50 protein-coding genes, 1 tRNA gene and 1 pseudogene (1 of these 52 running past the window's edge) are annotated in these 57,671 nt (G+C 61.7%); 37 read left to right on the top strand and 15 right to left on the bottom strand.

Going from position 1 to position 57,671, the window contains the following annotated elements; all coding sequences use genetic code 11:
• The 3 genes from dnaG to EV686_RS17340 all read left to right on the top strand — a co-directional run.
• On the top strand, window positions 1-944 hold the 3' portion of the coding sequence (gene dnaG / locus EV686_RS17350) for a DNA primase (protein WP_132478222.1). The gene continues 1,108 nt to the left of window position 1, outside the view; the window shows 944 of its 2,052 coding nt (coding positions 1,109-2,052); its start codon lies off the left edge, out of view; it ends in the stop codon at window positions 942-944.
• A gap of 112 nt (window positions 945-1,056) precedes the next feature.
• Complete coding sequence (rpoD, locus tag EV686_RS17345) at window positions 1,057-3,312, top strand: RNA polymerase sigma factor RpoD (RefSeq protein ID WP_132478221.1); 2,256 nt, start codon at window positions 1,057-1,059, stop codon at window positions 3,310-3,312.
• Between the two features lie 216 nt (window positions 3,313-3,528).
• On the top strand, window positions 3,529-4,395 hold the full coding sequence (locus EV686_RS17340; protein WP_132478220.1) for a LysR family transcriptional regulator: 867 nt from the start codon (window positions 3,529-3,531) through the stop codon (window positions 4,393-4,395).
• A gap of 69 nt (window positions 4,396-4,464) precedes the next feature.
• Here the strand turns inward: EV686_RS17340 and EV686_RS17335 are convergent, their stop codons facing one another.
• Window positions 4,465-5,628 (bottom strand): alpha-hydroxy acid oxidase, encoded by a 1,164-nt coding sequence (locus tag EV686_RS17335; protein WP_132478219.1) that lies wholly within the window; start codon window positions 5,626-5,628, stop codon window positions 4,465-4,467.
• 202 nt (window positions 5,629-5,830) lie between these two features.
• Here EV686_RS17335 and cysM point away from each other — a divergent pair, with 202 nt between their 5' ends.
• Window positions 5,831-6,739 carry a cysteine synthase CysM gene (cysM, locus tag EV686_RS17330; RefSeq protein WP_132478218.1) on the top strand — a complete coding sequence of 303 codons (909 nt, stop codon included), beginning with the start codon at window positions 5,831-5,833 and terminating at the stop codon, window positions 6,737-6,739.
• Here the strand turns inward: cysM and mltB are convergent.
• The gene (mltB, locus tag EV686_RS17325; RefSeq protein WP_132478217.1) at window positions 6,729-7,886 is read right to left on the bottom strand and encodes a lytic murein transglycosylase B; all 1,158 of its coding nucleotides are present in this window, start codon (window positions 7,884-7,886) and stop codon (window positions 6,729-6,731) included. The two genes, cysM and mltB, sit on opposite strands and share 11 nt — an antisense overlap.
• Before the next feature lie 10 nt (window positions 7,887-7,896).
• Between mltB and EV686_RS17320 the strand changes: the two genes are divergently transcribed.
• From EV686_RS17320 to EV686_RS17300, 5 genes are all read left to right on the top strand, one after another.
• Complete coding sequence (locus tag EV686_RS17320; protein WP_132478216.1) at window positions 7,897-8,820, top strand: histone deacetylase family protein; 924 nt, start codon at window positions 7,897-7,899, stop codon at window positions 8,818-8,820.
• Between the two features lie 102 nt (window positions 8,821-8,922).
• Complete coding sequence (locus tag EV686_RS17315; protein ID WP_132478215.1) at window positions 8,923-9,672, top strand: electron transfer flavoprotein subunit beta/FixA family protein; 750 nt, start codon at window positions 8,923-8,925, stop codon at window positions 9,670-9,672.
• Entirely contained in the window at window positions 9,673-10,602 is a 930-nt protein-coding gene (locus tag EV686_RS17310; RefSeq protein ID WP_132478214.1) for an electron transfer flavoprotein subunit alpha/FixB family protein, read from the top strand.
• Window positions 10,603-10,746: 144 nt separating this feature from the next.
• Window positions 10,747-12,570, top strand: a complete 1,824-nt coding sequence (locus EV686_RS17305; RefSeq protein WP_132478213.1) for an acyl-CoA dehydrogenase — start codon at window positions 10,747-10,749, stop codon at window positions 12,568-12,570.
• A 265-nt stretch (window positions 12,571-12,835) separates the two neighbouring features.
• Entirely contained in the window at window positions 12,836-13,483 is a 648-nt protein-coding gene (locus EV686_RS17300) for a peroxiredoxin (protein ID WP_132478212.1), read from the top strand.
• A gap of 1 nt (window position 13,484) precedes the next feature.
• Here the strand turns inward: EV686_RS17300 and EV686_RS17295 are convergent, their stop codons facing one another.
• Window positions 13,485-14,768, bottom strand: a complete 1,284-nt coding sequence (locus EV686_RS17295) for a cyclic di-GMP phosphodiesterase (protein ID WP_132478211.1) — start codon at window positions 14,766-14,768, stop codon at window positions 13,485-13,487.
• 298 nt (window positions 14,769-15,066) lie between these two features.
• Here EV686_RS17295 and EV686_RS17290 point away from each other — a divergent pair, with 298 nt between their 5' ends.
• Both EV686_RS17290 and rplS read left to right on the top strand, forming a co-directional pair.
• Window positions 15,067-15,336 (top strand): hypothetical protein, encoded by a 270-nt coding sequence (locus tag EV686_RS17290; RefSeq protein WP_132478210.1) that lies wholly within the window; start codon window positions 15,067-15,069, stop codon window positions 15,334-15,336.
• 271 nt (window positions 15,337-15,607) lie between these two features.
• Window positions 15,608-16,003, top strand: coding sequence for a 50S ribosomal protein L19 (rplS, locus tag EV686_RS17285; protein ID WP_132478209.1), 396 nt, complete (start codon window positions 15,608-15,610; stop codon window positions 16,001-16,003).
• Between the two features lie 92 nt (window positions 16,004-16,095).
• On the opposite strand, the gene EV686_RS17280 is transcribed toward rplS, so the two are convergent.
• Window positions 16,096-16,977: a prohibitin family protein gene (locus tag EV686_RS17280; RefSeq protein ID WP_132478208.1), complete on the bottom strand. Its 882-nt coding sequence runs from the start codon at window positions 16,975-16,977 to the stop codon at window positions 16,096-16,098.
• Window positions 16,978-17,857: 880 nt separating this feature from the next.
• On the opposite strand from EV686_RS17280, the gene tssA reads away from it, so the two are divergent.
• The 16 genes from tssA (at window position 17,858) to EV686_RS17195 (ending at window position 37,296) form a co-directional block, all read left to right on the top strand.
• Window positions 17,858-18,916, top strand: a complete 1,059-nt coding sequence (tssA, locus tag EV686_RS17270; RefSeq protein ID WP_132478206.1) for a type VI secretion system protein TssA — start codon at window positions 17,858-17,860, stop codon at window positions 18,914-18,916.
• A 61-nt stretch (window positions 18,917-18,977) separates the two neighbouring features.
• Window positions 18,978-19,547, top strand: coding sequence for a type VI secretion system contractile sheath small subunit (gene tssB, locus EV686_RS17265; RefSeq protein WP_132478205.1), 570 nt, complete (start codon window positions 18,978-18,980; stop codon window positions 19,545-19,547).
• Window positions 19,548-19,558: 11 nt separating this feature from the next.
• Window positions 19,559-21,064: a type VI secretion system contractile sheath large subunit gene (tssC, locus tag EV686_RS17260; protein ID WP_132478204.1), complete on the top strand. Its 1,506-nt coding sequence runs from the start codon at window positions 19,559-19,561 to the stop codon at window positions 21,062-21,064.
• 127 nt (window positions 21,065-21,191) lie between these two features.
• Window positions 21,192-21,674 carry an Hcp family type VI secretion system effector gene (locus tag EV686_RS17255; protein ID WP_165972672.1) on the top strand — a complete coding sequence of 161 codons (483 nt, stop codon included), beginning with the start codon at window positions 21,192-21,194 and terminating at the stop codon, window positions 21,672-21,674.
• Window positions 21,675-21,769: 95 nt separating this feature from the next.
• Window positions 21,770-22,336: a type VI secretion system baseplate subunit TssE gene (tssE, locus tag EV686_RS17250; RefSeq protein ID WP_132478203.1), complete on the top strand. Its 567-nt coding sequence runs from the start codon at window positions 21,770-21,772 to the stop codon at window positions 22,334-22,336.
• Entirely contained in the window at window positions 22,336-24,234 is a 1,899-nt protein-coding gene (tssF, locus tag EV686_RS17245; protein ID WP_132478202.1) for a type VI secretion system baseplate subunit TssF, read from the top strand. The genes tssE and tssF overlap by 1 nt, the downstream gene beginning before the upstream one ends.
• Before the next feature lie 12 nt (window positions 24,235-24,246).
• A complete protein-coding gene (gene tssG, locus EV686_RS17240) occupies window positions 24,247-25,260 on the top strand; it encodes a type VI secretion system baseplate subunit TssG (protein ID WP_165972671.1) in 1,014 nt (337 codons plus the stop codon).
• The gene (tssH, locus tag EV686_RS17235; RefSeq protein WP_132478200.1) at window positions 25,253-27,922 is read left to right on the top strand and encodes a type VI secretion system ATPase TssH; all 2,670 of its coding nucleotides are present in this window, start codon (window positions 25,253-25,255) and stop codon (window positions 27,920-27,922) included. The genes tssG and tssH overlap by 8 nt, the downstream gene beginning before the upstream one ends.
• 207 nt (window positions 27,923-28,129) lie before the next feature.
• Window positions 28,130-30,472 carry a type VI secretion system Vgr family protein gene (locus EV686_RS17230; protein ID WP_132478199.1) on the top strand — a complete coding sequence of 781 codons (2,343 nt, stop codon included), beginning with the start codon at window positions 28,130-28,132 and terminating at the stop codon, window positions 30,470-30,472.
• Between the two features lie 5 nt (window positions 30,473-30,477).
• Window positions 30,478-30,933, top strand: coding sequence for a hypothetical protein (locus EV686_RS17225; RefSeq protein WP_132478198.1), 456 nt, complete (start codon window positions 30,478-30,480; stop codon window positions 30,931-30,933).
• A 7-nt stretch (window positions 30,934-30,940) separates the two neighbouring features.
• Window positions 30,941-33,583, top strand: a complete 2,643-nt coding sequence (locus EV686_RS17220; protein ID WP_132478197.1) for a DUF2169 family type VI secretion system accessory protein — start codon at window positions 30,941-30,943, stop codon at window positions 33,581-33,583.
• A complete protein-coding gene (locus EV686_RS17215) occupies window positions 33,583-34,662 on the top strand; it encodes a pentapeptide repeat-containing protein (protein ID WP_243650942.1) in 1,080 nt (359 codons plus the stop codon). The genes EV686_RS17220 and EV686_RS17215 overlap by 1 nt, the downstream gene beginning before the upstream one ends.
• 17 nt (window positions 34,663-34,679) lie before the next feature.
• Window positions 34,680-35,570 (top strand): PAAR-like domain-containing protein, encoded by an 891-nt coding sequence (locus EV686_RS17210; protein WP_132478195.1) that lies wholly within the window; start codon window positions 34,680-34,682, stop codon window positions 35,568-35,570.
• 20 nt (window positions 35,571-35,590) lie between these two features.
• Window positions 35,591-36,046 carry a hypothetical protein gene (locus EV686_RS17205; RefSeq protein ID WP_132478194.1) on the top strand — a complete coding sequence of 152 codons (456 nt, stop codon included), beginning with the start codon at window positions 35,591-35,593 and terminating at the stop codon, window positions 36,044-36,046.
• Window positions 36,047-36,094: 48 nt separating this feature from the next.
• Entirely contained in the window at window positions 36,095-36,535 is a 441-nt protein-coding gene (locus EV686_RS17200) for a tetratricopeptide repeat protein (protein WP_132478193.1), read from the top strand.
• Between the two features lie 101 nt (window positions 36,536-36,636).
• Window positions 36,637-37,296, top strand: coding sequence for a DUF3540 domain-containing protein (locus EV686_RS17195; RefSeq protein WP_132478192.1), 660 nt, complete (start codon window positions 36,637-36,639; stop codon window positions 37,294-37,296).
• 130 nt (window positions 37,297-37,426) lie between these two features.
• Here EV686_RS17195 and EV686_RS17190 read toward each other — a convergent pair whose 3' ends face one another.
• Window positions 37,427-38,368, bottom strand: a complete 942-nt coding sequence (locus EV686_RS17190; RefSeq protein WP_132478191.1) for an FHA domain-containing protein — start codon at window positions 38,366-38,368, stop codon at window positions 37,427-37,429.
• Window positions 38,365-38,715, bottom strand: a complete 351-nt coding sequence (locus EV686_RS18750; protein WP_279389503.1) for a TssQ family T6SS-associated lipoprotein — start codon at window positions 38,713-38,715, stop codon at window positions 38,365-38,367. The genes EV686_RS17190 and EV686_RS18750 overlap by 4 nt, the downstream gene beginning before the upstream one ends.
• Before the next feature lie 298 nt (window positions 38,716-39,013).
• Here EV686_RS18750 and tssJ point away from each other — a divergent pair, with 298 nt between their 5' ends.
• The 7 genes from tssJ (at window position 39,014) to EV686_RS17150 (ending at window position 49,071) form a co-directional block, all read left to right on the top strand.
• Window positions 39,014-39,553, top strand: coding sequence for a type VI secretion system lipoprotein TssJ (tssJ, locus tag EV686_RS17180; protein WP_132478190.1), 540 nt, complete (start codon window positions 39,014-39,016; stop codon window positions 39,551-39,553).
• A 21-nt stretch (window positions 39,554-39,574) separates the two neighbouring features.
• Complete coding sequence (tssK, locus tag EV686_RS17175; RefSeq protein ID WP_132478189.1) at window positions 39,575-40,909, top strand: type VI secretion system baseplate subunit TssK; 1,335 nt, start codon at window positions 39,575-39,577, stop codon at window positions 40,907-40,909.
• Between the two features lie 189 nt (window positions 40,910-41,098).
• The gene (locus EV686_RS17170) at window positions 41,099-42,319 is read left to right on the top strand and encodes a DotU family type VI secretion system protein (protein ID WP_243650941.1); all 1,221 of its coding nucleotides are present in this window, start codon (window positions 41,099-41,101) and stop codon (window positions 42,317-42,319) included.
• Window positions 42,316-45,924, top strand: a complete 3,609-nt coding sequence (tssM, locus tag EV686_RS17165) for a type VI secretion system membrane subunit TssM (RefSeq protein WP_132478187.1) — start codon at window positions 42,316-42,318, stop codon at window positions 45,922-45,924. The genes EV686_RS17170 and tssM overlap by 4 nt, the downstream gene beginning before the upstream one ends.
• Window positions 45,906-46,661, top strand: a complete 756-nt coding sequence (gene tagF / locus EV686_RS17160; protein ID WP_132478186.1) for a type VI secretion system-associated protein TagF — start codon at window positions 45,906-45,908, stop codon at window positions 46,659-46,661. Before tssM ends, tagF begins: the two co-directional genes overlap by 19 nt.
• Window positions 46,658-48,178 (top strand): serine/threonine-protein kinase, encoded by a 1,521-nt coding sequence (locus EV686_RS17155; protein WP_132478185.1) that lies wholly within the window; start codon window positions 46,658-46,660, stop codon window positions 48,176-48,178. Before tagF ends, EV686_RS17155 begins: the two co-directional genes overlap by 4 nt.
• A 296-nt stretch (window positions 48,179-48,474) precedes the next feature.
• Complete coding sequence (locus tag EV686_RS17150) at window positions 48,475-49,071, top strand: BPSL1445 family SYLF domain-containing lipoprotein (protein WP_132478184.1); 597 nt, start codon at window positions 48,475-48,477, stop codon at window positions 49,069-49,071.
• A 126-nt stretch (window positions 49,072-49,197) separates the two neighbouring features.
• Here EV686_RS17150 and EV686_RS17145 read toward each other — a convergent pair whose 3' ends face one another.
• From EV686_RS17145 to EV686_RS17130, 4 genes are all read right to left on the bottom strand, one after another.
• Complete coding sequence (locus tag EV686_RS17145; RefSeq protein WP_132478183.1) at window positions 49,198-50,139, bottom strand: M14 family metallopeptidase; 942 nt, start codon at window positions 50,137-50,139, stop codon at window positions 49,198-49,200.
• A gap of 32 nt (window positions 50,140-50,171) precedes the next feature.
• The gene (locus tag EV686_RS17140; RefSeq protein ID WP_132478182.1) at window positions 50,172-51,161 is read right to left on the bottom strand and encodes a Bug family tripartite tricarboxylate transporter substrate binding protein; all 990 of its coding nucleotides are present in this window, start codon (window positions 51,159-51,161) and stop codon (window positions 50,172-50,174) included.
• A gap of 253 nt (window positions 51,162-51,414) precedes the next feature.
• The gene (locus EV686_RS17135) at window positions 51,415-52,329 is read right to left on the bottom strand and encodes a LysR family transcriptional regulator (RefSeq protein WP_132478181.1); all 915 of its coding nucleotides are present in this window, start codon (window positions 52,327-52,329) and stop codon (window positions 51,415-51,417) included.
• A 162-nt stretch (window positions 52,330-52,491) separates the two neighbouring features.
• Window positions 52,492-53,367 carry a DMT family transporter gene (locus tag EV686_RS17130; RefSeq protein ID WP_132478180.1) on the bottom strand — a complete coding sequence of 292 codons (876 nt, stop codon included), beginning with the start codon at window positions 53,365-53,367 and terminating at the stop codon, window positions 52,492-52,494.
• A 230-nt stretch (window positions 53,368-53,597) separates the two neighbouring features.
• Here EV686_RS17130 and EV686_RS17125 point away from each other — a divergent pair.
• A tRNA-Met gene (locus tag EV686_RS17125) sits at window positions 53,598-53,674 on the top strand.
• 226 nt (window positions 53,675-53,900) lie between these two features.
• On the opposite strand, the gene EV686_RS17120 is transcribed toward EV686_RS17125, so the two are convergent.
• Entirely contained in the window at window positions 53,901-54,794 is an 894-nt protein-coding gene (locus EV686_RS17120) for an MBL fold metallo-hydrolase (protein WP_132478179.1), read from the bottom strand.
• Between the two features lie 133 nt (window positions 54,795-54,927).
• Here EV686_RS17120 and EV686_RS17115 point away from each other — a divergent pair, with 133 nt between their 5' ends.
• A complete protein-coding gene (locus EV686_RS17115; RefSeq protein WP_132478178.1) occupies window positions 54,928-55,923 on the top strand; it encodes a GlxA family transcriptional regulator in 996 nt (331 codons plus the stop codon).
• A 135-nt stretch (window positions 55,924-56,058) separates the two neighbouring features.
• Here EV686_RS17115 and EV686_RS17110 read toward each other — a convergent pair whose 3' ends face one another.
• Window positions 56,059-56,358 (bottom strand): CcdB family protein, encoded by a 300-nt coding sequence (locus EV686_RS17110; protein WP_132478177.1) that lies wholly within the window; start codon window positions 56,356-56,358, stop codon window positions 56,059-56,061.
• A complete protein-coding gene (locus EV686_RS17105) occupies window positions 56,358-56,606 on the bottom strand; it encodes a type II toxin-antitoxin system CcdA family antitoxin (RefSeq protein ID WP_132478176.1) in 249 nt (82 codons plus the stop codon). Before EV686_RS17105 ends, EV686_RS17110 begins: the two co-directional genes overlap by 1 nt.
• 146 nt (window positions 56,607-56,752) lie before the next feature.
• Here EV686_RS17105 and EV686_RS18925 point away from each other — a divergent pair.
• Window positions 56,753-56,845 (top strand): annotated as a pseudogene (locus EV686_RS18925) (RNA-guided endonuclease InsQ/TnpB family protein); the annotation flags it as partial.
• Between the two features lie 44 nt (window positions 56,846-56,889).
• Here the strand turns inward: EV686_RS18925 and EV686_RS17095 are convergent.
• Both EV686_RS17095 and EV686_RS19090 read right to left on the bottom strand, forming a co-directional pair.
• The gene (locus EV686_RS17095; protein ID WP_132478175.1) at window positions 56,890-57,309 is read right to left on the bottom strand and encodes a Fur family transcriptional regulator; all 420 of its coding nucleotides are present in this window, start codon (window positions 57,307-57,309) and stop codon (window positions 56,890-56,892) included.
• 62 nt (window positions 57,310-57,371) lie between these two features.
• On the bottom strand, window positions 57,372-57,671 hold a 300-nt coding region (locus tag EV686_RS19090), incomplete at its 5' end, for a TonB-dependent receptor (RefSeq protein WP_207901864.1).

The following is a 57,671-nucleotide window of genomic DNA, read 5'->3' as shown; positions in this document are numbered from 1 at the left end:
TGGAGGAACTGGCTTCGCGCCATCCCATGGGAGAGGCCGAAGGGCGGGCCGCATGCGTACACGAGGCTCGCCCGCTGCTGGCGCAACTGCCCGAGGGCGCGTTGCGGCTGCAGATCGAGCATGAATTCGCAAAGCTGGTGCAGTTGACGCCGGAGGAACTGGCGCAGATGATGCAGGCGATGGCGGCCATGGCGCCGTCGACCCCGGCTGCCGCTCCCGCGCAGGGCTCCGCCGGTCCTCAGCCGGGCCCGGGCAGGCAGAATGCGCGGAGGAGCGGATCCTATGGCGCCGCTTCCGACGAGCCGCCAGGCTTTGCCGGCGGAAGCTATCATGACGACGTGCCTGTCTATGGCGATGATGGCATGGTGCCGGACTATGGCGTCCCCGACCACGATCTTCCAGTCTGGGAGGGCGGCGGGCCGGCGAGGGCGCAGGATGCATCGCAGCGGGGCTGGCGCAAGCCGGGCGGAGGCAAGGAAAAACCGCGGCAGGCGAGGCCCTCGAGCAGGGCGGTCACGCCTATGGCGAAGCGCCTGCTGCGTTTGCTGCTGACGCACCCCGAACTGGCGGCGGGCTTGGGGGACCAGCAGCTTGAAATACTGGACCATGGCCCCCATCTGGTAATGGTGCGCGAACTGATCGCCTTGATCAATGCGTCCGGGGCACGGCATGCCGGCCCCCTGTTACAGGCCCTGGAGGCCCAGGATCCGGATGCCGATCTGGTGCAAGTGCTCCGATCTCTCAGTGCCGAGCTGCTCAGTGAAGACGAATTGCCTGATCCGCAGGCAGAATGGAATGATGCGCTGAGGCGCATTGAGCTGGAAGCGGCAAAGGCCGAGCAGTCAACCCTGGTGGCTGCCGGTCTGAAGACGGAGGATGAGCGTACGCGATACCAGGAGTTGACCCGGCGGATAACTCTGCTGGGTCGTGCATCTTCGCACTAACTATTTATTGTAAAATGGGAAGTTTACGCGAAGTCTATTATTTTTGGCCCGAAAACTGGACGCCCTGGAGGGTTTCCGGGAGTTCGGGCATTGGCGCCCACGGAAGTGATTTATGACCCAAGTGACAGGTAAACCCTCCCCGGCAGAAAAGACTGCTGCAAAAACCAAAAAATCGGTTGCAGCGACGGCCAAGGGTGCCGACAACGCGACTGTTTCTGTGCGTGCGGCCAGCGCCAAGAAGACGGCCGCCAAGACTGCAAAGGCAGCGGCTGCGAAGACGCCGGCCAAGAAGGCTGCGGCCAAGGCAGCCGCGCCCAAGGCCGAAGCGCCCGCCAAGAAGGCGGCCGCGCCTCGCAAGGCCGCGGCGCCTTCGGGCCGCCGTCCCGGCCGTCCCGCCAAAAACGCCAACAACGATGCCGCCAACTTCCACGATGACGACCTCATCGAGACGGAAGTCATCCCCGATCTCAAGCCGCTGCCCAAGCGTGGCGGCAAGCGAGGCAAGGGCGAAAAAGACGCTCCCGTGCGCAACCAGATGACGCCCGAAGAGCAGGAGGCCCGCCGCAATCGCCTGAAGATCCTGATCAAGCTGGGCAAGGAACGCGGCTACCTCACGTACGGCGAGATCAACGACCACCTGCCCGACGACCTGGTCGATGCGGAAGCCATCGACGGCATCATCAGCACGTTCAGCGACATGGGCATCTCGGTCTACGACCAGGCGCCCGATGCGGAAACGCTGCTGATGAGCGACAACGCGCCCGTGGCGTCCAGCGACGACGACGTCGAGGACGAAGCCGAGGCGGCGCTGACCACCGTGGATTCCGATTTCGGCCGCACGACCGATCCGGTGCGTATGTACATGCGCGAAATGGGCTCCGTCGAGCTGCTGACACGCGAAGGCGAAATCGAAATTGCCAAGCGTATCGAAGACGGCCTGAAGCACATGGTCATGGCAATTGCCGCATGCCCGACCACGGTCAATGAAATTCTCGAGCATGTGCGCCGCGTGCGTGAAGGCACGGCGCAGATCGACGAGGTCGTCGACGGCCTCATCGATGAAGAAGGCGAAGACTACGCCGGCGCCGGCGTATCCGTCGACGACGACGAGAGCGACGACGGCCCCGCGGGCGGCATGAGCAGCAAGCAGCTCGAGCACCTGCGCGCCAAGGCCATGAAGAAGTTCGACCAGATCGAAAGCGCGTTCAACAGTATGCGCAAGGCTTTCGAGAAGGAGGGCTACCAGTCCGAGGTCTATACCCAGGCGCAGGAAGTCATCCTGTCTGAGCTCATGGGCATCCGCTTCACGGCCAAGATGGTCGAAAAGCTTGCCGATACGCTGCGCGCGCAGGTCGCCGAGGTGCGACAGCACGAACGCGCCATCATGCAGGCATGCGTCGATCGCGCCGACATGCCGCGTTCGCACTTCATCAAAGTGTTCCCGGGCAACGAAACCAACCTGGAATGGGTGCTGCAGGAAGTCGCCGCGGGCCATCCGTACTCGGAAACGCTCGAACGCTTCGTGCCCGACGTCCAGGAAATCCAGCAGAAGCTCATCGACCTGCAGAACCGGGTGGTGCTGCCGCTGAAAGACCTCAAGGACGTCAACAAGCGCATGGCGACCGGCGAGGCCAAGGCGCGCAAGGCCAAGCGCGAAATGACCGAGGCCAACCTGCGCCTGGTGATCTCCATCGCCAAGAAGTACACCAACCGCGGCCTGCAGTTCCTGGACCTGATCCAGGAGGGCAATATTGGTCTGATGAAGGCGGTGGACAAGTTCGAATACCGCCGCGGCTACAAGTTCTCCACGTACGCCACGTGGTGGATCCGCCAGGCCATCACGCGTTCCATCGCCGACCAGGCGCGCACCATCCGCATCCCGGTTCACATGATCGAAACGATCAACAAGATGAACCGCATCAATCGCCAGATCCTGCAGGAAACCGGCGCCGAGCCCGATCCCGCGACCCTGGCGCAGAAGATGGACATGCCGGAAGACAAGGTGCGCAAGATCCTCAAGATCGCCAAGGAGCCGATCTCCATGGAAACGCCCATCGGCGACGATGACGATTCCCACCTGGGCGACTTCATCGAGGACGGCGCCACGCTGTCGCCCTCGGAGTCGGCGCTGCATGGCTCCATGCGCGATGTGGTCAAGGAAGTCCTGGACTCCCTCACGCCGCGCGAGGCCAAGGTTCTGCGCATGCGCTTCGGTATCGAAATGAGCACCGACCAGACCCTGGAAGAGGTCGGCAAGCAGTTCGACGTCACGCGCGAGCGCATCCGCCAGATCGAGGCCAAGGCGCTGCGCAAGCTGCGCCACCCCAGCCGCGCGGACAAGCTCAAGAGCTTCCTGGAAGGGCAGTAGTCAGCGGCGAAAGCGCCGACGCCGACGTGGCCCTGGAGGCCGCGCGATGCCTCGCCGACACCCCGATAGCCTTGCTGTCGGGGTGTTTTCGTATGCGGTCCGTATTCGGGCGCTCCGGGAAACCGCGAAGCGTTGTTCCCTGGAGCCACTGGGGCGGACATGCTATCTTTGGCGGGGTTCTTGCCCCGGATCAGGAGAGCGCTTGCCGTATCAGCCATGGATACCAAATATCTTCACAGCTTCATTTCGGTTGTCGATTGCGGTTCGTTCGCAGAGGCCGCCCGCCGTCTCAACCTGACGTCCGCGGCGCTGGCCGCGCGCATCAAGGCACTTGAAGAGGATATTGGCACGACATTGATCATGCGCGCGGGCAGGAACGTCAAGCCTACCGATGCGGGAATGAAAATCGTTGATCGGGCACGCTCCATACTGCGCGATACGCGTGACATACGCGCCATTGCCAACAACGACGAGCCATTGGGCGAACTGCGGCTTGGCGTGGCGACCTCCACGCTCGCGGCGTTGACTCCCATGCTGCTCCGAAAAATCTATGCGCGCTATCCCAGGATGTCGGTCTTCATCGAATCCGGCGCCTCCAGTTCCCTGGAGGAGCGCACGGTATCGCGGCATCTGGATGCGGCGATCATGGTCGAGCCTGTCTATGCGACGGCCAAGGGATTCGAGTGGCAACTGATCAAGAAGGAAACCCTGGTCGTGCTGGCCCCTGGCCGGCTCGGCAATGAGGATCCTTTCAAGCTCCTGGCTGAGCAGCCGTTTCTGAGGTTCGACCGGTCTCTGCGCGGCGGCCAGATCGCTGAGCAGTATTTGCGCAAGCACCGCATTGTCCCCAATGAGCGGCTGGAGATCGATACGTTGATTACCATTGCCCATCTGGTGAGCGATGGCATCGGCGTCGCCCTGGTACCCGATTGGGCTCCGGAATGGGTCGAGAGCCTGGGGATCAGCCGCCTGGCCCTGCCCAATGACGCGCCGGCGCGCAATATGGGCATTTTCTGGGATACGCGCGGCACGCATGCGGGCATCATATCCATGATCCTGGAGGAGGCCGGAAGTATCTTCTAGGCCCTCCTGCAGTCCGGCAGGATGCCCTGGCGTGGCGCCGCCAAGGCCCGCGCGTGCGCCCGGACAGCTTCAATGCGAGGCGATGGTTGTGAGGCAATCCGGACCCAGGTCGGCGATTTGCGGTATGCCCAGCATCGCCAGGTTCCGGTCGACCTCCGCCGCGAGCAGGCTGACGGCTCGTTCCACTCCCTGCCGGCCGCCAGCCGCCGCGGCATAGGCGAATGGCCGTCCAACGAAGACGAAGCTGGCGCCGAGCGCCAGGCATTTGAGGACATCGGAGCCGCGCCGTATGCCGCCATCCATCATGATCGGGATGGACGGGCACCGCCGCGCGACTTCCGGCAGCATCTGCAGGGGGGAGACGGCGCTGTCCAGTTGCCGCCCGCCGTGGTTGGACAGGATGATGCCGTCCACGCCATGGTCGGCCGCCATGATGGCGTCATCGGGATTCTGCAGTCCTTTGATGATCAGGGTATGGGGCCAGAGTGTCCGTATGTGTCGGATATGGCTCCAGCTCAACCGGCCACGATCGGAAAAATCCCGCTCTACATTGCGGGAAATGATGGGTACGCCACGCGAGGCATAGTTATTCTCGAAGTGGGGAATGCCGTGCCGAAGGCAAGTCTTCAGGAAAGTGCCGGCCAACCAGCGCGGATGCGTCAGGCCTTGCCAGACGAGCTTCGGACTCAGTTTCAACGGCGAAGTGAAGCCGTGGCGCAGGTAGTTCTGCTTGTTCGGGTTGACCTGCGTATCGACCGTAATGACCAGTCTGCGGAAGCCGGCTTTCGTGATCCGTTCGATGAGCGCTTCCAGTTTTTCGGGGGCGCCGGGTACGTAGGCCTGGAACCAGCTGTCGGGATTTTGTCTGGCGACGGCTTCGAGGGGAATGAGCGACGAGGAGCTCATGATCATGGGTATGCCGCAGCTGGCGGCGGTATCGGCCAGCACCATGTCGCCCCGGTAGGTGTATAGCGCGCTCAGCCCCATCGGGGCCATGCCGAATGGGTAGGCGTATTTCTGGCCGAACAGCGTGATGCCGGTGTCGCGGACTGATACATCCACCAGTGCTTTCTGGACGAACGCGTAATGCCGGAACGCACTCAGGTTGTTTCGGTAAGAGACGCCGTCTTCCGCTGCAGCCGAAATATAGCCGTACAGGGGGCGGGGCAGCGTCCGCCTGGCCACGTTTTCAAAGTCCTGCAGGCACAGGCAATCGTCGAGGCGCCGTCTCATGGAAATACGGTGTGCGAGAGTGTCGGCAAGACGCGGGCGGGAAGAGAAAGCCTTTTCATATCAGTCCCCTGTAAGGTTCGGATTTTTCTTTGAATTATAGGGAGCGGTATGTGCCGGATAGACAAATAGTATTAAATTCGAACGTTCAAATTCCTATGGAATCGAGGTGTCTGCGCACACCGGACAGTGTATTATTTGAAGCATGAGCACATACCAGACCATCGAAGATACTATCGGCGGCACCCCTCTGGTGCGCCTGCAGCGCATTCCGGGGCAGGAGGCGACCGATCGCGGCAACGTCATCCTGGCCAAGCTGGAAGGCAACAATCCTGCGGGCTCGGTCAAGGACCGCGCCGCCATGTCCATGATCCGCCGCGCCGAAGAGCGCGGGGACATCCGCCCGGGCGATACCCTGATCGAGGCCACCAGCGGCAACACCGGCATTGCTCTGGCAATGGTCGCCGCCATACGCGGCTACAAGATGATCCTGATCATGCCCGACAACCTGTCGCTGGAGCGCCGGGCCTCCATGACGGCCTACGGCGCGCAGTTGATCCTGACTCCCGCCAAGGACGGCGGCATGGAATATGCGCGCGACCTGGCCATGAAAATGCAGGCCGAAGGCAAGGGCAGGGTGCTGGACCAGTTCGCCAACGAGGATAATCCGCAAGCGCATATCGAATCCACGGGCCCCGAGCTCTGGACGCAGACCCAGGGCCGGATCACGCACTTCGTCAGCGCCATGGGCACCACCGGCACCATCATGGGCACGGGCAGCTACCTGCGCTCCATGAATCCCGACATCGTCGTGGTGGGCGCCCAGCCGGCGGAAGGTTCGCAGATTCCCGGCATCCGCAAATGGCCCGAGGAATACCAGCCGCGCATCTATAAGCCGGAATGGGTGAACCAGTTCGAAACCATCGAGCAATCCGAGGCCGAGCAGATGGCGCGCCGCCTGGCCGCGGAAGAAGGCATTTTCGGCGGCATTTCTTCCGCCGGCGCTCTGGTCGCCGCATTGCGGGTTTCAGCCAGGACGGAGCAGGCCACCATCGTGTTCATCGTCTGCGACCGCGGTGACCGCTACCTTTCCACCGGCGTCTTTAATCAATAGCGGAATAATTGGGGCTGCCGTAGCCCATCCGGGCCGCCAGTTCCTCGGCAAGATCCGTGACGGCCGTAGCGTAGAAGTAGCTGCGGTTGTACTCGGTGATCGCAAAGAAATTCGGCGTGGCGGTGCGGTAGTCCGCCGTGCCTTGCGATTCTTCCGGCAGGTCGATGACGCCCAGCGGATGGGCTTGCCACGAGAGGCTGCCTGTCGTCTCGCCAAGCGAGGCGCCCTTGTCCTGCAATTGAGACCACTGCAGCGAAGGCTTCAGGCCGCCGTGCACCAGAGGCGCGGGGTCGGCCGGCAGGCGGACCGGCGCAAAGACTGGCAGTCCCGGCTGCCAGTCGTGCTTGCGCAGAAAGCTCGCCACCGACGCGATGGCGTCGTCCTCGTTGCCGAACAGATCGATTTTTCCGTCGTTATCGCCGTCGGCAGCGTAGCGCATCAGGCTGCCGGGCATGAATTGAGGTATGCCCAGCGCGCCGGCATAGGAGCCTTGAGTCCGGCGTGCGTCCAGGCGGCCCTCATGATCCAGCTGGATCAGGTCGGCCAGCTGTTCGCGGAAAAAGGCGGCTCGCTCTGGTCGCTTGGAGTCGGGAAAATGAAAGCCCAGCGTGTACAGCGCGTCCAGCACGCGGAAATTGCCCATGTGCTGCCCGTACAGGGTCTCCACGCCGATGATGGAGACCAGTATCGATGCGGGAATGCCGTATTGCGTGGAAACGCTGTCCAGCGTTTCCTGCTTGCGTTGCCAGAAAGCCAGGCCCTGGCGTATGCGGATGGGTTCGACGAAGCGCTTCCGGTAGGCGGCCCAGCTTTTCTTGGCGGCCTTGGTTTTCGATGGCGCCATCAATTGGGCGATACGGCTGTTGAAACTGGCTTCGGACAGGAGCTGCTGAGCATGCTTGAGCGGTATGCCGCGCTCTTTCGCGATGGTTTCGGCAAAGTCCTGCAACTGGATGGAGGATGCCGGGGCGGGCGGATTTTCCCGCGCGGGAGGTTGCGGTGCAGCATGACTTGCTGGCATGATGGCGGGAGCGCCTGATTCCGGCGTCGAAACCGTGTCGGCGGTTTCTATCCTGTCGGCCCTGGCGGCGCATCCGGCAAGGGCGATCGACAGGATGGCGGACGGTACAATACGCAAAACGGACATAAGATTCCTCATGGAGACACTCTATATTACCCATCCGGAATGCCGGTTGCACGACATGGGCAGCTGGCATCCGGAGAGCCCGCAGCGGCTCGATGCCATTGGCGACCAGTTGCTGTCCAGCGGGATGATGCCGCATCTGGCCGAGTGCGAGGCGGATGTCGCGGGCATGAATGACATACTGAGGGTCCATGCGCCGGAGTACCTGGCTTTTCTGCAGAACCAGGCACCGAGGCACGGCTACCGCAGCCTTGATGACGATACCGCCATGAATCCGTGCACATTGCCCGCGGCATGGGCGGCGGCGGGCGCGGGCATCACGGCCGTGGATGCCATCATGCGGGGCAAGGCCGAAACCGCATTCTGCGCAGTGCGCCCGCCCGGGCATCACGCCCGGCCGTCGCAGGCCATGGGATTCTGCTTTTTCAACAACATTGCCATCGCAGCGGCGTATGCGCTGGAAAAGCATGGCCTCCGGCGTGTGGCCATCATCGATTTCGATGTGCATCATGGCAATGGCACAGAGGAAATGTTCGAGCATGACGACAGGGTGCTGATGTGCAGCTTCTTCCAGCATCCGCTGTTTCCCTCGACGCTGCGCGATACCGGGGCGTCCAATATGGTGAATGTGCCGGTGCCGGCCAATACGCCGCCCGAAGCCCTGCGCGCCATCGTGGCCGAGCAGTGGATGCCCAGGCTGAAGGCCTTCGCGCCGGAGATGCTGTTCATTTCCGCCGGATTCGATGCGCACCTGGAAGATGACATGGGACAGCTAGGCCTGACGGAAGCCGACTATGCGTGGATCACGCGGCAACTCGTCCAGCTGGCCGCCGAGAGCGCCCAAGGCAGGGTCGTCAGCATGCTGGAAGGCGGCTACAACCTGTCGGCTCTTGGAAGGAGCGTGGTGGCGCATATCAGGGCGCTGTCAAAGATGTAGAATGCATAGGTTCTGTTGCACTGCGAAATGCGTTACGGTGTGCCGAAGGCGCAGCGTGGGGGCCTTTTTCCTTTTTTCATCCAACCGTCTGGAGATAACTCAATGAAAGTGCTGGTTCCGGTCAAGCGCGTCGTTGATTACAACGTCAAGGTACGCGTGAAGTCCGATCAAAGCGGCGTCGATGTCGCCAATGTCAAGATGTCCATGAACCCGTTCGATGAAATCGCCATTGAAGAAGCCACCCGGCTCAAGGAAAAGGGCGCGGCAACGGAAGTGATCGCGGTTTCATGCGGCGTGACGCAGGCGCAGGAAACGCTGCGCACGGCCATGGCGATCGGCGCGGACCGCAGCGTGCTCGTCGAGACGGATGCCGAGCTTCAGCCGCTGGCCGTGGCCAAGCTGATCAAGGCGGTCGTGGACCGCGAACAGCCGCAACTGGTCATTCTGGGAAAGCAGGCCATCGACGACGACGCCAACCAGACGGGCCAGATGCTGGCCGCTCTGCTTGACTGGCCGCAGGCCACGTTCGCCAGCAAGGTCGAGGTCGCGGGCGATTCGGTTACCGTCACGCGCGAAGTGGATGGCGGTCTCGAAACGCTGCAGCTGTCGCTGCCCGCGGTCATCACGACCGACTTGCGCCTGAACGAGCCTCGCTATGTCACGCTGCCCAACATCATGAAGGCCAAGAAGAAGCCGCTCGACGTGCTGACGCCCGATGCGCTTGGCGTGGATGTCGCCCCGAGGCTGAAGACCCTGAAAGTGGCCGAGCCCGCGGCCCGCTCGGCAGGCGTCATCCTGCCGGACGTGGCAAGCCTTGTCGACAAACTGAAGAACGAAGCGAAGGTGGTGTAAATGACGATTCTGGTAATTGCGGAACACGATAATACGCAACTGAAGGTCGCTACGCTGAATGCCGTTGCGGCTGCCGCAAAGATTGGCGGCGACGTTCATGTCCTGGTGGCCGGCAGCGGCGCGCAGGCGGTGGCGGACCAGGCCGCCAAGGCTGACGGCGTTGCGAAGGTGCTTCTGGCCGACGGCGCGGCCCTGGCGGAAGGCCTGGCCGAGAACGTGGCGGCGCAGGTGCTGGCCGTTGCGCAGAACTACAGCCATATTCTTTTCCCGGCCACGGCCTCGGGCAAGAACGTCGCGCCGCGCGTGGCCGCCAAGCTCGATGTCGCCCAGATTTCCGACATCATCGCCGTCGAGTCCGCGGATACGTTCCAGCGTCCCATCTATGCCGGCAACGCCATCGCCACGGTACAGTCGTCCGATGCGGTGAAGGTCATCACGGTGCGCACGACGGCTTTCGACGCCGCGGCTGCCGAGGGCGGCAGCGCCCCGGTGGAATCCCTGGCCGCCGTCGCTGACGCGGGCAAGTCGAAGTTCGTGAGCCGCGAAGTCGCCAAGAGCGATCGCCCCGAACTGGCAGGCGCAAGCGTGGTCGTCTCGGGCGGCCGCGCGCTGGGCAGCTCGGAGAACTTCGGTCTCCTGGAAGCGCTGGCGGACAAGCTGGGCGCGGCGCTCGGCGCATCGCGCGCGGCTGTCGACGCGGGCTACGCGCCCAACGACTGGCAGGTCGGGCAGACCGGCAAGATCGTGGCTCCCCAGCTTTACGTCGCGGTAGGGATCTCCGGCGCCATCCAGCATCTGGCCGGCATGAAGGATTCCAAGGTCATCGTTGCCATCAACAAGGATCCGGAAGCCCCGATATTCGGCGTGGCCGATTACGGCCTGGTCGGCGATCTGTTCGAAATCGTGCCGGAGCTGACCGCCGCGCTTTGATGCCATGGGCCTTTGGCCGACGTGATGTATACAAGCGGCCCGCCGGCATCCATGATGCTTGCGGGCCTTGTTGTTTTGTCGCCGGACTGCACGCCGAAGGCGCAGCGTGGGGGTTTTACCAGTTTTTTCCCTGGAGGTAGAGTCATGAGCTTCGTCGCCCCGATACAGGATATGCGTTTCGTCATGAGGGAACTGGCCGATCTGGAGGGCGTGCTGGCGCTGCCCGGGCTGGAGGAAGTCACGGAAGATATCGTGGACGCCGTCCTCGAGGAAAATGCCAGGTTCGTCCAGGACGTGCTTGCGCCCCTGAACCGCAAGGCGGACGAGTCGCCGGCGCAATGGGAAGATGGACGGGTGACGACCTCCCCGGGCTTCCGCGAGGCTTTCTCGACCTTCGCCCAGGGCGGGTGGCAAGGCCTGCCGCATCCCACGGAACTGGGCGGACAGGGCTTTCCCAAACTGGTGTCGGCCGCCGTCGGCGAAAACATGAATGCGGCCAACCTGGCGTTTTCATTGTGTCCCTTGCTGACGGACGGCGTTATCGAGGCCTTGTCGACCGTCGGCTCCAGGGAACAGCAGCAGCGTTTCATCCCGCCCATGCTGGAGGGCCGATGGACGGGCACCATGAACCTGACGGAGCCGCAGGCCGGGTCGGATCTGGCGCTGATCTCGACGAGGGCGGTTCCCCAGGAGGACGGCAGCTACCGCATTTCAGGCCAGAAGATATTCATTACCTACGGCGAGCACGACATGGCCGAGAATATCGTGCACCTGGTGCTGGCGCGCACGCCGAACGCGCCGGAGGGCGTCAAGGGCATTTCGCTGTTCATCGTGCCCAAGTTCGTCGTCGATGAAAACGGCGTCCTCGGCCCGCGCAACGACGTCTGGTGCGCCTCTCTGGAGCACAAGCTGGGCATACACGGCAGTCCCACCGCGGTGCTGCTGTATGGCTCGGGCAAGGGCGAAGTCGGCGAGGGGGCGGTCGGCTGCCTGGTGGGAGAAGAGAACAGGGGCCTGGAGTACATGTTCATCATGATGAATGCGGCCCGGTACGCGGTCGGTGTCCAGGGCGTGGCCATTGCGGAACGGGCCTTGCAGCAGGCCGAGTCCTATGCGCGGGAGCGCATACAGGGGCGCGCGCTGGAAGGAGCGGACGGGCCGGTGTCCATCGCGCATCATCCCGATGTGCAGCGCATGCTGCTGACCATGCGCGGACTGACCGAAGGCGCCCGCGCCTTGGCGGCTATTGCCGCGGCCGCGAGGGACCGGGCGCTCTGGCATCCGGACGAGGCCCAGCGCGTGCGGGACAAGGCGTTGTATGAATATCTCGTGCCGGTCGTCAAGGGGTTTTCCACGGAGATGTCGGTTGAGGTCGCCTCGCTGGGGCTGCAGGTGCACGGCGGCATGGGCTATATCGAAGAAACCGGAGCGGCGCAGTATTATCGCGATGCGCGCATCCTTCCCATCTACGAGGGCACTACCGCCATCCAGGCCAATGATTTCATCGGGCGCAAGGTGCTGCGCGATGGCGGGGCGGTCGTTGCCGCCCTGGCGGCGCAGATGCGGGAAACGATAAGCGGATTGCAGCAGGCGCCGGCTGGCGATGCCCATGCCGACGGCATGGCGCTGATCGGACGGCAGTTGGCCATGGCGGTCGACGCTTTCGAGCAGGCCAGCCGCTACGTGCTGGACAATGCCAGGGAACGCATATCCGCCGTTTTCCTGGGTAGCGTGCCATATCTGCAGCTGGCTGGCGTGGTGCTTTCCGGCTGGCAGCTTGCCAGGGCGGCCCAGGCCAGCCTGGCGTATCTTTCCGGTGACGGGGCCGACGCCTTCCATCGCCGCAAGCTCGGCACGGCCGTGTTCTATGCCGCCCATGTGCTGCCTCGCGCGCAGGCCCTGGCCGCCTCGATTATCGAGGGCAATGTCGCGCAGTCCTATGCGCGGGATGTCGTATTGCCGCAGTAGTCGGCGACGCCATGCATAAGCATATGAGCCGGGGGTATTTCATTTTTCTCGCCAATGGCGGTACAACTAGGGCTATCGATATTTTTTACCGCCGGGCCGCCCCAAGGATGAGCCCGGACATGCAACAGTCCCCTGCGGACTGTTGCATGCCTGGCGAATCCGAGCGGCATGCAAGCCGCGAGGTGGTGCTGCAAGCCGAGACCTCTGGCTGAGGAGCCAACCGAAGGCGCAGCGTGGGGGCCTTTTTTTACCTTGGAGATATGCCATGACGAGTACAGCATTGCGGTTGGGCGATACCGCACCGGATTTCGAACAGGAATCCTCCATCGGGAAAATCCGCCTGTACGATTACCTGGGAGATTCCTGGGGCGTACTGTTTTCGCATCCGGCGGATTTCACCCCGGTCTGCACGACGGAGCTTGGCTATACGGCCATCGTGTCCGGCGAATTCGCCAAGCGCAACGTCAAGGTCCTGGCTGTGTCCGTCGATGATGCCGAGTCGCACAAGGAGTGGATCAACGACATCAACGAAACGCAGAATACCAAGGTCGAATTCCCCATCCTGGCGGATGCCGATCGCAAGGTCTCGACGCTCTACGACATGATCCATCCGAATGCCAGCACGACGGCGACGGTGCGCTCGGTGTTCGTCATCGATCCCGCCCGGAAGATCCGCCTGACGCTCACCTATCCGGCAAGCACGGGGCGCAATTTCAATGAAATCCTGCGGGTGATCGATTCCCTGCAACTGACGGACAGCCATAGCGTGGCCACGCCCGTCAACTGGGAGGATGGCGATGACGTCATCATCGTGCCTTCGCTGAAGGACGAAGACGTCATCAAGCAGAAATTCCCCAAGGGTTACAAGGCGGTGAAGCCTTACCTCAGGATCACACCGCAGCCGAATAAATGAGCTAGAGGGTTCCTGGCCCAGGAGATTCCTGGGCCGTTGCGGCGCCGGCATTCCGGCGCTCGACACCTTCCGGCAGCCAGAGGCCGAGAGCGCCGTATGCTTCCCAGTCGGGTTGCGGGGCGAAGCTGCGGATGCGATTGTGGCCGCGCTGGGTCGAGAGATCGATCAAGCGTCCCTTGCGTGTCTGGTTGCCCGGAGCTTCCAGCAGCCTGACCTTGGGAAGAAGCAATTCATGCGGATGCTGCTCGGTGACGACGGCCAGCTCGCCGTCCTGCAGCAGCACCAGGGATCCGACAGGGTACAGGCCGACCGTGCGCACGAATGCCCTCAGCAGCATGGGATCGAAATGGCCTGTCCATTGCGCCATGCGGTGAATGGCTTCGGCGGGATTCCACCCCTTTTTGTAGGGCCGGTCCGATGTGACGGCATCATAGACGTCGCACAAGGCTCCCATGCGGGCCTGCAGGCTGATGCCGTCGCCTTGCAGGCCGTGCGGGTAGCCGCTGCCGTCGAATTTTTCGTGATGATGCAGGCAAACGTCCAGCGCGACGTTTGGCACGAGGCCTCCGCGCATCAGCATGACATAGCCCGCATCGGGGTGTGTCATGATCAGCCGGAACTCGTCGTCCGTCAGCCTGCCCGGCTTGTTCAGGATTTCGATGGGGATCGCCATCTTCCCGACGTCGTGCAGCAGGCCAGCGGTTGCCGCCTCCCTCTGTTCCGCTTCGTTCAGGCCTAGCGTGCGCGCCAGCGCCGCCATCAGGGCGCAGACAGCCACGGAGTGCATATAGGTGTATTCGTCGGCCGTGCGCATGCGCGTGAGGCTGATGAGCACCGAGGGGTTGCGCTCGACCGATTGGCTGATGTGGCTGACCAGGCTCCTGGCGTCGTCGGGATCGATGGGCAGTCCTTCCCGAGCGTCGAGAAATATGTCCTTGATCGTCGTTTGCGCCTCTTCGCACAACTCGAGTGCGTGGCGATATTCGGCCTCCAGGGTCGAAGGCGCCGGCTCCTGTTCCCGGGAGGCGCGTCTGTGCGACTGGGCGATACTGGCGGCAGGCCAGAAGGAGTCCTGCTCCGATTCATCCTGGTCGGGCAGCACATCCAACCCTTTTTCGGTATTGATCCAGACCGTTTCGATGTCGTTGGCCCGTATCGTCTGGAGATCCGTGTATTTCTCCAGCAGGAAGCGTTTTTTCCAGAAAGGGTGGTCCAGCCATGGCGCGTCGATGCGATGGATGTACATGCCCGGCCGGAGCTTGGAGACTGGAATTTGTTTCAGCATGCGCTGTTTATAGCAGTTGGCGGGGCAGGGCAATTTGCGGAGCTAGGGGCTGGATAGGGGGTTTAGCAGGGTTTCGGGCGCGGCTGCCAGGGAGATGCCAGCCGGGGGAGATTGAAACGGGCGCAGGCCGGAGCAGAGGGATGTTGCGGTGGCGCATCGATCGTGCATGCCATGAAAAAATCGCTTGCCATTATTGCTGTGTTTATATACAGTACATATATGCTGTTTATTTATACAGTACTTGCCGGGAGCCGATATTTGTCTCCGGTAAGCGCAGATACAAGAATAGGAGATATCCATGCTGCAGCTTAGCGCCAACATCCCCGCAAATTGCCCGGTAAAACAACCTGTCCGCTGGCCGTTTCCTCCACGCAAGCCGGTTTCGCCGCGAGATGCGCGCGCCCCTGCCACGACCCGCCGGTCGCGCGCCCGTACACGCACGCCTGCCTCGCTGGAAAAGCCTGCCGGTATGTCCCGCATGGCCATGCTGGCGGATGTTTGCCTGGTCGCCGTATGGGCGGCGGCAATTCCGGCAGTCATGTGGATCGGCGCAGCCGCGGGGTTCTGATCATGCGCCTGGGCGGGAGCCTGCTATTTGTACTCAGGTCCGGCAGCAGGTCGCCGATCGGGCGTAGGCAAAAGGATGCAACTCCGGTTTCCATTTCCGGTTTCACAAGATATAATTACTGGTTTACTTAACCATCCTCTGGCCGGTCATAACCTGATCCCGGCGGCAATCGTCCGATTGTCGGCGATGATCAACAAAAAGCAGTAATAGGGCACGCGTGTCGTTACGCGGGCCTCAGTAACCGGTACAAGATGAAACCAGGAGCTTTACCTTGAATCTCATCGAGCAAATCGAACAGGAAGAAATCACCCGCCTGACCCAGGGCGCAGCCCGGCCCGAGTTCGCCCCCGGCGACACGGTCGTCGTCAACGTCAACGTCGTCGAAGGCACGCGCAAGCGCGTCCAGGCGTACGAAGGCGTGGTTATCGCCAAGCGCAATCGCGGCCTGAACTCGGCTTTCATCGTTCGCAAGATCTCGTCCGGCGAAGCCGTCGAGCGTACGTTCCAGCTGTACTCGCCCCAGATCGCCAGCATCGAAGTCAAGCGCCGTGGCGACGTTCGCCGCGCCAAGCTGTACTACCTGCGCAGCCGTTCCGGCAAGGCCGCCCGCATCAAGGAAAAGCTGGTGCGCGGCAACAAGAAGGCAGCAGCGACGCCCGCCGCCTGATAGCGCCTATCTGTCGCCGCAGCCTTGTGGTTGCGGCAGGCAAGCAAACGCATATCGATCCCCGCAGGATGCAGATCCTGCGGGGATTTTTCTTACTTCACGCCGATGAACGGCAGCGCTGATCCGGGTACCTGGGTGGAGGGTAGGGCGCCATCCCATTTCTCGGCGGCAATCAGATCGACCAGCCTGGCGTTGGCCGCAAGCGCCTGGCCGCGTGCTTCGATGGCTTCGGCCTCGGCTTCGCCGCGCAGGCGGATACCGTCGGCTTCCGCCTGGTATTGTTCGCGCAGGGCGTCGGCATCCGCCTTGGCCTGCAGCACCTTGATTTCGGCCTGGATCTCCGCCGTCTGCTTTTGCTGGCGCGTCGTTTCGATCTGGACCTGGGCCAGCATCCGCTGCTCGATACTTTGCTCGTATGCCGCGCTGAATCCGACTTCTTCGATCTGAAGGCCGACGATCTGCACCGGAGCATCGCGCATGGCGTTCGTCACGGCTTGCATGGCATCGACGCCCAGTTTTTCACGTTCCTGGATGGCGCGCACGGCAGTGAACTTGCCGAAGACGTTTTTCACTGCGTCCGGCGTGCGGCGCTCGATGACCCGCGATTGCAGGGCTTCCAGGGTGCCATATTCACTGTACAGGTCCGCTACCCGATCCACCGGCACGCGGTATGTAACGGAGACCTGCATATTGGCGGGCTGCTGGTCGAAGGAGTAGGCCTCCAGCGGCATGGAAACGTTATGGTCGCGCACGGAAATGAAGCGGACCGAATCCAGGATGGGAGTCTTGAATCCCAGGCCGGGCTCGGCCACGCTGGAGAGCTGGCCGTTGCGCAGGACGACGCCGCGCTCGCCCTGATCCACCTGATAGAAAGATCCGAATGCGATGATCAGGATCAGGAAGAACAGTGCGGCGGCAATCGCCACGAAACCGGTTGCCCGCTTGATGGTTCCGGTCTTGGTGTCGCGTGACATTTATTTGATTCTCCGATTTGGATTGTTACGGCGGTCCGACAGAAAAGTGCGAATACCGAGCGTCAGTAGGTAGGCCACGACGGCCGCTCCCACGAGGATAAGAAAAATTCGCATGATTCTTCCCTGGGCGCTTTCAAAGGGAAAGACGCCGATAAGTTGACGGTAATGTGAAAGTGCTTTTGCAATGGCGGACTCCGCAGCGAGGCTGGACGCCGTCGGCAGCGAAATATCGCTCGCGCGCAACTATAACCGTTCTGGAAGGCTCGAGTAATGCAACCTATTTGTTTTTACGCTTTATATACGCAAGAATTCAAATTGTTACATTTCCACTGAGCCTTTCCTGTGCAAGAAAGGTTGCGGAGAAGCCGCTGTCTTTCTCCATGCTTCCAGGTGCCGCCAACAGGTTTGTCCACCAGGCATTCCCGTCGGGATGCAGGGCAGCGATCGTGGCCGCTGCCATATTGCATCGCACCGATGCTGCGGAAAAATGGCACTCTTTGAATACTTTTCGATTGCCACGTATTCATGTCATTTTAATGAAACCGGGCTCTCTGTCATTTTCTGTTTGATTTATTTCTGTAGCGTCTAATGTTTCATTTTTATTTAATGAAATGCTGATTTTCAATATATATCAGCCATGATCGTGGCTTATTTTGAATTTTTTCTATCTATTTGATTTTTAGTTAGAATTTAGGTTATTTCATTATTATTTCAATTCATTTATGGAACAAGTGTATCGGAGGAATGCTTTATTTTGTAAATAAAGATATTGTTTGCTCATAAGGTTGATAATTGAAAAAAACGATCTTTAGAATTCCCAGCTTTGAAAAGGGTGCAAATCGAATGGATTTTCTTTGCCCCGGTTTTAAAGCGAAGGAATATGGTTTTCCAAGTATTTTCCAATGCATATGAAGGCGAGTTCCCTGCTGATGGCGGGGAGTTCATCGAGTATGACGCGGCATTCCTGGAATTGCAGCAATGCGCGACGGGCAAAAGCGAGCAGCAGTTCGGCGAGACCATCATTCCGGCGGAATCCCCGGACTGGAATCAGGTAAGCAAGCTGGGCATGGCGCTGCTCCGGCGCAGCCTGGATATTCGTGTCATGACTTTGCTGGCGAGGGCGGGTACGGAACTCAAGGGACTGCCTGCGTTGGCGCATCACCTTGGACGGCTGGCGCTGGCGCTCGAGTCGCACTGGCAGACAGTGCATCCGCACCTCGAAGTGGATGGAGAGCAGGATCCCCTGCTGCGCATCAATGCATTGGCGGAGCTGGCCGATCTCAATGGCCTGGTGCGCTCGGTGCGCAACGGCACCTTGTTGCGCGATGGCGGGGCTGTCATGACCTTGCGCGATGCCGAAAGCCTGCTGGATGGTTCGCGCACGGAAGTGGCCGCGCTTCCCGGCGGCAAGCAGCGTGTCGTGGAAATGCTGTTGCGTCTGCACGCCACGGGAGATGAAACCCTGCAGGCCGTGCTGCACAGCGCGGCCCTGCTTGAGCAGATCCGAATCACGACCGCAGCGCATCTGGGCGAGGACTGGGTGCCGGATTTCTCGCCTCTGCTGCGGCCGTTGCGGCTGGTGACGGATCTGTTGGAGTCGGCTGGCGCGCCGGCCAAGGAGGAGGGCGGCCAGGCCGCACAGGAGCCGTCCGGTCCAGTTCCGCCCCCGGCACCCCAGAACGCTGCAGCGCAGGTGCAGGCGCTTTCCTGGCGGGAAGCCAGCGCGCGCACGCGCGGCGATGCGGCACTGATGCTGGAGAAGGCGCGCCAGTATTTCGAGAACCACGAACCCAGCCATCCGGCGGCGCTCCTGATCCAGCGCATCGAGCAACTGCTGCCGCTGGATTTCTATCAGCTCGTCAGCAACCTGGCTCCGCAAGGAGCAAGGGAGTTGGACGTATTCCTGCCGAAGGCGGACGCAAGCCCGCAAGAGACATAGCCAAGCGGCAGGTTCATGGCAGTTCATTTCTACAACATGCAGTCAGTTCCCGGAGAACAGGATGTCCATTGATAAACGTGGCAATAGTGGCCAGAAATTCATCGCACGTAACCGCGCACCGCGCGTCCAGATCGAATACGACGTCGAACTGTACGGCGCGGAGCGCAAGGTACAACTGCCTTTCGTCATGGGCGTGCTGGCGGACCTAGCAGGAAAGTCGGCGGATGAGTTGCCCGAGGTCGCCGAGCGCAAGTTCATGGAGGTCGATATCGACAACTTCGATGACCGCCTGAAGTCGATCAAGCCGCGTGTGGCCTTCCAGGTGGACAACACGCTGACCAACGAAGGCAAGCTGAATGTGGATGTCACGTTCGAGAGCATGGACGATTTCTCGCCGGCGACGCTGGCGAGAAAAGTCGAGCCGCTGCGCAAGCTGCTGGAGGCCAGGACGCAGCTGGCGAATCTGCTGACCTACATGGATGGCAAGACAGGCGCCGAGGAACTGATCGCCAAGGTGCTGCAGGATCCCGCCTTGCTGGATGCGCTGGCGAGCACGCCCAACACGCCAGCGCCGCAAGACGAATCTGCAGAGCAGGTTCAGGAAAGCAACGATACGACGCGCGACGCTTAAGGAGAGAACAGATGCAGACATCCGCTTTGCAGGACGCAAGCCTGGTCCAGGAAAACGAGGCAGTCGTAGCCGACGATTTCGCCTCGCTGCTGAAGAAGGAATTCAAGCCTAAGACGACGCAGGCCGAAGCCGCGGTGCAGCATGCCGTGCGCACGCTGGCGCGCCAGGCGCTGGAGCAGTCGGTGACGATCTCATCTGATGCTTACCAGACGATACAGGCGGTCATCGCGCAGATCGACGCCAAATTGTCGGAGCAGACCAATCTGATCCTGCATCACGAGGATTTCCAGCAACTGGAAGGCGCATGGCGCGGCCTGCACTATCTGGTCAACAACACCGAGACCGACGAGCTTCTGAAGATCCGCGTCATGTGCATTTCCAAGAAGGAACTGTCACGCACTCTGCGTCGCCACAAGGGCATAGGCTGGGACCAGAGCCCCATTTTCAAGAAGGTCTATGAAGAAGAGTACGGCCAGTTCGGCGGCGAGCCTCTGGGCTGCCTGGTTGGGGATTACCACTTCGATCACAGCCCGCAGGATGTGGAGATGCTGGGCGAGCTTGCACGCATTTGCGCCGCAGCGCACAGCCCCTTCATTTCGGGCGTGTCGCCTGCGGTGATGCAGATGGATTCCTGGCAGGAGCTGGCCAATCCGCGCGACCTGACCAAGATCTTCACCAATACGGAATACGCCGCCTGGCGCAGCCTGCGCGAGTCCGAGGATGCGCGCTATATCGGCCTGGCCATGCCCCGCTTCCTGGCGCGCCTGCCTTATGGCGCGCGCACCAATCCGGTCGATGAGTTCGATTTCGAGGAAGACACGGATGGCGCGAATCACGACCGCTATGCATGGGCGAACTCCGCCTACGCCATGGCCGTCAATGTGAACCGTTCGTTCAAGGACTATGGCTGGTGCACGTCGATCCGGGGAGTGGAGTCGGGAGGCGCGGTGGAGAACCTTCCTTGCCATACCTTCCCTACGGACGATGGCGGCGTGGACATGAAATGCCCTACCGAAATCGCCATCAGCGATCGCCGCGAAGCCGAGCTGGCCAAGAACGGCTTCATGCCGCTGGTACACCGCAAGAATTCCGACTTTGCGGCATTCATCGGCGCGCAGTCATTGCAGAAACCGCAGGAATACTACGACGCCGACGCCACGGCCAATGCCAAGCTGGCGGCGCGCCTGCCGTATCTGTTTGCCTGCTGCCGCTTCGCCCATTACCTGAAGTGCATCGTCAGGGACAAGATCGGCTCATTCCGCGAGCGCGACGAGATGGAGCGCTGGCTCAACAGCTGGATCATGAATTACGTGGACGGGGACCCCGCCAACTCCTCCCAGGACACCAAGTCGAGAAAGCCGCTGGCGGCTGCCGAGGTGCAGGTCGAGGAAATCGAGGACAACCCAGGATATTACGCGGCGAAGTTCTTTTTGAGACCCCACTACCAGCTCGAAGGGCTGACGGTGTCTCTGCGTTTGGTATCCAAGCTGCCTTCGTTGAAACAGAACGAAGGCTGAGTGGTGATGTTGGCGGCGAGCACGCCGGTTTTTGCCGCCGGGCCGCTCCCAAGGCAAAAAGCGCCCCTTGGGGGGCAGCAAGCCGAAGGCGCGGCGTGGGGGTTTCTTTTCATACAGGGAGAAAACAGTGTCTGTTGATATGTTCATGAAGATCGAAGGCGCCAATGGCGAGTCCAGGGATTCCAATCATAAGGACTGGATCGATATCGTTTCTTTCGCTTGGGGCGCAAACCAGCCCGGAAGCATGGCATCGGGCGGCGGCGGCGGTACGGGCAAGGCCTCCTTCAATGACCTGCATGTCGTGGCTCGTATCGACAAGGCTGCGCCTGCCGTCATGAAGCACTGCGCCAGCGGCAAGCACCTGGGCAAGGTCGAAGTGTCGGTATGCAAGGCCGGCGGCGAGCAAGTCGAGTACACGAAGATCACGCTGGAAGAGGTTCTGGCGACATCGGTGCAACTGTCGGCCGGTGTCGACGATGAAGTCGTTCTGGTCAATTATTCCTTCCAGGCCGCGCGCGTGAAGCAGCAGTACTGGGAACAGACCGAATCCGGCAACAAGGGCGCGGAAAGCCTGGTTGCCTGGGATATCAAGCAGAACCGCGAAGCTTGATGACAGGCGGGGGCCGTGTCAGCGGCCCCTGTCGTAATGCGGCATGCATCTCCTCGGGAGCATGAATGCCGCGCGACCTAATTCGATGGAGTTTCATGCAAGTTCTGGATGCTCATGATGAGACTGTAGGCGCTCCTGCCGCTCAAGCGCATCGCGGCGCACGCAAAGTCAAAGACAGGTTGCAGCCCGCGCTGCTGGACAGATTGACCGATGCGGCTCCGGAGCAGCGACGCGAGAGTGCGACGTTGCAGGTCATGTCATATGCGGAACTGCGCAAGGCCGTACTGCGTGATCTGAGATGGCTGTTGAATACGGCGAACATGGAGAGCAGCCATGCGCTGGAGGGATTCCGGCATGTGGCGTCGTCCACGCTCAATTTCGGCGTACGGGCCCTGGCGGGGAAATGCATGTCGGAAATCGATTGGTCCGACATGGAGATGTCGCTGCGCCAGGCCATAGTGACGTTCGAGCCCCGGATACTGCCGGACCGGCTGGAGGTTCGCTGCGTACACGATGAGGCGGCAATGATGAACAACAATGTGCTGAGCTTCGATATACGCGGCTTGCTGTGGTGCGTGCCTTATCCCCAGGAATTCCTGTTCCGCACCGATATCGATCTGGAAAGCGGCACGACCGACATCAAGGAAGGCGAGCGGTGGTAATGGATGCAAGGTTGCTGGATTATTACAACAGAGAGCTTGGATACCTGAGGGATCTTGGGGCGGAGTTCGCACGGGAGTACCCCAAGGTGGCCGGCAGGCTGGGCATGGACGGGATGGAGGTTGCGGATCCCTATGTCGAGCGTCTGCTGGAGGGATTCAGCTTCCTGACGGCGCGCATCCAGATGAAGATGGATGCCGAGTTTCCGCGCTTGTCGCAGCGCATGCTGGAAGTGCTGCACCCCAATTATCTTGCGCCGCTGCCATCGATGATCATCGCAAGATTCGATCCCAGCATGAACGAGGGCAGTCTCGCGCGAGGTTTTACGCTGGCGCGCGGCACGGCCTTGCGCGGCCAGATCCCCAGGGGCGAGCAGACGGCATGCGAATACCGCACTGCGCACGAGTTGACGCTCTGGCCGATACGCCTGTCGCATGCGGCGCTGGGCGGCATCCCCGTCGATCTTCCGCTGGCGCGCTGGGGGATGACGCAGTTGCAGGACCCTGTCCGCCACGCTTTGCGCATGGAATTCGAGCTGTGTGGCGGCACGCAGTTCGAGGAATTGTCGCTGGACGAGCTCAGCCTGTTCCTCGCGGGCCAGGACGGAGCCATGCAGCGTCTGCTGGAGGCCATGATCAGCCATTGCGCCGGCGTCGTCGTGCATGAGGCCTCGGCGCGGCCGAGTTGGTTCAAGCGATTGGGGCGGGACGTGATCAGCCATGATGGCTTTGGCGACGAGCAAGCATTACTGCCGGGCGACGGCAGAGGTTTCCAGGGGTACCGCCTGCTGCAGGAGTACTTCGCTTTTCCCTGCCGCTACCAATTCGTCCGCCTGAAAGGCCTGTCGCAGGCAAGGACGGCGGCCGCCGGGCATGCGCCTGCGGGAGGCACCAAGCGGTTTGCCGTCACGATTTTGCTGACGAAGAACATGACGGAGCTGGAGGGTGTGATCGATGCGCAGGACCTGGCGTTGCATTGCACGCCGGCCATCAACCTGTTTCCGCGCAGGGCGGATCGCCTGACGTTGACGGAGCGCTCGCATGAACACCATGTCGTTGTGGACCGCAGCCGTCCGCTCGACTACGAGGTGTATGAGGTGCAGCAGGTGCTCGGGCATGCGTCCGCACGGGAGGATCGCCAGTTCCGTCCTTTCTATCAGTCTTTCTCTGCGGACGACGGAGACTATGGCGTCTATTTCAATGTGCGGCGCGAACCCAGGCTGGTGTCGGACCGTGCGCACCGGCAGGGGCCGCGCTCGGTCTATCTGGGAAGCGAGACCTTCGTTTCCCTGGTGGATCGCCACGAGGCGCCGCACGCTTCGGACTTGCGACAGCTTAGCGTGGACGTCCTTTGCACCAACCGGGATCTGCCATTGCTGTTTTCGCGCGGCCTGCACACGGATTTCACACTGAGGGTCTCGGCGCCGGTCCAGGCGGTCAAGGTGCTGCGCGGGCCGTCGCGGCCGCGCGCCCCTCTGGCGGATGGACAGGCGGCATGGCGACTGGTCAGCCATATGGGGCTGAATTACCTGCAACTGGTCGACCTGGATGAGGCCCAGGGGGCTGCCGCGTTGCGGGAAATCCTGGCGACATTCGGCGAGATGGGGGATGCGGCCGTGCGCAAGCAGATCCAGGGAGTGCGCTCCGTCAAGGCCAGGCGCGCGCATCGGCGCATGCCTGTGCCCGGGCCCATCGTCTACGGACGGGGCGTGCGTGTCGAAGTCGAAATCGACGAGACGGCTTTTTCCGGGCAGTCGCCTTTTCTGTTCGGTGCGGTGCTGGAGCGCTTTCTCGCGCGGCATGTTTCCATCAACGCCTTTACCGAAATGCATCTGTCCAGCCTGCAGGGCGGCTACCTGTCCGGCTGGCCGGCCAGGGTAGGCGGACGGACGATCCTGTAATGGTGCCGCATCGTGGATGATCTGTTCTGGAGCGATGCGCAGGCGCAGCCGTATCGGTACGACCTATTCCATTTACTGCGCTGGGTGGAAGCGCGCAGCGGCATGCAGGGCCAGTTGGGCAAGGCAAGAAGGGCACGCGAGGAGCCGGTACGTGTGAGGCAGGCGCCATCCATGGCGTTCGCACCGGCGACGATTGCAGGCGTGCGCAAGCCGGAAGAAGGCAGGGCTGCCCAGGTTTCCATCTACAGCTTCGGCTTGTTCGGCCCCAATGGGCCGCTTCCGCTGCATATGACGGAATATGTGCACCAGCGTGTACATCATCATCGCGACAACGCGTTTTCCGCTTTTGCGGACCTGTTCCACCAGCGTCTGATCCTGTTGTTCTACCGGGCGTGGGCGGATGCCCAGCCGGTCGTGGACCTGGACAGGATGCAGCAGCACTTCACGCGCTACGTCGCCAGCATGATCAATATGGGTGCGGAAGCTCCCTCGGCCGCCCGCAAGGGGCCGGGGCTGCATTCCCGCCTCTACATGACGCCGCATCTGGCGCGGCAGACGCGCAATGCCGAAGGCCTGGAGCATATCCTGTCCAGCTATCTGGGGGCGCGGGTGCGGCTGTTTCTATACATGCCCGGGTGGCTGCGGCTGGAGCCGGATGCGTGCACCCGGCTGGGCGTATCGGGCAGGCTTGGCCAGGACACTGTGCTGGGCAAGAAGGTCAGGGATGTACAGCATCGCTTCCGCCTGTGCATAGGCCCCTTGTCCCTGGAGGACTACCTGGATCTATTGCCGGGGAAGCGGAGGATGCGCGACATCCAGGAGTGGGTGCGGCTTTACGCTGGACTGGAATATGCGTGGGACGTGCTGCTTGTGCTGGCCGCGGACCAGGTGCCGGGCGTGCGCCTTGGCGCGATCGCGAGCGGAGCGCTGGGACGTTCTTCCTGGCTGGGGTCGTGGCGCCGGGAAAAGGGCGATGCCGCCGATTTCATCAAAACCTATTCAGAACCGGATGGTGACTATGTCTGACATCAATCGCGCCGAGCTCTTCGAGCGGCTCAATCCCGTGCTCATGGAAAGCCTGCAAAGCGCGGTGTCTTTTTGCAAGATCAGGGGGAATCCTTATGTGGAGCTGGCGCACTGGCTGCATCAGTTGCTGCAGCGCCAGGAGAACGACCTCTGGAGGATCGTGCGCCATTTCGGGATGGACGACGCGGCGCTGGCCGCGGACTTGCTGCGCGCATTGGAAAGCCTGCCGCGCGGGGCTGCCAGCGTATCGGATTTTTCCGCGCATATCGATGATGCCGTCGAGCGGGCATGGCTGTACGCCTCGGTCAAGTATGGAGCGCAGCGCATACGCGGCGGGCATCTCCTGGCAGGCTTGATGAAAACGCCTGCGCACCAGCGCATGCTGGCCTCCATGTCGAACGAATGGAATCGCATCGTGCCGGACGTGCTGGTACGCAGCCTGCCCGATATCGTCGCGGGCTCGACCGAGGACGATGCCGCATTCGCCGGCTCGCCCGCTCCAGGCGCGCCCTTGTCGGAGGAGCGCGGACTGCGCAAATACGGGCAGGATCTGACGGCCAAGGCCGAGGCTGACGAACTGGACCCGGTGACGGGACGCGAAGCGGAAATCCGTCAGATGGTGGATGTCCTGCTGCGCCGCCGCCAGAACAATCCGCTGATGGTGGGCGACGCGGGTGTCGGCAAGACGGCCGTGGTCGAAGGACTGGCCATACGGCTCGCGGCCGGGGACGTGCCGCCGGCGCTGCAGGGCGTGCGCCTTTGGCTGCTGGACATGGGAGCCTTGCAGGCGGGCGCCGGCGTGAAAGGGGAGTTCGAGTCGCGCCTGCGCGAAGTGATCGAGGATGTCCAGGACAGTCCCGTGCCCATCGTCCTGTTCATCGATGAGATCCATACTCTTGTAGGGGCGGGAGGCGCGCAGGGAACCAGCGATGCCGCCAACCTGCTCAAGCCGGCGCTGGCGCGCGGGCAGTTGCGGACCATAGGGGCGACCACGTGGTCGGAATACAAGCGGCATATCGAGCGCGACCCGGCGCTGACGCGGCGCTTCCAGGCGATACAGGTCGAAGAACCGGATGAAGAAAAAGCGATTGCCATGCTGCGCGGCGTCGCGCTGAAGTTGTCTGGCCATCATGGCATCCTGCTGCTGGAAGAGGCGATCGAGTCGGCGGTTCGCCTGTCGCATCGCTACATTCCTTCGCGACAGCTGCCGGACAAGGCGATAGCGCTGCTGGATACGGCATGCGCGCGTACGGCGGTCAGCCAGCACGCGCAGCCTCCGGTATTGGAGGATGTCTGCCGGCGCATCGCCCTGCAGGAAAATGTGTTGCGGTCGCGCGGCCGCGAGGTCAGGATAGGCCTGGCGCGGGAAGGCAGCCTGCAGGCCCTGGAGCAGGAGCTGGGTCGGTTGTGCGAGGAGCGCGATGCGCTGCGCGAACGCTGGAGCCGCGAGATGGCGCTGGCGCAGGAGTTGTGCGAATTGCGCCAGGTCTTGATGGGAACCGGGAACGACGCGGATGGGACTTCCAGGTCGCGCCTGGATGCGTTGACGGCCGAGCTCGATGTCTTGCAGAAAGAACGGCCGCTGATCCATCCGGCAGTGACCGGGCAGGTTGTCGCGGAAGTCGTGTCCGACTGGACCGGCATCCCTGTGGGACGTGTGATGAAAGACCAGGCCAGGACTGTGCTGGATCTGGCGGACATGCTGTCGCAGCGCGTGCTCGGGCAGCGGCATGCGCTGGAGGCGATTGCGCACCGCGTCCAGATTTCCAGGGCCAGGCTGGAGGACCCGGGCAAACCCGTCGGCGTTTTCCTGCTGTGTGGACCGAGCGGTACAGGCAAGACGGAGACGGCGCTGGCATTGGCCGAAGCGCTGTATGGCGGCGAGCAGAATCTCATCACGATCAACATGAGCGAGTTCCAGGAGTCGCATACCGTCTCGACGCTTAAGGGGGCGCCGCCCGGCTATATCGGCTATGGCGAGGGCGGCGTGCTGACCGAGGCGGTCAGGCGCCGGCCGCATAGCGTGGTGCTGCTGGACGAGATCGAAAAGGCGCACCCGGACGTGCACGAAATGTTTTTCCAGGTGTTCGACAAAGGCTGGATGGAGGATGGCGAAGGCAGGCACATCGATTTTCGCAATACCTTGATCCTGCTGACTTCCAATGTCGGCAGCGAAGCGGTGGCCCGGGCCTGCCATGACGAAAGCGCCAGGCCTGACCCGGAAACGCTGGGGGATGTGCTGCGTCGCCCGCTGCTGCAGGCGTTTCCCGCCGCTTTGCTTGGCAGGCTCAGCGTGGTTCCCTACTACCCGCTGACGCAATCCCTGGTCGTGGACATCGCGAAGCTCAGGATAGGCAAAGTGGCGCAACGCCTGCGCGAGCATCACGGCATGACACTGCGGTTCGAGGACTCCGCCTACGATCTGCTGCTGGCGCGTTGTGCGCAGTGGGAATCGGGCGCGCGCATGATCGATGCCATCCTGAATGCGGAAGTCCTGCCGTCCATCAGCCGGCATCTGCTGGAAAGCGATATGCATGTGACGGAGCGGGGTGCTGATGCGCAGGACGAGACTGCCAGGCCCGCCGTCATCCGGGTGGAGGCCAGGGACGGGCATTTTGCCCATGACGTCCTGAACGAGGCGGCATTGGCCGAGTTTGCCTGATGAAGGATGGAATACGGAAGTGTTTCCATGTTTTTCCGGGATGCCAATAAGGTAACGGCAGTAAGGAAATGGTTTTGTCATGTCCGCGTCATGCGGCATTTCTAACATCAGCGCGATAGGCGCTTGCGGGAAGAGGCACGAGCGGCAGAAAGGCTGGTAATCGTGCACGCGGATCCGCACAGCTTGAATACAGGAAGAGAGTAGGCCATGAATCGCATCGTTACCGTCAAGTCCGCCATCCAGTATCCGGAAGTGCATTTCCGCAGCATGACGGGAGAGGAGGCGCTGTCTTCCCTGTTCGAGTTCCAGGTGGAGCTGCTGCTGCCCACGCATTCTCTGGATCTCAAGCAGGTGCTTGGGCAGCAACTGACCCTGGAGATTGCACAGGAGAATCTGCAGGCTCGCTATTTGAACGGGCAGGTGACGCGCTGCTCTCTCGTGGGGCGGGAAACGGCGACATCGCGCTTCTATGTGTATCGCGCAACGGTGCGCCCCTGGCTTTGGTACCTGACGCAGACGACGGACAGCAAGATATTCCAGCAGAAATCAGTGCCCGAGGTATTGCGCGAGGTCCTGTCGGAGTATGGCTTTCCTTTCGAAGTCCGCCTGAGCGGCGACTATCGCAAGTGGGAATATTGCGTGCAGTACCAGGAAAGCGATTTTTCCTTCGTGAGCCGTCTGATGGAGCACGAGGGCATCTACTACTGGTTCGATCATCAGGATGGACAGCATACGCTGGTCATCAGCGATGGCATCGGTGCGCATGCCGACAGCCCCTTCATGCCCCTCATTCCTTACTACGGGCCGGACCGGGCCGTGCTGCCGCAAGAGCAGCACATATCGCGCTGGGAGCCGGCTGAACAGATCACGCCGGGCTCGTTCGCGACGGTGGATTACGACTTCAAGAAGCCTGCTGCGAGCCTGGATGCGCGCCGCAGCAATCCCGGCCAGCATGCCTATGGCGACCTGGAGGTCTACGAGTGGCTGGGCGGATATACCGATCCGGACCAGGGCGAGTTCTATTCTCGCATTCGGCTGGAATCCCTGCAGGCGCAGCATGTCCAGGTGGAAGGGCACAGCAATGTGCGCGGCCTGGCGCCTGGCTATCTTTTCACGTTGCGCAATCATCCCCGCATGTCGGAAAACCAGGAGTATCTGGTGCTGGGTGTGGCGTACCGGATAGAGGAAAACGGCTATGCCAGCAATCCCGAGGCGGAGAGCCGCTTCGAGCTGAATTTTTTCGTCATGCCGTCGTCGGTTCCCTTCCGGCCGCTGCGCACGACGCCGGTGCCGCGTACGCACGGCCCGCAGACGGCGCGTGTCGTGGGCAAGTCGGGCGAGCAGATCTGGACGGACCAGTTCGGACGGGTCAAGGTGCAGTTCCACTGGGATCGCTACGGCCAGAAGAACGAAAACAGTTCCTGCTGGGTGCGGGTTTCCAGCCCGTGGGCCGGCAGCGGCTTTGGCGGCGTGCAGTTGCCGCGCGTCAACGACGAAGTCATCGTGGACTTCATCGGCGGCCATCCCGACCGGCCTATCGTCATCGGACGCGTCTACAACGGCAGCAACATGCCGCCATGGGAGCTGCCCGCCAACGCGACGCAGAGCGGCTTCCTGAGCCGTTCCCGCGATGGAGATCCGAGCACGGCCAATGCGCTGATGTTCGAAGACCGTCCTGGACAGGAGCGCATCTGGCTGCATGCGGAGAAAGACTTGCAGACCGAAGTCGAGGCGGACGAAAACCACAATGTGGATGGCAACCGGACGACGGTGATCGGCGGTGATGATACCTTGACCGTGCATGGCAAGCGCACGACGACAGTGCACCAGTTGGAAAGCGAAACCTTCCTGGAGGGAGCAAACCGCACCGTGACGGGCGCGGTCAACGAAACCGTGAATGGCGACGAGACGCGCACCTTCACCGGCAACATCATCGAAACCATTACCGGCAATGTCGATGAAACCATCACCGGCAACCTGGCGCAGACCACTACAGGCGACGTAACGCGCACCATTACCGGTCCCGTTGTGGACACGACTACGGGCACAGTCGATGAAACCATTACCGGCAATCTGACACAGACCATCACGGGGGATGTCACGCGCACCATCACCGGGCCCATCGTGGATACGATTACCGGCGACGTTACCGAAACGGTGACGGGCGCCACGGTCAGCACTTTGAACGGTACGCTGGACAAAACCATTACCGGCGCGGTAACCGTGAATGCCACGGCCAGCGTGACGATCAATACGCCTTCGTGGACAGTCAATTCAGGCCCGACCTCGTTCTGGCAGGACAGTTTCGCTAAAGGAACACCCATGCGCGCTTCCGTGGTGGGGCTGTCCGCAGACGCCTGGGGAGCCCGCCTGCAGGGATATGGGCTCAACGCCCAGTTCGGGGCGGTGAAGCTGGACTTTTTCGCGCTCAGCAACAAGACGTTCGGGCTCAAGAGCGAATTCTCCGGCAGCGAGGTAAAGGCGGCTGCCGTGGCCACGAAGACGGCGGGCCTGAATCTGATCAACGCAATCGCCAGTATTTTCCCTTGATGAACATGGCCAAGCTTGCAACCATCCTCGTCGTCGTCAGCGCCTTGCTGATCGCCTGGATTCTGTACTGGGGCAGCGGAATGCCGCCTTGGGCTGTCGCCATGAGCGTGTCCATGGTGCTGGTTTTTGCTCTGCTGGTCTGGGTGGCGGCGCCCAGGCCAAGCCCAGAGGCGCTGCTTGCGCGAGAGCTGGCTGCCATGAGCGATGTCGCTCTGGTGCAGGGCAAGGTGCTGGGCGTAAAGCGGCTGGGAGAACGGGAAACCCACACATTGAGAGAGATTCGCCTGTCATTGGACATAGCTCTGGATGGCATCGAGCAGTCCGTCACGCTGCAGATCCTGGTGGAAGATACTCGGCTGCCGGATTTTTCCACCGGCAGCATACTGCATTTCCTGCAGGATCCCCGGCAGCCGGAGCGTTTGGCGATAGATCGGCGCAAATCGCCGACGCACATCAAGTAAGGGAATCATGCGTATCATCAAGCCCATGCGGCTGGGACTCCTGACCCGGCCATATCTGCACATGCGCCGGCATCAGGTCGGCGTTGCCGTGATGGCATTCGCGACCATGGACGATGCACCGGCCTTGCTGATGGATGCCGGGTTGTGGAAGCTTGCGGGAGACGTGCTGGACGAGGACGAGACCGTCGATCTGGGTATTCCCAAGCCCTGCGCCGAGTTCCTGGTCAGCGGCAAGGCGTTTCCGCACGATCCGGCGACCCCAGGTCGCTGCGCCGTCCGGGCGCGCGTGGGTGACCTGGACAAAGCCCTGATCGTGACGGGAAAGCGCTATTGGAGCGATGGCAGGCCCAGCGATCCGGAGCCTGTCGCCGGCACGCCGCTGGACTGGCATCACACCTATGGCGGCCAGGGTTACGAGGAAAATCCGGTAGGCATGGGCCTGGCGCGAGGCGATGACGGGCGCCATCCTCTGCCCAACGTGGAGCCGCTGGAAGACCGTATCGAACGTCCTGGCCAAGAAGGGACTCCCGTCAGTTTCGGGCCGGTTTCGCCCATACGTCCGCGCCGTTTTTCCAGGGTCGGGGGGTTCGATCCCGCCTGGCTGGAAGACGGGTTTCCGGGGCTGCCCGATACGCTGGATCCGCATTTTTTCAATACTGCGTCTCCTGACCAGTGGTTCGATGGCGAGTCCGAATTGCCGCAAGGCCTGGACTATGACTTGTGGAACTGGCATCCGGAGCGGCCTTGTCTGAGCGGTACGCTGCCGCCGTGGCGAGCGCGCTGCTTCATCGTGCGCAAGACGGCCGGCGGAGAGGTGTCGCCGCAGACGCTGGAAGAAATCGATATGCGCTGTACGACGGTCTGGTTCTTTCCGGACAAGGAGCGCATGCTGCTGGTCTACCATGGCGCAGTGCCGGTTGAAACAGATGATGGCTCGGACCTGGCGCTGATCATGCCGGCGCTGGAGTCGCCGGATGAGTCGGATCGTGGCCTCGAGCACTACGCCAAGGTGTTGCGCCAGCGCCTGCCCAGGGAAACCGGCGCCCTGTATGCGATTCGTGATCGGGATCTTGCGCCTCCGGCAAGCCTGCGTTCCATCCCCGGACTGGACGAGGAAGGAAGCGTGTTGTCGCGGCCCAGTGTCGTCAACCAGAAGCAGCGCGCCGAGGACATGCGGCAGGAAATGCTGGAAAAGATAAGACAGGCCGGCCACAACGCCGAGGACTACGGCCTGGACTGGAGCACACCGGAAATCGGATTTTCCCTCGACGACCTGCCGGAGATGGTCCGCATGGCGAGGCGCGAGTCGAGGCTGGGCAAGGCGCGGCTGCTGCGGGAAAAACGGCAGGCACGCGAAACGGTGGAGAAAGCGTTTGCCAAGGATCAGGACGGTCAGCGCAAGGCGCAAGGCTTGCTGGATGGACTTGCTGCTCCGCCGGGCGGGCCGCCGAAGACGGATCAGCCGGGCGTGGCGGCTTTGCTGGGCATGGCGCGCCAGGCCCAGGCGGAGCGCGGCGGCAGCCTATTGTCCCAGGAGGTGCTGGATCTCATGGAAGGCGCACAGCGGCAGGCACGGGACGTGTATCGCCTGACGGCCCATCGCCAGGGGCCGGCGGAGCAGGCGCCGGGCGGACGCAGCGTGCGGATGCGGCGCAGGGTGCTGGCGCTGATGCAAGGCAGTCGCAATCTTTCGGGCCTGGATCTGACCGGCATCGACCTGTCCAGCCTGGACTTGTCTGGAGCGCAGTGCCGCGGCACGTGGCTGGAAGGCTCCGATCTTTCCGGGACGAGTCTCGCCGGCGCGGATCTGGGCGAGGCGGTGCTGACGCGCGCAATATTGAGTGAAACGGATCTGCGTGGAGCCAGCTTGCGCAAGGCCAACCTGGGTGGAATGCTTGCCGCCAGAAGCCGTTTCGACAATGCCGCATTCGCCGAAACAGTGCTGGATCAGGCTGTGTTCGCAGAGTGCGCATTCGACGCTGCGGTGTTCGAGGACTGTCAGTTGGCGGGTACGGATTTCAGCGATTGCAGCTTCGATGGCGCTCGGCTGTGCAACGCGATGTTCTGGCAGGAGACACGACTGGTGCGCACCCGTTTCCGCCAGGCCGCCATGGAAAAGGTGACGTTTCTGGATTGCGCTCTGGAAGCCGTGGATTATGGCCAGGCGTCGATGACCAGCTGCGTCTGGATGCAGGGAGCCGCCTGGGCGCCTTCCACGTTCGTTGGTGCGAGACTGACCACCTGCTGCGCGGTGGCGGCGGATTTCTCCGGCAGCGATTTCAGCCAGGCCGTCTTGAAGGAGTGCTGCCTGCGCGAAACGCCTCTGGACCGTGCGAGGTTCGACGGGGCGCGCCTGGATACCTGCGATCTTTCCGGCGCGAGCCTGCGCGACAGCAGTTTCGTGCTGGCGGACGCTGGCAACAGCCTGTTCATGGAAGCCGATCTGACGGGCGCGGAATTTCGCGATGCCGACCTGATCGACGCATTGATGCAGAAAAGCGATCTGCGCTTCGCGGACCTGAGCGGAGCGAACCTGTTCCGGGCGGATATCTCGCAAAGCCTGCGGGACGACAGCACATGCGCTGCGGGCGCTTATGTGAAGCTGGTCAAGACGCTGCCGGCTGCGCCTGCCGGCGGGAGGGCCGCGTGATGGCGATGCGCGCGGATGATGTGCGGCGACTGATCAAGAAGGGCGAAGTCCTGATCGATGCCGACTTGCGAGAAGTTGCGTGGACGGCGGGAGACTATGCGGGCGCCGTCTTTCAGCGTTGCGACCTGCGCGGCTGCGACCTGCGCGGCGTAGACTTGCGCGACAGCAAGTTCATTTCCTGCCGATTGGAGCAGTCGCGCTGGGACGGCGCCTGCCTGAACGATTGCATTTTTCACGAGTGCGAAGCGCAAGGCGTGTCGATGCGAGGCGCGTCGGCTGCCGGCATGAACTGGTCGCAGAGCAGGGCGAACGGCCTGGATCTGCGCGAGTCTCGCCTGGATCGTTGCAATTTCCTGCGCACCACGCTGAACGATGCGGATTTTTCCAGTGCGGCCATGTACCAGTGCCCGTTGAGCGAATGCGAGGCGCGAGGCCTGCGCCTTGACGATACGGTTCAGGACGGCGTCGTTTACTTCCGCATGGATCTGCGCCAGGCCCGGCTTGCAAATATCGACTGGCAGAGCGTTGTCTGCGTGGAAACCGATCTGTCGAGGCAGGACTTCGCGGATCGCCGCCTGGAACGCTGCCAGTTGACCGACTGCCGTCTGGATGGCTGCGATTTCAGCGGAGCGCAGCTGTCGCAGACCAGCTTCAAGGGGGCCAGCCTGCGCGAGGCGCGGCTGACGGGGGCGCAGGCGTCGCGCGCCATCTTCGTGCAGGCGGATCTGTCGCGCTGTGTGGCCGATGGCGCACGCCTGGCGCAGAGCCTGTGGCCGGATGCGACGCTGGATGGGGCGAGCCTGGCGCATACGGATCTGACCCAGGCCGTGCTGCACCGCGCGCGCTGCGCCGACGCGTCGTTTGCCGGAGCCACGCTCGACTATACCGACTTTTCCTATGCCGATCTGACGCGCGCCGATTTTCGGGGCAGCCGCATGATGCGCACGCAATATCACCGCGCACTGACCGACGAAGCACGCTGGGACGCCAAAGAGGGAATGCTCGAACGCGATCCATTGCTGTTCGAAGCCGAATTGTGGTCGGCGCGCAGGGTTACCACCCGGCGCGACAGCCGCTGAATCCAGGAGCACATTGCATGTTCGCCAACTGCCAATTGATGGGAATGGATCTGGCCTTTCCGGATATCTGCAAGACGCCGCCGGCATTGATCCCTATTCCATATCCCAACTTTGCGCTGGGACCCATGGGCATTCCCAACGCCTGGAATATTCTGCTGATGGGCATGCCGGCGCACAATTTGGCGACCACCATCGTCATGACCAATGGGGACAATCCCGGCCTGGCGCTGGGTCTGATATCTCCGTCGGTCATGGGACCGTCGCGCCATATCACTTGCGTGCCCAATGTCCTGTTCAAATGCATTCCCGCCACGCGCCTGACCAGCCTGAGCCTGCAGAATCGCACCAATGCGCTGGGCGGACGTGTCATCCCCAGCCAGATCAAAGTGTTGCTGCTGGGGGCGGGCAGCGGCGGCGGCGCGGGCAAGGGAGGCAGCCAGGGAGGAAGCGCGAGCAAAGGTGGAGGCGGAGGGAATAGCGGCAGCGCCGGCAAGCTGGCCAGACAGGGGAAATCCGCCAAGACATCCAGTGGCAAGGCGGGCAAGCCGCGCAAGAAGAGCCTGCGCGAGCAATACCTGGGCCGCACTCCGGGCAAGAAATCCGCTACCGGCCGCAAGGTGCAGGCCCGCATGCGCGGAGAAGGCAAGCTGCGCGAGAATCCCCTGACAGGAAAGACCGAATTCAAGGCATCCAATAACAAGTGGTACGACCTGAAGAACGCCGATATGGCGCACTCGCCCAAGGATGCCGTGTCGTGGTGGAACAAGGTCGGGCGGCACCACGGCGCAAGGTCGCCCAAGGTGCGCGAGTGGATGCGCAACCCTGACAACTATGTATTGGATCATTTCAGCTTGAACCGTTCGGCTGGCGCTAAACTAGGCGAGCGCTACCTGCCGCCATTGAAGTAATACGCAGTCCAGGAACCACAATGAGTGACGTAATATCTCTGCCGCCCGACATCGAGGAAAAACTGTACGCGCATGGCGCGCTGGGCCGGGAGGCCATGGAGGCTGGCGATATCGCCGCAGCCGAAGCCCATTTTCTCGATGCATGGGCCTGCATCCCCGATCCCAAGCTTGGGCATGATCACGCGGCCTCCATGGCCGTGGCCTTGACGGGCTTCTACCGTGACGCCGGCCGGATTGATCAGGCCGGGAAGTGGCTTGCCATCGCCCGAGAGGCCTACGGCCCCGATCCTGATCCCGATACCGAGTTCCTGGCGGCGACCGTGCATTTCGCGGCTGGCGAAGAAGACGAGGCTTTCGACATATTCGACGCCTTGTACCGGCAGTACCGCAAGCGGCCCTTCCAGGAGGAAGACCCTCGATACCTGGATTTCTACCTGGTCCGGGCCGCCCGTCGCAAGAGCCGGCCTGTTGCATGAAGGTCCGGTCCACTCTTTTACAGCCCACTGATCCAGGACGATAGAGCTATGGAACTCCCAGACGAAATCTATGAACAGGTAGAGCAGCTTTCCGAGCAGGGCAACGACCTGTGCGAAGAGGGCGACTTCACCGGCGCGATCGCCGTGTGGCAGTCTGCGCTGGCGCTGTTGCCACCGCCGCGCCAGCAATGGGAGGCCTCTGTGTGGCTGCACGCTTCCATCGGCGATGCGTATTACCAGGAAGATGAATGGCAGGATGCGAAGGCGGCATTTTTCGATGCGTTGAACTGCCCGGATGCCCAGGTCAATCCCTTCGTCCACTATATGCTGGGCAAGACCCTGCTGCGCCTGGACGACGAAGAGGGCGCAGTCGATCACCTGCTGCGCGCCTATATGCTGGATGGCGTGGATATCTTCGACGCGGATGAGGAGGAGGGCCCCGATGCGCTGGCGCTGCTGCAGAACAAAGGCCTGGTGGACGAGCTCTGAAAAAATCGTAAATAAATATTCGTGTCATCAAGCGGAGACACTGTTTTTCTACAGTGGGATTCTGTCGGGACGGCTTGGTCCCAAACACTAGAGAGAAAGCAATGGGAGCAGCTCTAGGCGCGCGCGCCATACTTGAATACGATCCGGTCCAGCTGATAGGAGAAGTCACGCGGGTGGATTCCCGAGGCATTTGTACGGTTCGCTGCGATATGCGTGACTGGCATGTCGAGCGGGCGGCCAGCTGCCTGCTGGCGCCGCAGAATGGCGATACTGTGCTGATCAGCGGCCCAGTGCCGTCGCAGGTCTACCTGATTGCCGTCATCCGCCAGGCCGAGCCTGATGCGTCCAGGCTGGAAGTGCCAGGCGATCTGGTGATCGCGGCCAAGGATGGCGGTATTTCTCTGGAGGCGGGCCAGGCATTGCGCCTGCAAGGGCGCGTCAATGCGAGCCTGGATACGCCGCTGCTGGAAATGCGCGCCGACGAGGCGAACTGCACCGTGGGCAAGATGGAGTATCTGGGAGTCCAGGCGCGTGCTTCGATAGGCTCGTTGCAGCTGGTGGGGCGCGTGTGCGAGGTAGTCATGGATCGCATTTCGCAGCTGGCGCATAGCATTTTCAGGCTGGCGCGGGACACCGAGCAGGTGAGGGCCGGCCATATTGATTACCAGGCCGAGCAGTCGGCCAGGATGCACGGCCGCCAGGCTGTGCTCACCGCGAAGGATCTGGTCAAGGTGGATGGCGACCAGATCCACATGGGCTGAACACGCCGTCGGCATAGTCGCGGCGCCTCGCCTGGATCCCGGGCAGGCGCCGGGCGAGGCCATTGCTCCCGGCATCGCGCGGGAACAATGGCCGTCGCCGCGATGCCCTTGGCTTTCTGACGAACGGGCCTTATCGGTCCGGCGCGGAATCGCGATTCTTGTCCGTACCAGCTGCTGTCGGAGTGGTGCTCGACGCCGGAGTTTGGGGGGGCGTATGCAGGCGGACGGGAAGATTGAGGGCGGGCCTGTGATCCGCGCGTGTCCTGACGGCGGCCGGCGTCTTGTCGGCGACGTTCGAAGCGTAGGCTTCGCCGATGCTGTCCAGGATGGATGGCGTTGTCGTCGCGCCGGTCATCCCAGTGGCGGAGCCAAGAAGGGAAATGCTGCCGTCGGTCAGCGAAGGATTGCCGGAGGATTGCCAGGACTTGCCGTCCAGCCGCTCCAGGGGGTCGCTGCTCTCCAGCGCGTCCAGAGCGCGCGCGGGCTTGAGTTGCCGCAGAGGATCATGGCTGTTGCGCTCGGCTGCGCTTTCCATGGAAAACGGGTGTCGCGTGTCCAGGCTGGGAATGGCGCCGACGGGAACGGTTCCGGATCCCAGCAGATCGGAAAAAAGATCCTCTGTCCCGTCATCGTTCGAATCAGCGCCTGCGGCTGCGGGGACGGAATCAGAATGTGCCTCGGCGTCGGCGTCAGGCATCGTGCCGGCAACTGGCAGCGGAGTGTTGTGGTCCTCGCAGATGGCGATCTGGAATAGGGAGGAAAAGCACAGGCTGGCCTGTCCGGATATAGGATGAGCCTGACCACAGTCCAGCGGGATACCGTCGACGCGGAGTTCGCCGTTTTGCGACAGCCGGATGACCGCCCAGCGAGACCGCACGGAGTCGAAACGGATTGCGGCCTGCAAAGGAGCGATGGCATCGGAGCCATCCTGCAGCTGGATATCGGCGCCATGCCAGGCGCCGATGGTCGCTCCCGGGGGAAACACGTCGTATTGCCGTATGCCGTCGGAGCCTGTGCATTGAAGCGCGAGGCGATGGCCCAATACTGTGGAGAGTGGGTTGTCCTGCATCATTGCACCTGCTTCGCCTGTTCGAAGACGGGGCCCCATTGGGGATGCCCGCGCTCGCCATCGCTCAGGTCGAAATCGGGCTGCAGGGAGAGGATGGTCTGGAAGCGTTCCTTGCACATGGCGGCATAGTTGCGCATGCAAAGACTGAAGGCCTGCAGCTTGAGGGCTTCGACACGAATGTCCGAAGGCGCTTCGTGCAGCCTGTCGTCGCGTGCGACCCTGGTGATCACATCGCCGTAGTTCCCGCTGTCGTAGGATTCGCGCACGGATTGAAGCGCCGTTCGGGAGTGCTGTATTTGCTCGTTCGAGTACCGCTGCTGGGATGTTGTTTGCGTGCAGGCTCCCAGCATGAAAAGACTAGCTGCGGCGAGCCATCTGGCATGGCGAAACAATGTCGTCGGTTTATGCATATTGGATATCGGTGGCGTCAGATAATCTGGGGTGATGAAAAGATGGTCGTCAATGTAGAGAGGAATGACGACAGCTTGATGACACCGTTGTAACGCTTGCCGATGCATGTCTTCCGATTCGTAACGATGGTAACGGATGCGGCGCTTTAACAAATCTGTCGCATTGCGACGCTGAAATGTGCCTTTTCCCGGATCCGCCCGGCATGCGGATTGGGTGGATTCGAATCATAAGGAAGGCATGAAGCTGCGTATGCGTTTATCCAGGTTTCCATGGATCGTGCTGCTGGCATTCGTCCTGGCGGCATGCGCCTCGACATCCAGCAAGCTGGCAAGCCCCTATGTCGTCGAGGTCGAGGCGGGCAAAGCGGTCAATCCGACGGAGGACGGCAGGGCTGCGCCGGTGCAGGTTACGGTGTATGAATTGAGCTCGCGGCAGGCGTTCGATCACGCCGACTTCTTCGCATTGTTCGAAAGGCCGCGCGAAGCGCTGGCGCAGGATCTGCTGCATCTCGAGCAGTTCGTGCTCCAGCCGGGAGAAAGCCGATCCATCGAACGTCCGGGAAAGCTGGAGGCGAAGTGGCTGGGAGTCGTCGTCGCTTTCCGCGATATCGACAATGCGGGCTGGCGCGAAGTCGTAGCGCTTCCGGAGCCTGTCAGCACCAATATCTACAAGATCTGGCAATTCAGCCCCAGAGAGGAAACGATACGCTTCATGGTCGATCGCAAGGAGGTTTCCCTGAAGGACAGGGAAAAGCCGTTCTTTCCGAAGATTTTCTAGTCAAAAGCAGAAATCCTATCTATGTCATTTCAACCCAAAGTGGTATGGACCGAAGGCATGTTTCTTCGGCCGCAGCATTTCCAGCAACTGGAACGGTATTTCGATCATCAACTGAATGTGCGCACACAGGTGCAGCAGGGTTTCTATTGGGGAGTCCACTCGCTGACGCTTGATGAAGAGGCACTGCAGATAGGAAAGATCGTTCTCAGGCAGGCGGTTGGCGTAATGCCGGACGGCACGCCGTTTTCCATCGATACGCAGACGCAGCCGGAGCTGGTACTGGACGTGCCGGCGGACGTGCGCCAGTGCCGGGTCATGCTGGCGCTGCCCATGCGCCGCAGCGGAGGGCAGGATGTAAGTTTCGATGGCGAGGGAGAGTCGCTTGCGCGGTATGCCGTGGTGGAGCGATCGCTGCCCGATCGCAGCATGGAAGGCGGCGAAAGCGCGCTGGTGCAACTGGGCGTTCCGTGCTGGCGCCTGAAGCTGGAGCGCGATATGGGACCGGAATGGGTCGCCATCCCACTGCTGCGTGTGCTGGAGCGCGGTACCGACAACCGCCTGCGGATCGACATGGATTACATTCCTCCGACGCTTGCTGCGGGCAGGCAGCCGCGCCTGCTGCGCTTCCTGCAGGAACTGCACGGCCTGCTGGCGTCGCGCAGCGAAGTCCTGGCTCATCGCGTGCTGCAGAGCGGTCGCGGAGGCGTGGCCGAGGTGGCCGACTTCATGATGCTGGAGCTGATCAATCGCTATGCGGGACAGACCTGGGCCGACCTCCAGTTCCCCGATGCGCATCCCGGGCAATGGTTCCGCAACTGGACGGAACTGGCCGGAGCCCTGGCGACCTATGGAGCCGCGCAGCGGCGCCTGGCGGAAATGACGCCTTATGTCCACGACGACATGGCGCCGGGCTTCGAGGTCTTGATGCGCGAGTTGCGCCGCCTCCTGTCCACCGTGCTGGAGCAGCACGCCATTCCCATCGTCCTGGCGGATCGCGGGCAAGGCGTCAGTGTGGCAGAGATTCACGATGCGGAGCTGCTGCAGAGCGCAGACTTCGTCCTGGCCGTACATGCGGACTTGCCCGCCGATGTCCTGCGTCGGCGCTTCCCCGCCCAGGTAAAGATAGGTCCCGTGGATCGCATACGGGACCTGGTGCATCTGCAACTGCCAGGCATCGAGTTGCAGGCGCTGCCCGTGGCGCCCCGGGAACTGCCCTACAACGCGGGCTACGCCTATTACGCGCTCGGCAAGAATGGCGATCTCTGGCGGCAACTGGAAAGAACGGGCGCCATGGCGTTGCACCTGGCCGGGGAGTTTCCCGACCTGAGGCTGGAGTTCTGGGCCATTCGCGCCTGATGATGCATTTACCACGCGCCAAAGCGCGAGCCTCGTTGTTTACGACGCGGTCGGGCGAGGCAGTGTTCTATACGGTGCCAAAGGCGCCTTCGTATCGTGGCAAGAAAGCCCCCGATCTCAGGCGGGAGTGACTCACAATGCTTTTCCTGGAGCGTCATGACTACACTTGACAGAGACTATGTCACCGGCATGCCGGATGCTTCCGGCTGGGAGGAGGCGTCCGGTCTGTCGCAGGGCAATCCGCTGGTGGCGGCGGCCAATCCATTGCTGGACCTGATTCCGCAGATACGGGCGACAGCCAGTCATCCTTCGCCGGCCATGCTGCGCGAACACCTGGTGGATGAAATACGGAACTTCGAGCTGCGTGCGCAGCGGGCCGGCGTGAGCAATGAAACCATCCTGGGCGCGCGTTATTGCCTTTGCACAGCGATCGATGAGGCCGCGGCGCTGACGCCCTGGGGAGGAAACGGCGTCTGGTCGGGGCACAGCCTGCTGGTGACGTTCCACAACGAAACCTGGGGCGGGGAGAAATTCTTCCAGTTGCTGGGGCGCCTGTCGCAGCATCCGGAAGATCACCTGGAGTTGCTGGAGCTGCTGTACTACTGCCTTGCGCTCGGGTTCGAAGGCCGATATCGCGTCGCCGACAATGGCCAGGGGCAGCTCGCGACGCTGCGGCAGCGCCTGCTGTTGATGCTGCGCAAGTATCGGCAATCTTACGATGATGCCTTGTCTCCCCACTGGCGCGACGCGCCCGCTCAGGAACAGGGCAGGCGTCTGCCCGTGCCTTTGTGGGCCGCCTTCGCGCTGGTGGGGGCATTGCTGCTGCTGGGGTATCTGTTGCTGGGGTGGATGCTGGGAGCTAAATCGGATCCTGTGTTTGCCGCCATCAGCCAGATACGCACGCCCACCATCCAGGTGCTGCCTGAAAGGCCCCCAGCCCCGGTACAGCCTGCGGCTCCCCGGCTGGCAGTGCTGCTGGAGCCGGACATCAGGGACGGCTGGGTCGTTGTCAACGATGCGGTGGACCGCAGTGTCGTTGTACTGCGCGGCGATGGCCTGTTCGGCTCCGGGGCGACCGAAGTCGATGAGCGCTATCGCGCTGTACTGCGGCGGGTGGCGGATGCGCTCGAGCCGTTGCAAGGGCAGGTGGTCGTCAACGGCTACACGGACAATGTCCCGATCCGCAGCGCGCGCTTTCCTTCCAACTGGCATTTGTCGCAGGCGAGGGCCGAAGCCGTGCGCGAGATATTGATTCAGCGGCTGTCGGATCCCGGCAGGGTGGAGGCGCGGGGACGGGGCGAGGCCGATCCGTTGGTGCCGAATACGACGCCTGAGAACCGTGCGAGAAACCGACGAGTGGAGATTGCTTTGATCATGCCGGCGCAGGCACAGTCGCGAGGTGCCCAATGAATCGGATACTGTCTTTTTTCCTGAGCAGAGGACTGTGGAATTTCCTTGGGCTCGTTGCGCTGGCGCTGCTGATCTGGGTGGCGGGTCCGCTGCTTGCGATCGGCGCGAGCCGGCCGCTGGAGTCCGCCGCGGTGCGGGCCTGGGTGATCGGGCTGATCTTCCTGGTGTGGATCCTGCGCTGGCTCTGGCGCAAATGGCGCGAGGGCCGGTTGAACGCCAGGCTGCTGGGACAGTTGAGAAGGCAATCCCGATCGCAGCCCGCCAGGAGCGACAAGAACGAGCAGGACGATGATCTGCGCGAGCTGTCGCATCGCTTCGGTGAAGCGCTGGATCTGCTGAAGAAGGCTCGTTTCTCCGACGCCAGGAGGCCCGCATGGATGCAGCGTTTTTCCCGGCAGTACATCTATCAGCTGCCGTGGTATGTGTTCATCGGCGCGCCGGGCTCGGGCAAGACGACGGCGCTGGTCAACTCCGGCCTGAATTTTCCTTTGTCGGAACGTTTCGGCAAGACCGCGGTCCGTGGCGTGGGCGGAACACGCAATTGCGACTGGTGGTTCACGGACGAGGCCGTGCTGCTGGATACCGCGGGGCGCTACACGACGCATGAAAGCGATCAGGTCGGAGACGAAAAGGAGTGGCTGGGCTTTCTCGGATTGCTGTCCCGCTATCGCGGCAGGCAGCCGATCAACGGCGCGATCCTCACGGTCAGCGTAGCCGATCTGCTGTCGGCTACGGATGCGGAACGGGTCCAGCATGCCGCCACGCTACGGCGCAGGCTGCACGAGCTGCGCGAGCAGTTGGGCATCCAGTTCCCCATCTACGTGCTGGTGACCAAAACGGACCTGCTCAGCGGCTTCGAGGCTTATTTCTCTTCGTTCTCGCGGGAGGAACTGGCGCAGGTGTGGGGCTTTACATTTCCGTTCGACAAGGCGCAGCAGCCTGGATTCAATCTGTATGAATCCTTCCAGGAAGAGTTCGGCTTGCTGGAGGAGCGCTTGAATGCAGCCTTGCCGCATGTTGTCTCGGTGGAGCCCGACGCTGACCGAAGAGCGCTGGCCTATATGCTGCCGCAGCAGTTCGCCACCCTCAGGGCCATGCTCGGCCAATTCCTCAGCGATGTGTTTTCCACGTCGAGATACGAAGCCAGGCTACTTCCACGCGGCGTCTACTTCACCAGCGGAACGCAGGAGGGAGAGCCGTTCGACCAGGTGACGGGACAGCTGAAACGCTACCTGCGCATCGATGGCGTGACGGACGGCGATGCGGGCCGCAGCGAGGGCCGAAGCTACTTCCTGAAGAACCTGCTGCAGCAGCTGATCTTTCGCGAGGCGGGCCTGGCGGGAAGAAACCATCGCTGGGAGCGCCGCTACCGCCAGCTGCACTGGCTGGGCTATGGTCTGCTTGCCTCGGCGGCAGTGGTGCTGCTGACGGGCTGGATCGGCAGCTATCGAAACAACAAGGCCTATCTCGAGGAAATCGCCGAGCGTGTCCCTGTCGTGGAAAAGGCCAGCCGGGATGTGAAGGTGTCGGACAGTGGGGAGGTGCACGGCCTGCTGTCGTATCTGAACACGCTCTGGTATCTGCCTCACAGCCAGCATTTTTCGCTCGAGGATCCGTCGATGCGCTACGGCTTCGGCCTGTACCAGGGAGACAAGATGCGCGCTGCCTCGGACGGGGTCTACCAGCATACGCTGGAAACGGTGATGCTGCCCCAGGCCGCGCGCAGGGTGGAGCAGGCACTGCGCAACAGTCATCCCCGGGACGACATGGAGTATGCCTATGAAACACTGCGCGCCTACCTGATGCTGCATGACGCTGAGCGCTATGATGCCGATTTCATGCATACCTGGCTGCTGGGCGACATGGTGAAGCTGCTGCCGGAAGGCTATACGCGCACCCAGTTCGACGAGCTGGACCGGCACGTGGCGTCGCTGACGAGATCTCGGATACTGGCATCGCCTTTTCCCATGGATGAGGCGCTGGTCTCGCAGCGGCGGGAGGAACTGGCGGCCTTTACGCTGTCGCAGCGCGCCTACAGCCGGATCCAGCGGCTGTTGCGGGATGCGCCTGCCGAGTCGCATTCGGTCGTCAGCATGGGCGGGCCTCAGGCGACCTCCGTCTTCTACCGGGCCAGCGGGAAGCCTCTGACACACGGCATTCCAGACCTGTTCAGCTACCAGGGCTACTGGAAGGTATTCAATACACGCATCGGCGCGATAGTTGGCGAGCTGCTGCGCGACGATGTGTGGATACTGGGGACGGCCGAAGCGCAGCGGCTCGATCTCGGCCAGCGCGCACAGCTGGAGCGCAATGTGCGCCAGTTGTACCTGAACGATTATGTCCGGCTGTGGGACGAGTATCTTTCGGATATCAAGGTCCGCAAGGGAGAGTCCATGCTGCAGAATATACAGATCGCCAGGGTGCTGTCCGCGCCGGATTCGCCCCTGGTGCGCATGGTCCAGGCAGTGGCAAGGGAAACGCATCTGCTGCGGGAGTCCAATGAGGATGCGCGTGCCCTGGTGGAGCGGGCGCAGGGCAGGGTGTCGAGCACGCGCAATACGCTCGAGCAGATGTTCGGCTCGGTGCGGCCCGATGGCCTGCCGCGCGACGATGCGTCGGATGAACGCATGGAGCGCATCGTGGATGAGCATTTTCAGCCCTTCCGGCAGCTGTTGTCGGCGGAGGGGGGAGGCGTGTCGGCCATGCAGGCGACGACCGGACTGCTGGATGAGTTCTACACCTATCTGACGGCGACGGATGCCGCGCTGCGAAGCGCCAATGCCCCGCCAAGCGACGGGGTTGTGACCAAGCTGCAGGCCGAGGCCACGCGGCTGCCCAACCCTTTGCGCGAAGTCCTGACGGATATGTCGGATACCGCAATGGGAGAAATCTCCGCGCAGGTGCAGGAAGGCCTGGGCGAGAACGTGGAGGCGACCATCGGGCTCTTCTGCCGCCAGGCGATTGCCGGGCGCTATCCTTTTTCACGCGCATCGCAGCGCGATGTGGCGCCTAATGATATGGCGCGCATGTTCGCACCTGGCGGCATGATGGGCCAGTTTTTTCAGCAGCACCTGGTCGGTCGGGTGGACATGTCGCAGAAGCGCTGGCGTTTCAAGTCCGGCGTGCAAGGCCAGGAAAGCCGTCCATCCGGTTTCCTGGACGCGTTCCAGCGCGCCAGCGTCATCGGCCATGTCTATTTCACTGGCGCGGGCGCCGAGCCTTCGTTCAGCGTGACGATCCGGCCGGTGCGCATGTCGCCGGAAATCACGCAGTTCACGCTGGATGTTGATGGGCAGGTGGTGCGCTATGCGCATGGGCCCATCGTCGACACACAGGTCCGCTGGCCGGGTACGCAGGGATCGGGGCGGGTGCGCATGGAAGTGCTGCCGGCGGGGCGCGGTGCATCTTCGGCGATTGCAGGGCCGTGGGCACTGCACCGCTGGATGGATGGCGCCAAAGTGACACAGGGCCGCACGCCTGATTCCATGCTGGCGACTTTCCAGTTCGATGAACGCGAGGTCGTGCTGGAGGTCGTTGCCAACAGCGTTAAGAATCCGTTGCGTCTTGCCGAAATGGAGGGGTTCTCATGTCCGGGCGCACAGTAGATCCCGTGGCCGAGATCGGCTGGTACGGCAAGATTCCGGCGGCCGGAGATTTTGTCTATAGACGCCTGCCGCGGCCGGTCATCACCGAATGGGACATGTGGCTGCAGCAGTGTTTTGCGCAGCATCGGCGCGCGCAGCAGATCGCCGGAGAGGACAGCAGCCTGTCTTCGGGCCAGGTGTGGCAGTTCCTGCTGCCCGGAGGCGTGGGGCAGGGCTGGCTGCAGGCCGGCTGCATTGCGCCGAGCCGCGACAGGGTCGGCCGCCGCTATGCCGTGGTCGCAATGATGCTGCTGGATCCGGGAAGCTGGCGGACGGAATGGGCGCCGCTGCTGGAAACCGCCTATCTACAGATGCGCTCAGGCCTGCGCGATGTCATCCAGCGCGGCAGCGGTGCGGATCACCTGGATCGCCTGCTGCTGCAATTGCGCGAAACATTGGCCGCGCGCTGGTCGAATACCCTGACGGATGCAAGACGGATTTCGTCGCCCAGCCAGGATATTCTGGACATATTGAATGCGGGAATGACAACGCCTGAGGTCGATGTCCCGGTGCCATCGATGGCTGCCAGCCTGCATCCCGCGCTGTCGTCCGGATTCAATCCGCATGCGCATACCAGTCTATGGTGGGCCAGCGCGGGAGATGGCGTGCCAATGCGGACATGTATGCATGGAGGCCGGCTGAATGTCATGCTGTTCCAGCGTCTGTTCGCTTCGGCTGGAATGGGGGGGATCGCATGAAGGCCATAGAGATCAGACACGTCTTCGAGAGCCATCCGGTTGCGCAGGCATGGCGGGAAAAAGCCGGATCCATGGCGGATGCCGATGTGCGCAGTGTCCTGGACTCGATACTGCAGACGCTGGATGCCTGGCATCGCCATGGTCGCTGGCATGGCATGCTGAGCCTGGACGATGTCTGGCAGGATGCCGATGGGAGCGTGCAGGTCTTGCCGCCCCGGATGGAGCTTGGCGGCACGGACATGGATGCGCGCATGAGGGGCTATGCGGCATTCGAGCGCCATGGCGCAGGCGTGAACGATGCCGCCGACGGGGCAAGGGCGGACATCCATGCTGCATGTGCGATTGCGTGGACCCTGATGGAAGGCAGGCGTCCGCCGTGCGCCTTGCAGCGGGCCATCGAAGGAGAGGCGGCGGAAGCGTTGGTGGAGCAGACGACGGCCGCATGGAGCGATCATGGGCTAGGCGAGGCGGTGCGCCGCGGCATGGCGTTTTTCCCGGAGGGCCGCCCTTCGGATATCGCATCCTTGCGCGTCTTGCTGGGTCGGGTTCCGGACAGCCTGACCGCGCCGGCAGAGGATATCTTGCCCGTTACGTCCGGGATGTCCGTGGATGACATCGTGCCCGAAGTGTTGCTGGAAGAAGAGACGCAGGCGTCTGCCATGCCGGCCGGCCCGAAGGATGGAATGCGGGAGTCGCCAGCTTGCGAGCCGCCCGCCGTCTGCGAAGGAACGGAACAGGCGCGGGAGTTGCCGAAATACGTGGAAAACCAGGCAGTAAAGAGGCCGGAACCGGCGCCTGTCGGGATGGTTGCTCTGGTCCTGCTGGCACTGGTCCTGGGGCTGGGTGGCTGGTGGTGGCTGGGACAGGGCGAAAAGGATCCTGCGGATGCAATTCCGGCACAGGGCATGCAGGCATCGCCGGATTCTGTTGCGCAAGAGTCCAGGCGCGATGGCGACGAGAAAACGGACATGCCGCCCGCCCAGCCGCAGCCACAGGCTTTGCCAGGTACGGCAATGGAAGAGCCCGGATCGTTGGCAGGATATTCGCTCGATCAGCGGCAGGAGGAGCGGGGAAGCAGCGATGGCATAGGACAGGGGCCTGCGCTTGCCGGAATGGAAGATACGGCAAGTCGAGGGGTATTGCCGGAGAATCCCGGTGAGGCGGATGTCTTGCCGATACAGCAGGAGTCGACGCAGGAGGACGTCGGACACAGCGAGGGTGAGGAGGCCGGCTCCGTGGACGAGGCGAAGAGCACGGCAGGACGGGAGCAAGAGCCGTCGTCCGCCGCTCCTGTCAGGGTGAGCCTGGATATTGCTCCCTGGGCCGAGATTTACGTGGATGGCGTCAGCCGGGGAGTCAGCCCGCCGATGAAGTCCTTGCAGCTTGCGCCAGGCACATATCGCATTGAATTGCGGAACGCCAGCCAGGCTCCTGTGCGGCAAACCCTGGAAGTAAGGGCTGGTGGCGGTGCCAGCATCGCTCATCGTTTTTCTTCCGGTTCCGCTGTATCGCAGTAGAAGAGGAAATGCAAAATATATCTGTTAATTTGGTTTAAATGCGTTTTATTTCTGCTAATTCCACTCTATCAACATGGTTTTATCGGCCTGTAAGGTTGGCTGGGATTTCCGTCTGCGGAAAAGCATGGAGAAATGCGTAACTGTCGGTCACCCGTTCATCGTATTCGTCAGCCGGCTGGCATGAATCGTAATTTGTTGAATTGTTTTGTCTTTCATTTGGAATCCAGCGAGGCATACTGTTTCCGTGCCTGCTGTTAAGGGCGTATCTATTCTCCAGAGACCAGGAGGGAAGAACAATGCGATACGAGACAAAAAATTCCTTGCGGCCCATTCTTGCCAGTCTGATGGTTGCCGGTGCCGCGCTGGCTTTCACGGGCTGTACGACTACGCCGCATACCGCCAATCAGGAAACGGCCGCCGAGCAGAGGGAGGTTATTCGCAACGGCTACGACAGGGCCTTGAGCCGTTTGTATGCGGCGGCGCCCGAGTCCCGCGAACTGGTGCAGAAAGCGAAGGGCGTGCTGATTTTCCCGTCGGTCATCGGCGCCAGCTTCATTGTAGGCGGCGAGTACGGCAAAGGAGAGCTACGCGTCAATGGCCAGCATGCCGGTTATTACAGCACCGGCGGCGGGTCCATCGGCTTCCAGGGAGGAGCGCAGTCGCGTGCGACGATTCTGCTGTTCATGACGCAGCAGGCGCTGGATGATTTCCGCAACAGCCAAGGCTGGACTTTGGGGGTGGATGCCAAGGTTGCCGTGGCCGATATTGGCGCCAATGGCCGGATCGACACGAATACGGCCAAGGAACCTGTCATCGGCTTCGTGCTGAACAATGTGGGTCTTGCGGCGGGCATTTCACTGCAGGGAGACCGCATCCAGAAAATCGATCTTTGATGCAAGAGCGCCCGGAAACGAAGGATCGCTTGCCGGGCTGCGGTGCCGTATGATTGTCAGTGCATGGTGCGCTTTGCCGGATAATGGAAAACCACGTTTTCCATTATCCGGTTCTTTCTTTATTGGCTAGCGCCTGTAATCGCGCGCGAGGCGGACTACGGTGACGCCCGGCAGCAACTGGCGCAGCGAAGGCATGATCAGCGTGCAGTTGTCGTAGGGCGTGACGATGGGCTGGTCGTCCGCCCAGCCGATGATCGAGCCGGCTTCCGGCAGGCGTTCCAGGCCTTTCCAGTCTTGCGAGAAGCGCACATTCATCGAGGGCGCGACGATGGCATGGGTGACTTCGAGCACGTGCTGCGCTTCGGGCTCCGGCAGCAGCCAGTCAGAGGGGATATCCGCCGCATCGACGATATCGGCCGCCATCAGCATACGCGCCACTTGGTCGCGGGCGACGGCATGGGAGGACGGATCGCCATGGTATCCGCACTCGACCAGCAGGGAGCATGCCTCTGCGTCGTTGGCATCGCTATAGCGTCCGTAGTCGCGCATGCGCGTGCCGTCCTTGTGGCCGGCATCGACGATGATATGTCGTGGCGTCTTGAGTTTCAGCGCCAGCGCGATATTGCGCGGGAGCAGGCCCGTCAGTTGCAGCGGCTCCGAAGGTTCGTGCATGGAGTGCAGGTCCAGCAGCCAGTCGCTGCGCTTCAGCCAGGGAAGCAGCTCGACTGCGCGCCGGCGGTCGCGGGTAGTGGGGTTGTCCAGCCGTTCCGCCGTCCATGCCCGGTTCATGTCTTCGTCCAGAAAACGCGAGGCATCGTGATTGGCCGGATCGAAGGTATCGAATGCGGCGAGATTGCAGAACGCCAGGATCAGGCTGCCGCGGCGCGGGCGTATGCCGGATGCCAGGAGATCCTTCAAGGCCCAGGCGCCGCATAGCTCGTTGCCGTGCACCAGGGCGGAAACCATGAGCGTCCGCCCAGGCTGCCCCGATGAGAAATGCCAGACGCCAGGTGTGTCGGTGTTGCCAATGCGTTCGGCTTGCAGATCGGGAGTCGCCAGGGTGAACATAGTAAATCCTGCGGTAGTGGTTAGGTGAACGATCAGTTGGGCTCGATGTTGGCCAGCTTGACCAGGCGACCGTATTTTTCCGTTTCGGATGCCAGGAACCTGGCGCCGTCGATGCCCGGCTCATACAGGGTGGCGCCGCTTTCCGACATCTTGGTGCGGAAGGCATCGGACTTCAGTACGGCGGTCAGCGCTTCGTTCAGGCGCGTCACCACAGGCTCCGGCAGCTTGGCCGGACCATAGAGACCGAACCACACGTTGATGTCTACCTGCTCGAATCCTGGAGTTTCCGACAATGAGGGAATATCGGGCGCGACGGCCGAACGCTTTTTCTCCGTCACGCCCAGAGCGACGATCTTGTCGCCCTTGACCTGCGGCAGCCCGGAGGAGAGCACCAGCACGCCGTAATTGAGCTGGCCGCTGATCAGGTCCGTGACCAGTGGAGCCACGCCGCGATAGGGAACGTGCTCGGCCTTGGTGCCGGTGGATTCGTTGATCATCTCGCCGGCAAGGTGCAGCGTGGTGCCGATGCCCGAGGAGCCGAAGTTGTATTGGCCCGGCTCGCCGGACTTGAGCTTGTCCAGGTATTCCTGGGCGCTGGTGACGCCAGATGTCTTGGAAGCCGCCAGCAGCATGGGCTGCGAGGCGATCATGCCGATAGGCGTGAAGTCCTTGGCGCTGTCGTAGCGGACGGCGCTGTTGATCATGCCGGCGATGACCATTTCGTTGGTGGAGCCGACAAGCAGCGTATAGCCATCGGGATTGGCCCGCGCGACGCGCTGCGCGCCGATGGTGCCGCCTGCGCCTCCCGCATTCTCGACGACGATGCTCTGGCCGAGCTGTGTCGCCAGCTCTTCGCTCAGCAGGCGCGCGGTCAGGTCGACGCTGCCGCCGGCGGGATAGCCGACGACGACGGTAATGGGGCGTTCCGGATAGGACTGGGCCGCGGAGGTGGATACGGCGCAGAAACTGGCGGTGACGGCAAGGGCTGCCAATGTACGGCGAAGCAGGCAGGATGAAGTCATGATCGTTTCCCTTATAAAAATAGTGCGGCGGACGCTGCCGCTTTGTGTCGTTCGGGATGCCGGTTCTCCACGGCGGTCTTGATACTGCTGGGATTCATTGTGGTATCGGGAGCCAGGTGTTATGTGCTGTTTTGGCATATTGCCGTGCTTTTTCTGTTCATCGGGTCATGGACTGTCCAGGAATATTGGAGAGTGCGCGCCCGGTGCAGAGTGGCAGGGTATGGATAAGATAGGGGCGGGACGAAACCCGTGCTCAGCGCATGGACTGGGTGGCGTTCCAGATCGCGCCGGCGAGATTTGCTGTCGAGGTTTTCGCCCGGTAAAGGCGGACTTCGAAGGATATCTGCTCGCTTCGGCCGCCCAATGCGGCCAGGGTTCCGCGCCTGCAATCTCCCACCACCATTGACCAGGGCAGCCAGGCGACGCCCATGCCGTTGCGCGTCGTGCCCAGCGCCGCGTCCAGTGAATCGCAGTGCACGACAGGCACCAGCGGGTAGGGGAATGCCTGCAGGCGGTCGCCGAGAATACGGGCCATGGACAGCCCGCCTGAATAGGAAATGAGAGGTATCGACTTGCCGTCGTCGCTTTCCAGGGGATAGCGCGGTTTGCCATGGAAGTCCGTCTGGCAGACGGGAACAAGTTTGTCAGTGGCAAGCGTCATGTATTCGAACAGGCTGGGACGCAACAGATGCGACAGCGAGGGGTGCTCGTAGCAGCACAGCAGGTCCGTCTTGCCCTGCTCCAGCAGTTTGGCCATATCGGCAAGAGCGCCGGTTGCGATCTCGATCTGGGCGCTGCCGTCGAGCACGGGCGACCGGCCCTTGCTGAGCTTGGCCAGCCAATCGGCGACCAGGGTGCGGGCAAGGCTGCGGCCCGTGGCGATGCGAACCCGCTTCTGGCTCTCTTCCTCGCCCTGCCGCATGGCCTGCCGAACGCGCTCCAACTGATCGATGACCTGGCCGGCCGTATTCAGCAGCATCTTGCCTTGCGGCGTCAGGATGACGGGTGTACTGGAGCGGTCGACAAGCGCCGTACCTGCCCAGGCTTCCAGGCTGCGTATGCGCCTGCCAAACGCCGGATGCGTGACATGACGCAGTTCGGCCGCGCGTACGAAACTGCCGGTTTGCGCCAGGGCGAGCAGGTCTTCCAGGAGTTTGAGCTGTGGCATGGCGGGTTCTGATCCTATTGTCCTGGAAGACATCATAAGAGATGAATCCGGGTATAGGACAGTCCCCGAGCGCGGAGTCGTGAAGTCCTATGCCAGGCGGGTCCGGGCGACAGGCAGGCGGCGAGCGCTGCAAGCCGCAAGCATCAGCCTGTCCGTGCCGGACTATCTGCGGCGTCCATTGGATAGCGCCACGTACACGCCGCTGGCGGCGATCATCAGCGCGCCGACATAGAACCAGGCGTCCGGCAGCTCATTCCAGAAGAACCAGCCCAGCAACCCGGCCGATATCAGGCCGAAGTAGTCGAAGGGGGCGACGATCGATGCGGGCGCCATGCGGAATGCCTGGGTGATGAGGCCGAGTCCCATGGTGCTGCAGACGGCGATCCCGATGAAACCAGGCAAATGCGACCAGTCGATCGGTTTCCAGACGGCGGCCAGCGGCAGGCTGGCGAATACCAGTTGCCCCAAGACGATGTAGAACATCGTCGTGAGCATGCTTTCGCGAGCGCTGATGCGTTTTGCGCTGACCATCATCACGGCGTAGCCGAATGCCGTGGCCAGCGGCAGCAAAGCGGCCCACTGGATATTGCCGGGGCTGGGGCGGACGATCACCACGACGCCGGCAAACCCGACAAGTATGGCCAGCCAGCCGCCTCTCGATACTTTTTCGCCAAGGAATGCGACGGAAATGGCGGTCACGAACAAGGGAGCGCAAAATGCAATGGCGGTGTTTTCCGCCAGCGGAAGCAGAGTCAGGCCCAGGTAGAAACAGGAAGCGGAGGCTACGTTGATGGCGCCGCGCAGCAGGTGCACGCCGATATGCTGGGTGCGCAGTGCCCTGCGCCCGCCCAGGCTCAGCACAAGCATGGTGACGAGGGGAAGGGCGATGGCCGCGCGCAGGAAAAGAATCTGGATGGGGGAGTAGAACGGGCCCAGCCATTTGGCCAGGCTGTCGCTGAGGGTCAGGCAGAATATGCCAACCAGAATGCAGAGGATGCCTGTCCGGATATTGCTTTGCTGTGATGCTGTAGTGCTCATGAAACTTCGATGCTCGGGGGCGATGCTGGAGGTGGGGATGCCGTGCTGTCGTTCGATGGAAGGGATAGTCGGCCTAGGGTAGCGGTCCGGGGATAGGCGGGCAAGTGCGCGCCAGTGTTCCGGCTCATTTTGACCAAGAAATTTTCAGGGAGGGCTAGGGAGGGGAAAGACTAGGGCTGTCGGAATGACGCTTGACACGAAAAATAATAATTTGCTATATTACAGGGCTTGGCGCATTAGCTCAGCCGGTTAGAGCGACGGAATCATAATCCGCAGGTCCCCTGTTCGAATCAGGGATGCGCCACCAGATGCGAATGCCGTAAACCCAATAAGATCAAGGGTTTACGGCATTTTTCGTTTCTGGGCAGCCATTAAAATTCGGCCCTTTTATGGCATCTTTAATGGCACCAACAACCGAGTGTCAACCCTTATGCGGCGAATTTTCGTGATCCCATTGGATTTGGTGAACCGCCACATGCGCCGGGCTTCAGTCACGAGTCATGCTTGTCATGTCCAAGCGGCCTACGCCGGAATTAGAACTCGACTGTTGCGCCGTCCTCTGGAATTTCCACACGATCCTGGATGTTCTTTTCCTGGACGTATTCCCTCAGCTCCTGCCTGGTTTGTGCCATGTGATTGATGGCATCCATGTGCGTGGTCACGATTTGCGCGTTCGGCGCGGTTTGGGCGGCACGCAATACATCTTCCTTGCCCATGATGATGGAACCATCGAAATCGCTCAGCATCGCGTACCCCGCATTCAGCACAATGATTTGCGGCTCGTATTGAGCCAGCGCCTGATCGACCTCATCGCGCCATACGGTGTCGCCTACCAGGTAAAGCGTCTTGTGACCCGGCGCCTGGAAAACGACGCCCATGGCATCGCCAAGAAATTTCGCCACTTCGTCCAAGGCATACATTTCGTCGGTGCCATGCTGACCCCCAGTCTTGTTAAGCGTCACGCCACCGAACTCGGCTTTATCGGACAGGACACGGACATTGGTGAAACCCTGTGAGCGGATAAGGCCGGCATCGGCATCGTTCTGCGTATAAAGCGGAATCTCTTTCGGCACCAGCGCCTGAGCCGCATCATCCCAGTGATCAAGATGGGTATGGGTGACGATAACGGCATCGACTCCTGCCAGCACATCCTGCTCTGGCATCGGCAATTCCACCAGAGGGTTGCGCAACTCGCTGCGATAGGTTCCCTCGAAGCCGGGGTAGGTTCCTTTCTTGGCCAGCATCGGGTCGATGAGGAAAGTGGTATCGGCGTAAGTGATTTTTACGGTCGCATTGCGAATCTGCTGCAGCTGCACTTTTTCCGTGGCCGATTGCTGTGTTGAGGCTGTTGGTGTTTGAGCCAAGGCGGCACTGGTGGTAAGGCTCAAGGCTAATGCCAAAGAACTGGCGAGGGCTTTGATAGTCATGCGACGACTCCGATGTAGTGCTGATGAATGAATGGTCTCCATTGTGGTTTGTCGGCTGCAGACGAAACAGTGGCCCGAATGACAATATTCGATAAAATCGGGCCAATCATCAATTTTTATTCTTCCCTATCCTATGGCAACTATTCGCGTCGCCGTTTTCGCCTTCGAGGGCATCAGTCTTTTTCACCTTTCCGTTCCCGGCATGGTTCTGGGAGCTAGTGGTGAATCGGGGTCGCCCCACTACGAACTCCAGGTTTTCGCGCAAGCGCCAGGTCAGCTGCGTAGCGACCAAGGCATCGTGATAGGCGTAACCCATGGGCTCGAAGCCATGGACGAGGCCGATATCGTCATCATTCCCGCCTGGGGCGATCCTGAAGCTTCTGCGTCGGTCGAACTCACCGCCGCGCTGGCGCAGGCCCATCGGCAAGGCACGCTGATCGTTGGCCTGTGCTTGGGCGCGTTCGTGCTGGGTGATGCGGGTTTGCTCGACGGACGAGCAGCCACCACCCACTGGGCGGTGCGCGACGTCTTTGCGCGTCGTTTTCCTCAAAGCATCTTCCGCCCCGATGTGCTGTACGTGGCGGACGACAACATCGTCACTTCAGCCGGAACGGTCGCTGCCATTGATTGCTGTCTGCATTTGCTGCGCCAGCGCCACGGCAGCGAAGCGGCGAACCACGTCGCCAGATTGCTGGTCACGCCACCGCACCGGCCCGGCGGCCAGGCCCAATACATAGAACGGCCTATCCCCAAGCTGCCTGGCGATGACCGCTTGCCTGTCGTCCTTGACTGGGCGCGAGCAAACCTGTCTGAACCGCTATCACTGGATGCGCTCGCCGATATCGCCAAAATGAGTCGACGCACCTTCACGCGGCGCTTTCGCGAGGTAACCGGTACAACCGTCACCAAGTGGCTGAATGCCGAGCGGGTCGCCAGAGCACAACAGTTGCTGGAAACGACAGCGTTGTCAATTGAGCACATCACCTCGGAAGTCGGCTTTGGCACGCCCTTGGCGCTACGTCAGCAATTTGCCTCCCAATTGGGTACCTCGCCGTCGAATTACCGACGCAGCTTCTGCAATGCTTTAAATACAGAAGCCCAAACATCTATGATGCCTCAGCCGTTCTGAGTGATGTCCCTGCACGAAAGTCTTGCGAAATATTGACAACGTAATGGCCTACGTCATGATGCAGCACAGCAGGTGCGTTAACTGTGAAGTCTCAGCGCACAGCGGCGATGCGCGGCCCTTTTGAACCGAAAACGGCTAGAATCCATGGAACAGAAAGTCCACAGCAGCTACGATATCGTCATTCCGATGCTGAAGACCGCATGCCGGGGTCTGTAGCTCTCGTTCCGGAACCGCCGCGAGATACTGCGTCACCATCACGTGCGGTTCACCGGCGATGTCAAACACCGGATTAAGCGTTTTCGCGGGTTTGGGTGCCTTGCTCACCGGAAGCAAGGGCACTACTGCACGCGTGCTCATCTGTTGCAGAATGTCTGCCTGAACATCCAGAAGATAGCCAAACCCCGACGGATTCGGGTAGACGTCGTAGCGACTCATCAGAACAGCCGGTACTTCGCCAGCGGAAGACCGTATTTTTCAGCATACGCATTGGAACTCTCGATGGCTTCCTGGTTCTCGGCAAGCCAGAGTTCGCTGCGTGCTCGTGTGATAGCTTGAGCCACTCCGGCTTCGGCCGCCTGTGAGACGTTGATTTGCAGCGCCTTGGCTTCGGCCAGCAGGTCTTCAGGTAGTGAAACATTCGTCGCTCGCTTATTGGCGGCGCGTGGGCGGCTTGCAGTCAGCATGGCATTCCCCTAAATCGTGTGGCGCAAAAATGCGCATCAGTTTCAATACATTATATGCACACGGTACGGCTGTACAAGTGGGCAATTACGACCACAATTTCATAATCGATTTCCCTTGACGGCCGTGACACCCCCGGACAGCGTTGCATGTTCGGGCCAAACCGGGCCTGAACAAAGCCATCCTCGACCAGGGCTGGTACGAGTTCCGGTACCAACTGGAGTACAAGCTGATGTGGAACGCAAGCGGCAACCACAGGTCGAGGACGGGGAGGATGTCAAAACGTCAGGCCGCATCGGCGTTGATGGACACTGTGAAATTGCGCAGCACGAGGCCGCGATCCTGGCAAACAGCGCGGATGGCATGCTCGATGCGTGCGTCCTCTAACCGTACCTGTCCCTTGCCGGCAGCGCAGGTGATCCGGATGGATTGGTGGCGTCCCGTGCAAGCATAGATGGTTTTGCTTCCGCCAAACACGCGGCTCTCGATCAAGCCCGCGGATTCCAGCCGCGAGAGAACCGCATAGATCGACGACAACGATATGGCGGTGCGCCGCCGCTCGAGGAGCTGGGCTATCTCGATAGCTTCGAGCGGAGATTCGCTGTCGTTCAGTATAGAAAAAATAACCAGCCTTGGCAGCGTGATGCGGACGTTCGCAGCGAGCAGCGCTGTGGCGGACTGCGAGTGACTATCTTCCGGATTCATTGTTGTTCACCGAACTGAAAGACGCCGGTGCCGCATCATACGGTCGCCGGCCGGATGACAATTTAGAACGAGCTGGTGACACTCACAAAGAATGAACGGCCATGTTCATTGTATGTGCTGGCGCCTGCGCCAAGGATCAGGCTGTTGCTGGTCCCGTAGTTCAGGCCGGTCCGATACAGCTTCTTGTCGAACACGTTGTTGATGCCTGCCCGAATCCGCAAATTCTTGTTCACCAGGTAGCCCGCGCTGACTCCCACCAAAGCGTATGACGATGGTGGCTGCCTGGGTTCCAGGCACGATGACGGTCTGCTCGCGCAAAGCCTGGACGATTTCGGTGGCAAGGCGCTTGCCCATGCGAGGAG

The sequence above is a fragment of the Paracandidimonas soli genome (assembly GCF_004342005.1).
Classification (GTDB): Bacteria; Pseudomonadota; Gammaproteobacteria; order Burkholderiales; family Burkholderiaceae_B; genus Paracandidimonas; species Paracandidimonas soli.
Note: the sequence above shows the minus strand (reverse complement) of the source record. Positions and strands in the feature narration are given on the sequence as shown.

Coding starts and splice junctions, on each gene's coding strand:
- rpoD (WP_132478221.1), top strand. CDS start 1,057: ATGACCCAAGTGACAGGTAAACCCTCCCCGGCAGAAAAGACTGCTGCA.
- EV686_RS17340 (WP_132478220.1), top strand. CDS start 3,529: ATGGATACCAAATATCTTCACAGCTTCATTTCGGTTGTCGATTGCGGT.
- EV686_RS17335 (WP_132478219.1), bottom strand. CDS start 5,628: ATGAGACGGCGCCTCGACGATTGCCTGTGCCTGCAGGACTTTGAAAAC.
- cysM (WP_132478218.1), top strand. CDS start 5,831: ATGAGCACATACCAGACCATCGAAGATACTATCGGCGGCACCCCTCTG.
- mltB (WP_132478217.1), bottom strand. CDS start 7,886: ATGTCCGTTTTGCGTATTGTACCGTCCGCCATCCTGTCGATCGCCCTT.
- EV686_RS17320 (WP_132478216.1), top strand. CDS start 7,897: ATGGAGACACTCTATATTACCCATCCGGAATGCCGGTTGCACGACATG.
- EV686_RS17315 (WP_132478215.1), top strand. CDS start 8,923: ATGAAAGTGCTGGTTCCGGTCAAGCGCGTCGTTGATTACAACGTCAAG.
- EV686_RS17310 (WP_132478214.1), top strand. CDS start 9,673: ATGACGATTCTGGTAATTGCGGAACACGATAATACGCAACTGAAGGTC.
- EV686_RS17305 (WP_132478213.1), top strand. CDS start 10,747: ATGAGCTTCGTCGCCCCGATACAGGATATGCGTTTCGTCATGAGGGAA.
- EV686_RS17300 (WP_132478212.1), top strand. CDS start 12,836: ATGACGAGTACAGCATTGCGGTTGGGCGATACCGCACCGGATTTCGAA.
- EV686_RS17295 (WP_132478211.1), bottom strand. CDS start 14,768: ATGCTGAAACAAATTCCAGTCTCCAAGCTCCGGCCGGGCATGTACATC.
- EV686_RS17290 (WP_132478210.1), top strand. CDS start 15,067: ATGCTGCAGCTTAGCGCCAACATCCCCGCAAATTGCCCGGTAAAACAA.
- EV686_RS17280 (WP_132478208.1), bottom strand. CDS start 16,977: ATGTCACGCGACACCAAGACCGGAACCATCAAGCGGGCAACCGGTTTC.
- tssA (WP_132478206.1), top strand. CDS start 17,858: ATGGTTTTCCAAGTATTTTCCAATGCATATGAAGGCGAGTTCCCTGCT.
- tssB (WP_132478205.1), top strand. CDS start 18,978: ATGTCCATTGATAAACGTGGCAATAGTGGCCAGAAATTCATCGCACGT.
- tssC (WP_132478204.1), top strand. CDS start 19,559: ATGCAGACATCCGCTTTGCAGGACGCAAGCCTGGTCCAGGAAAACGAG.
- tssE (WP_132478203.1), top strand. CDS start 21,770: ATGCAAGTTCTGGATGCTCATGATGAGACTGTAGGCGCTCCTGCCGCT.
- tssF (WP_132478202.1), top strand. CDS start 22,336: ATGGATGCAAGGTTGCTGGATTATTACAACAGAGAGCTTGGATACCTG.
- tssH (WP_132478200.1), top strand. CDS start 25,253: ATGTCTGACATCAATCGCGCCGAGCTCTTCGAGCGGCTCAATCCCGTG.
- EV686_RS17230 (WP_132478199.1), top strand. CDS start 28,130: ATGAATCGCATCGTTACCGTCAAGTCCGCCATCCAGTATCCGGAAGTG.
- EV686_RS17225 (WP_132478198.1), top strand. CDS start 30,478: ATGGCCAAGCTTGCAACCATCCTCGTCGTCGTCAGCGCCTTGCTGATC.
- EV686_RS17220 (WP_132478197.1), top strand. CDS start 30,941: ATGCGTATCATCAAGCCCATGCGGCTGGGACTCCTGACCCGGCCATAT.
- EV686_RS17215 (WP_243650942.1), top strand. CDS start 33,583: ATGGCGATGCGCGCGGATGATGTGCGGCGACTGATCAAGAAGGGCGAA.
- EV686_RS17210 (WP_132478195.1), top strand. CDS start 34,680: ATGTTCGCCAACTGCCAATTGATGGGAATGGATCTGGCCTTTCCGGAT.
- EV686_RS17205 (WP_132478194.1), top strand. CDS start 35,591: ATGAGTGACGTAATATCTCTGCCGCCCGACATCGAGGAAAAACTGTAC.
- EV686_RS17200 (WP_132478193.1), top strand. CDS start 36,095: ATGGAACTCCCAGACGAAATCTATGAACAGGTAGAGCAGCTTTCCGAG.
- EV686_RS17195 (WP_132478192.1), top strand. CDS start 36,637: ATGGGAGCAGCTCTAGGCGCGCGCGCCATACTTGAATACGATCCGGTC.
- EV686_RS17190 (WP_132478191.1), bottom strand. CDS start 38,368: ATGATGCAGGACAACCCACTCTCCACAGTATTGGGCCATCGCCTCGCG.
- EV686_RS18750 (WP_279389503.1), bottom strand. CDS start 38,715: ATGCTGGGAGCCTGCACGCAAACAACATCCCAGCAGCGGTACTCGAAC.
- tssJ (WP_132478190.1), top strand. CDS start 39,014: ATGAAGCTGCGTATGCGTTTATCCAGGTTTCCATGGATCGTGCTGCTG.
- tssK (WP_132478189.1), top strand. CDS start 39,575: ATGTCATTTCAACCCAAAGTGGTATGGACCGAAGGCATGTTTCTTCGG.
- EV686_RS17170 (WP_243650941.1), top strand. CDS start 41,099: ATGCCGGATGCTTCCGGCTGGGAGGAGGCGTCCGGTCTGTCGCAGGGC.
- tssM (WP_132478187.1), top strand. CDS start 42,316: ATGAATCGGATACTGTCTTTTTTCCTGAGCAGAGGACTGTGGAATTTC.
- tagF (WP_132478186.1), top strand. CDS start 45,906: ATGTCCGGGCGCACAGTAGATCCCGTGGCCGAGATCGGCTGGTACGGC.
- EV686_RS17155 (WP_132478185.1), top strand. CDS start 46,658: ATGAAGGCCATAGAGATCAGACACGTCTTCGAGAGCCATCCGGTTGCG.
- EV686_RS17150 (WP_132478184.1), top strand. CDS start 48,475: ATGCGATACGAGACAAAAAATTCCTTGCGGCCCATTCTTGCCAGTCTG.
- EV686_RS17145 (WP_132478183.1), bottom strand. CDS start 50,139: ATGTTCACCCTGGCGACTCCCGATCTGCAAGCCGAACGCATTGGCAAC.
- EV686_RS17140 (WP_132478182.1), bottom strand. CDS start 51,161: ATGACTTCATCCTGCCTGCTTCGCCGTACATTGGCAGCCCTTGCCGTC.
- EV686_RS17135 (WP_132478181.1), bottom strand. CDS start 52,329: ATGCCACAGCTCAAACTCCTGGAAGACCTGCTCGCCCTGGCGCAAACC.
- EV686_RS17130 (WP_132478180.1), bottom strand. CDS start 53,367: ATGAGCACTACAGCATCACAGCAAAGCAATATCCGGACAGGCATCCTC.
- EV686_RS17120 (WP_132478179.1), bottom strand. CDS start 54,794: ATGACTATCAAAGCCCTCGCCAGTTCTTTGGCATTAGCCTTGAGCCTT.
- EV686_RS17115 (WP_132478178.1), top strand. CDS start 54,928: ATGGCAACTATTCGCGTCGCCGTTTTCGCCTTCGAGGGCATCAGTCTT.
- EV686_RS17110 (WP_132478177.1), bottom strand. CDS start 56,358: ATGAGTCGCTACGACGTCTACCCGAATCCGTCGGGGTTTGGCTATCTT.
- EV686_RS17105 (WP_132478176.1), bottom strand. CDS start 56,606: ATGCTGACTGCAAGCCGCCCACGCGCCGCCAATAAGCGAGCGACGAAT.
- EV686_RS17095 (WP_132478175.1), bottom strand. CDS start 57,309: ATGAATCCGGAAGATAGTCACTCGCAGTCCGCCACAGCGCTGCTCGCT.